At 46.7% G+C, this 50,613-nt stretch carries 53 protein-coding genes (1 of these 53 running past the window's edge); 12 read left to right on the top strand and 41 right to left on the bottom strand.

Features of this window, described 5'->3' with window-relative positions; genetic code table 11:
- Positions 1-563: 563 nt before the first annotated feature.
- From E0698_RS10065 to E0698_RS09995, 15 genes are all read right to left on the bottom strand, one after another.
- On the bottom strand, positions 564-1,442 hold the full coding sequence (locus E0698_RS10065; RefSeq protein WP_337916191.1) for a nucleotidyltransferase-like protein: 879 nt from the start codon (positions 1,440-1,442) through the stop codon (positions 564-566).
- Between the two features lie 107 nt (positions 1,443-1,549).
- Positions 1,550-3,268, bottom strand: coding sequence for a glycosyl hydrolase family 18 protein (locus tag E0698_RS10060; protein ID WP_192511464.1), 1,719 nt, complete (start codon positions 3,266-3,268; stop codon positions 1,550-1,552).
- A gap of 165 nt (positions 3,269-3,433) precedes the next feature.
- Positions 3,434-3,880: a peroxide-responsive transcriptional repressor PerR gene (gene perR, locus E0698_RS10055; RefSeq protein WP_149095138.1), complete on the bottom strand. Its 447-nt coding sequence runs from the start codon at positions 3,878-3,880 to the stop codon at positions 3,434-3,436.
- 109 nt (positions 3,881-3,989) lie between these two features.
- A complete protein-coding gene (locus tag E0698_RS10050; RefSeq protein ID WP_192511463.1) occupies positions 3,990-5,393 on the bottom strand; it encodes a DUF4097 family beta strand repeat-containing protein in 1,404 nt (467 codons plus the stop codon).
- A 7-nt stretch (positions 5,394-5,400) separates the two neighbouring features.
- The gene (locus E0698_RS10045; RefSeq protein ID WP_192511462.1) at positions 5,401-6,054 is read right to left on the bottom strand and encodes a hypothetical protein; all 654 of its coding nucleotides are present in this window, start codon (positions 6,052-6,054) and stop codon (positions 5,401-5,403) included.
- Positions 6,055-6,136: 82 nt separating this feature from the next.
- On the bottom strand, positions 6,137-6,850 hold the full coding sequence (locus E0698_RS10040) for an MgtC/SapB family protein (RefSeq protein ID WP_192511461.1): 714 nt from the start codon (positions 6,848-6,850) through the stop codon (positions 6,137-6,139).
- 62 nt (positions 6,851-6,912) lie between these two features.
- Complete coding sequence (locus E0698_RS10035) at positions 6,913-7,374, bottom strand: GNAT family N-acetyltransferase (protein ID WP_192511460.1); 462 nt, start codon at positions 7,372-7,374, stop codon at positions 6,913-6,915.
- A gap of 161 nt (positions 7,375-7,535) precedes the next feature.
- A complete protein-coding gene (gene gatB / locus E0698_RS10030; RefSeq protein ID WP_192511459.1) occupies positions 7,536-8,981 on the bottom strand; it encodes an Asp-tRNA(Asn)/Glu-tRNA(Gln) amidotransferase subunit GatB in 1,446 nt (481 codons plus the stop codon).
- A gap of 25 nt (positions 8,982-9,006) precedes the next feature.
- Positions 9,007-10,464 (bottom strand): Asp-tRNA(Asn)/Glu-tRNA(Gln) amidotransferase subunit GatA, encoded by a 1,458-nt coding sequence (gene gatA / locus E0698_RS10025; protein WP_192511458.1) that lies wholly within the window; start codon positions 10,462-10,464, stop codon positions 9,007-9,009.
- Positions 10,465-10,491: 27 nt separating this feature from the next.
- Positions 10,492-10,779, bottom strand: coding sequence for an Asp-tRNA(Asn)/Glu-tRNA(Gln) amidotransferase subunit GatC (gene gatC, locus E0698_RS10020; protein ID WP_025684464.1), 288 nt, complete (start codon positions 10,777-10,779; stop codon positions 10,492-10,494).
- A 364-nt stretch (positions 10,780-11,143) separates the two neighbouring features.
- Complete coding sequence (locus E0698_RS10015) at positions 11,144-11,530, bottom strand: hypothetical protein (RefSeq protein ID WP_025684465.1); 387 nt, start codon at positions 11,528-11,530, stop codon at positions 11,144-11,146.
- An 80-nt stretch (positions 11,531-11,610) separates the two neighbouring features.
- Positions 11,611-11,820, bottom strand: coding sequence for a hypothetical protein (locus tag E0698_RS10010; protein WP_025684466.1), 210 nt, complete (start codon positions 11,818-11,820; stop codon positions 11,611-11,613).
- Positions 11,821-12,064: 244 nt separating this feature from the next.
- Positions 12,065-12,694, bottom strand: a complete 630-nt coding sequence (locus tag E0698_RS10005; protein WP_192511457.1) for an MBL fold metallo-hydrolase — start codon at positions 12,692-12,694, stop codon at positions 12,065-12,067.
- A 3-nt stretch (positions 12,695-12,697) separates the two neighbouring features.
- Positions 12,698-13,267, bottom strand: a complete 570-nt coding sequence (locus E0698_RS10000; RefSeq protein ID WP_149095144.1) for a thioredoxin family protein — start codon at positions 13,265-13,267, stop codon at positions 12,698-12,700.
- A gap of 1 nt (position 13,268) precedes the next feature.
- Positions 13,269-13,883, bottom strand: coding sequence for a DedA family protein (locus E0698_RS09995; RefSeq protein ID WP_134912719.1), 615 nt, complete (start codon positions 13,881-13,883; stop codon positions 13,269-13,271).
- Positions 13,884-14,027: 144 nt separating this feature from the next.
- On the opposite strand from E0698_RS09995, the gene E0698_RS09990 reads away from it, so the two are divergent.
- A complete protein-coding gene (locus E0698_RS09990; protein WP_134914563.1) occupies positions 14,028-14,351 on the top strand; it encodes a dehydrogenase in 324 nt (107 codons plus the stop codon).
- A gap of 113 nt (positions 14,352-14,464) precedes the next feature.
- On the opposite strand, the gene E0698_RS09985 is transcribed toward E0698_RS09990, so the two are convergent.
- The 4 genes from E0698_RS09985 to yyaC all read right to left on the bottom strand — a co-directional run bounded on the left by E0698_RS09985 (position 14,465) and on the right by yyaC (position 18,000).
- The gene (locus tag E0698_RS09985) at positions 14,465-15,679 is read right to left on the bottom strand and encodes a class I SAM-dependent methyltransferase (RefSeq protein WP_192511456.1); all 1,215 of its coding nucleotides are present in this window, start codon (positions 15,677-15,679) and stop codon (positions 14,465-14,467) included.
- Positions 15,666-16,322: a DUF6483 family protein gene (locus E0698_RS09980; RefSeq protein ID WP_134912715.1), complete on the bottom strand. Its 657-nt coding sequence runs from the start codon at positions 16,320-16,322 to the stop codon at positions 15,666-15,668. The genes E0698_RS09985 and E0698_RS09980 overlap by 14 nt, the downstream gene beginning before the upstream one ends.
- Before the next feature lie 206 nt (positions 16,323-16,528).
- A complete protein-coding gene (locus tag E0698_RS09975; protein WP_192511455.1) occupies positions 16,529-17,323 on the bottom strand; it encodes an alpha/beta fold hydrolase in 795 nt (264 codons plus the stop codon).
- Between the two features lie 86 nt (positions 17,324-17,409).
- Complete coding sequence (gene yyaC / locus E0698_RS09970; RefSeq protein ID WP_337916190.1) at positions 17,410-18,000, bottom strand: spore protease YyaC; 591 nt, start codon at positions 17,998-18,000, stop codon at positions 17,410-17,412.
- A 120-nt stretch (positions 18,001-18,120) separates the two neighbouring features.
- Here yyaC and E0698_RS09965 point away from each other — a divergent pair, with 120 nt between their 5' ends.
- On the top strand, positions 18,121-18,348 hold the full coding sequence (locus tag E0698_RS09965; protein WP_192511453.1) for a DUF1128 domain-containing protein: 228 nt from the start codon (positions 18,121-18,123) through the stop codon (positions 18,346-18,348).
- A gap of 175 nt (positions 18,349-18,523) precedes the next feature.
- Here E0698_RS09965 and E0698_RS26735 read toward each other — a convergent pair whose 3' ends face one another.
- A complete protein-coding gene (locus E0698_RS26735) occupies positions 18,524-18,838 on the bottom strand; it encodes a pirin family protein (protein WP_337916189.1) in 315 nt (104 codons plus the stop codon).
- A 292-nt stretch (positions 18,839-19,130) separates the two neighbouring features.
- Between E0698_RS26735 and E0698_RS09955 the strand changes: the two genes are divergently transcribed.
- The 4 genes from E0698_RS09955 to E0698_RS09940 all read left to right on the top strand — a co-directional run bounded on the left by E0698_RS09955 (position 19,131) and on the right by E0698_RS09940 (position 21,217).
- Complete coding sequence (locus E0698_RS09955; protein ID WP_192511452.1) at positions 19,131-19,844, top strand: phosphatase PAP2 family protein; 714 nt, start codon at positions 19,131-19,133, stop codon at positions 19,842-19,844.
- Between the two features lie 157 nt (positions 19,845-20,001).
- A complete protein-coding gene (locus tag E0698_RS09950) occupies positions 20,002-20,259 on the top strand; it encodes a GlsB/YeaQ/YmgE family stress response membrane protein (protein WP_134912704.1) in 258 nt (85 codons plus the stop codon).
- A gap of 42 nt (positions 20,260-20,301) precedes the next feature.
- Positions 20,302-20,706, top strand: a complete 405-nt coding sequence (locus E0698_RS09945; RefSeq protein ID WP_134912702.1) for a YtxH domain-containing protein — start codon at positions 20,302-20,304, stop codon at positions 20,704-20,706.
- Positions 20,707-20,803: 97 nt separating this feature from the next.
- Positions 20,804-21,217 carry a DUF5665 domain-containing protein gene (locus tag E0698_RS09940; protein ID WP_192511451.1) on the top strand — a complete coding sequence of 138 codons (414 nt, stop codon included), beginning with the start codon at positions 20,804-20,806 and terminating at the stop codon, positions 21,215-21,217.
- 91 nt (positions 21,218-21,308) lie between these two features.
- Here the strand turns inward: E0698_RS09940 and E0698_RS09935 are convergent, their stop codons facing one another.
- The 11 genes from E0698_RS09935 to E0698_RS09885 all read right to left on the bottom strand — a co-directional run bounded on the left by E0698_RS09935 (position 21,309) and on the right by E0698_RS09885 (position 33,332).
- Complete coding sequence (locus tag E0698_RS09935; protein WP_192511450.1) at positions 21,309-22,277, bottom strand: magnesium transporter CorA family protein; 969 nt, start codon at positions 22,275-22,277, stop codon at positions 21,309-21,311.
- A 110-nt stretch (positions 22,278-22,387) separates the two neighbouring features.
- On the bottom strand, positions 22,388-23,161 hold the full coding sequence (locus E0698_RS09930) for a sigma-70 family RNA polymerase sigma factor (RefSeq protein ID WP_014278091.1): 774 nt from the start codon (positions 23,159-23,161) through the stop codon (positions 22,388-22,390).
- Positions 23,158-23,610 carry an anti-sigma B factor RsbW gene (gene rsbW, locus E0698_RS09925; protein WP_192511449.1) on the bottom strand — a complete coding sequence of 151 codons (453 nt, stop codon included), beginning with the start codon at positions 23,608-23,610 and terminating at the stop codon, positions 23,158-23,160. The genes E0698_RS09930 and rsbW overlap by 4 nt, the downstream gene beginning before the upstream one ends.
- 18 nt (positions 23,611-23,628) lie before the next feature.
- Complete coding sequence (locus E0698_RS09920; protein WP_149095152.1) at positions 23,629-23,967, bottom strand: STAS domain-containing protein; 339 nt, start codon at positions 23,965-23,967, stop codon at positions 23,629-23,631.
- A 112-nt stretch (positions 23,968-24,079) separates the two neighbouring features.
- Positions 24,080-25,750, bottom strand: a complete 1,671-nt coding sequence (locus tag E0698_RS09915; RefSeq protein WP_192511448.1) for a response regulator — start codon at positions 25,748-25,750, stop codon at positions 24,080-24,082.
- Positions 25,751-25,769: 19 nt separating this feature from the next.
- A complete protein-coding gene (locus tag E0698_RS09910) occupies positions 25,770-26,639 on the bottom strand; it encodes a CheR family methyltransferase (RefSeq protein ID WP_192511447.1) in 870 nt (289 codons plus the stop codon).
- Between the two features lie 79 nt (positions 26,640-26,718).
- Complete coding sequence (locus tag E0698_RS09905; protein ID WP_134912690.1) at positions 26,719-30,399, bottom strand: response regulator; 3,681 nt, start codon at positions 30,397-30,399, stop codon at positions 26,719-26,721.
- A complete protein-coding gene (locus tag E0698_RS09900; RefSeq protein ID WP_134912688.1) occupies positions 30,383-31,564 on the bottom strand; it encodes a PP2C family protein-serine/threonine phosphatase in 1,182 nt (393 codons plus the stop codon). Before E0698_RS09900 ends, E0698_RS09905 begins: the two co-directional genes overlap by 17 nt.
- Before the next feature lie 235 nt (positions 31,565-31,799).
- Positions 31,800-32,141, bottom strand: a complete 342-nt coding sequence (locus tag E0698_RS09895; RefSeq protein ID WP_025684488.1) for a general stress protein — start codon at positions 32,139-32,141, stop codon at positions 31,800-31,802.
- Between the two features lie 100 nt (positions 32,142-32,241).
- Complete coding sequence (locus tag E0698_RS09890; RefSeq protein ID WP_134912686.1) at positions 32,242-32,760, bottom strand: hypothetical protein; 519 nt, start codon at positions 32,758-32,760, stop codon at positions 32,242-32,244.
- Positions 32,761-32,810: 50 nt separating this feature from the next.
- Positions 32,811-33,332: a DUF948 domain-containing protein gene (locus E0698_RS09885; RefSeq protein ID WP_149095158.1), complete on the bottom strand. Its 522-nt coding sequence runs from the start codon at positions 33,330-33,332 to the stop codon at positions 32,811-32,813.
- A 259-nt stretch (positions 33,333-33,591) separates the two neighbouring features.
- Here E0698_RS09885 and E0698_RS09880 point away from each other — a divergent pair, with 259 nt between their 5' ends.
- Positions 33,592-33,759: a DUF1328 domain-containing protein gene (locus E0698_RS09880; protein ID WP_134912682.1), complete on the top strand. Its 168-nt coding sequence runs from the start codon at positions 33,592-33,594 to the stop codon at positions 33,757-33,759.
- A 139-nt stretch (positions 33,760-33,898) separates the two neighbouring features.
- Here E0698_RS09880 and E0698_RS09875 read toward each other — a convergent pair whose 3' ends face one another.
- Entirely contained in the window at positions 33,899-35,068 is a 1,170-nt protein-coding gene (locus E0698_RS09875; RefSeq protein ID WP_192511446.1) for a C40 family peptidase, read from the bottom strand.
- 191 nt (positions 35,069-35,259) lie between these two features.
- The gene (locus E0698_RS09870; protein WP_337916188.1) at positions 35,260-36,129 is read right to left on the bottom strand and encodes a cation diffusion facilitator family transporter; all 870 of its coding nucleotides are present in this window, start codon (positions 36,127-36,129) and stop codon (positions 35,260-35,262) included.
- 470 nt (positions 36,130-36,599) lie between these two features.
- On the opposite strand from E0698_RS09870, the gene E0698_RS09865 reads away from it, so the two are divergent.
- A complete protein-coding gene (locus E0698_RS09865) occupies positions 36,600-36,785 on the top strand; it encodes a hypothetical protein (RefSeq protein ID WP_013311941.1) in 186 nt (61 codons plus the stop codon).
- A gap of 175 nt (positions 36,786-36,960) precedes the next feature.
- On the opposite strand, the gene E0698_RS09860 is transcribed toward E0698_RS09865, so the two are convergent.
- The 8 genes from E0698_RS09860 to isdC all read right to left on the bottom strand — a co-directional run bounded on the left by E0698_RS09860 (position 36,961) and on the right by isdC (position 47,379).
- Positions 36,961-38,589: an ABC-F family ATP-binding cassette domain-containing protein gene (locus tag E0698_RS09860; protein WP_149095161.1), complete on the bottom strand. Its 1,629-nt coding sequence runs from the start codon at positions 38,587-38,589 to the stop codon at positions 36,961-36,963.
- A gap of 258 nt (positions 38,590-38,847) precedes the next feature.
- On the bottom strand, positions 38,848-39,651 hold the full coding sequence (locus E0698_RS09855; RefSeq protein WP_192511445.1) for an ABC transporter ATP-binding protein: 804 nt from the start codon (positions 39,649-39,651) through the stop codon (positions 38,848-38,850).
- Positions 39,641-40,624 (bottom strand): FecCD family ABC transporter permease, encoded by a 984-nt coding sequence (locus tag E0698_RS09850; RefSeq protein WP_134912671.1) that lies wholly within the window; start codon positions 40,622-40,624, stop codon positions 39,641-39,643. The genes E0698_RS09855 and E0698_RS09850 overlap by 11 nt, the downstream gene beginning before the upstream one ends.
- Positions 40,625-40,638: 14 nt before the next feature.
- Positions 40,639-41,574, bottom strand: a complete 936-nt coding sequence (isdE, locus tag E0698_RS09845; protein ID WP_192511444.1) for a heme ABC transporter substrate-binding protein IsdE — start codon at positions 41,572-41,574, stop codon at positions 40,639-40,641.
- 158 nt (positions 41,575-41,732) lie between these two features.
- The gene (locus E0698_RS09840) at positions 41,733-45,713 is read right to left on the bottom strand and encodes an NEAT domain-containing protein (RefSeq protein WP_192511443.1); all 3,981 of its coding nucleotides are present in this window, start codon (positions 45,711-45,713) and stop codon (positions 41,733-41,735) included.
- Between the two features lie 87 nt (positions 45,714-45,800).
- On the bottom strand, positions 45,801-46,292 hold the full coding sequence (locus E0698_RS09835) for an NEAT domain-containing protein (RefSeq protein WP_134912666.1): 492 nt from the start codon (positions 46,290-46,292) through the stop codon (positions 45,801-45,803).
- Positions 46,293-46,324: 32 nt separating this feature from the next.
- Positions 46,325-46,792 carry an NEAT domain-containing protein gene (locus E0698_RS09830; RefSeq protein WP_134912664.1) on the bottom strand — a complete coding sequence of 156 codons (468 nt, stop codon included), beginning with the start codon at positions 46,790-46,792 and terminating at the stop codon, positions 46,325-46,327.
- A gap of 71 nt (positions 46,793-46,863) precedes the next feature.
- Complete coding sequence (gene isdC, locus E0698_RS09825; RefSeq protein ID WP_192511442.1) at positions 46,864-47,379, bottom strand: heme uptake protein IsdC; 516 nt, start codon at positions 47,377-47,379, stop codon at positions 46,864-46,866.
- Positions 47,380-47,776: 397 nt separating this feature from the next.
- Between isdC and E0698_RS09820 the strand changes: the two genes are divergently transcribed.
- The 4 genes in view from E0698_RS09820 to isdG are tightly spaced (at most 3 nt apart) and all read left to right on the top strand, a layout consistent with a single transcriptional unit that may run on beyond the window.
- Positions 47,777-48,757 (top strand): ABC transporter substrate-binding protein, encoded by a 981-nt coding sequence (locus E0698_RS09820; RefSeq protein WP_192511441.1) that lies wholly within the window; start codon positions 47,777-47,779, stop codon positions 48,755-48,757.
- A 3-nt stretch (positions 48,758-48,760) separates the two neighbouring features.
- Entirely contained in the window at positions 48,761-49,759 is a 999-nt protein-coding gene (locus tag E0698_RS09815; protein WP_192511440.1) for a FecCD family ABC transporter permease, read from the top strand.
- Positions 49,756-50,547 (top strand): ABC transporter ATP-binding protein, encoded by a 792-nt coding sequence (locus E0698_RS09810; RefSeq protein WP_192511439.1) that lies wholly within the window; start codon positions 49,756-49,758, stop codon positions 50,545-50,547. The genes E0698_RS09815 and E0698_RS09810 overlap by 4 nt, the downstream gene beginning before the upstream one ends.
- Before the next feature lies 1 nt (position 50,548).
- Positions 50,549-50,613, top strand: partial view of a heme oxygenase gene (gene isdG / locus E0698_RS09805; RefSeq protein ID WP_192511438.1) — the start only. 292 nt of this gene lie beyond the right edge of the window; the window shows 65 of its 357 coding nt (coding positions 1-65); the start codon lies at positions 50,549-50,551; the stop codon falls past the right edge of the window.

The following is a 50,613-nucleotide window of genomic DNA, read 5'->3' as shown; positions in this document are numbered from 1 at the left end:
TGTATTAGGCACGCCGCCAGCGTTCGTCCTGAGCCAGGATCAAACTCTCCATTAAAGACCAACCGAAGTTGGTATATAGAAAGAGCGATTCGCTCATTTTGAAACTGACGAGATAAAATATCTCTTTTACACTCCGATTTCATACAACCTTGTGGTATGTACCGAAATCTTCGTGGTTGATTTTGCGAACAAAATCATTTACTCACTCGTTGTTCAGTTTTCAAAGATCAAACCTACATGATATCTTACTTTTGCCTTGCTTCGTTTCACCACCGCGTTTCAGCGGCGACTTAAATAATGTAACACATAACCTCATTTTACGTCAAGCATTTTTTTAAAAATTTATTTTCATGCTTGTTTGCAACATACTTATCCTGCTGTAAACAGGTCTAAATTATTCATGCCGCTTAATGGGGCGAGTTATAACTTAGCATATCTTTTATAAACTCGTCAACCTTTAACGACAATTTTTATGTTTTGAGCGTCAATGTGACTCCATTACCCATAAAAAAAGGAAGAAGATCCGTTTAACGGACTTTCCTCCCGCTGATTCGATGCATCAATCAAATAAGGGAATAACGTATTTCACTATGGTGTCCATGATCCCTGAGATTCCCGCCAACCGATTCCCTGATCAATGAGCGGTATACCAGCTTACGTAGTACTACGGTAAGATCCAGTTGGAGATTTTTTAGCTCAGGATGATTAATAAGCTCATTTATGGACCAAGGTTCCCGTCTGCTACCTAATATGCGGAATAGTGGTGCTGAGCACTCCTCCATTTTAGACATCACTGAAAATTCGCAAGCAAGCAACACAAGCTCAACCCGCTGCTCAAGGGTTTCCGTACTTAACGTGAGTTCGTTGTACAGCTTGTAGATCGTTCGATCCAACGGCTGTATCTGAACCCACAAGTGAACCGTCGGATAAATTCCCCGTTTAATAAGCTCAATGGATGCCCAATGATCCAACGCCTTCAAAATACTTTGGGTTGCGTCAATAATCCGACCTTCTCGCACTGCTCTTTTACCATGAACGTAATTAACCAGAAAACGGGCGAACTCATGAAATTGCTTTTGCTCCCGTAACGGGTCGTTGAATTCGATGATTTCCCGCCTTAACAGACTGACTCTCTCGTCCCGTTCCCACAGAATACGACCTTCCAGTAAATAATCTATTATGTTGGCATGTTCACCGGCGATAATCCAGCCTTTCAGACAACTGAGTGTTGCGTACAACACCTGGCATCTTAATCCATTAATCAGTAAATGCTGAATGGCACGGGCTGGCTTCCGGCCTTCTCCAATAATTAGAATGAGTTCATCAAAATCGTACAGCATGGCTCCATGAAAATATTCGCCCGGCTTTCTATACGAAATAATGCCGATCGAATCTTCCTGCAACAATTCATCATACATCAAGCTTAATTTGGTTAGCTGCACTTCACCCTCCATACCTGTAAGGCGGCTACTACCGCTAAATTTGGATATATGTGAACATTTCTACATAGAAAAGAAACTTCCTTCTTCAATTCTACAAATTTTAAGTTTTATTTACTTATTTGTTTTAGCGTATTCCAGGCGGTCTGATCTGCAAAGGTTCGGTTCCATACACCGATTCCCCCGAGCTTCAATGACTTGGCAAGTTGCACCCTCGCTTCCAGAGACACACGATCCTCCAGCCAAATCTTTTTGACAATACCGTCTTCAGTATACTCGACATAATTCTGGCCTTCCGAGGCTCTGAATTTAGGCTTCAGCTTAAATTTCTCGATAATCCCCGCTGTTGATTCCATACCAAGCGACTTGGAGCTAACTTTGACGGTGTCTCCTTTAGGTGTTTCAGACCATACACGAGTGTATAACGGAATGCCCAAGACAACCTTTTGAGGCGGTACTTCATCCTCCTGAATGATTCGCTTGATTGATGCTTCCACCCATGGCAGTGAAGCGACAGAACCAGCCTTCGGACTGGCAGCCCAATGCTCATCATAGGCCATAACCATGAGATAATCCGTAATCGACCCCAATGATTTTCGATCCAGAAAAGCAGACCACATCTCACTTTGAGATTTAGGTGTCACATCAATAGACAATATCAAATCATGTTCACGTGCCATCGGCTTAAGCTCCCGCAAAAACTGGGTAACATTGGGTCCATCCTTCGTATGAACATTTTCAAAATCAATATTGATACCATCTAGACCATTTTTCTCGGTAAGTGTAATCATCTGATCTATAATTGATTTTCGTCGTTCAAAGGTAGACAAGGCCTCCGTCGTTAATTCAGGGTTAAAGCTGTTGCTCAACAAGCCCCATACTTCCATCCCCTTGCGATGCGCCCAACTGATATAGGCAGGGTCGGCTTTGCTTTGTACGGTGCCCTCATTATCTATGACACTGAACCAAGTGGGACTCACCACATTCACTCCAGGCATAGGGTCAAATTTGGAAGGATCAGGTTTACGGTTGTAAACGGCCTCCCAGGCGAGGTTCACAGGTCTTCCCTCCCAGTGCTTCTCCGAGATAGATGGAGTATCTTTAGCCGGGGCGACCGCAAGCTCCTCTCCTTCAGAGATGTTGGCCGCCTGCACATATCCAGCGTAGCCGTTATCCAGTTGAACAAAATACCAATCAGCCTGTTTGGACCAAATGCGCACCTTCGTTTGTTGAGGTATATCCGTCAAAATAAAAGACAGGCGGGAGGCTTCTTTACGCAAAGCAATTTTGGCATCCTGTCGTCCATCCTTCTTCTCCACGTTCCCCTGTTTGATTTTCTCTCCGGCTTTCATCAGGATGACTGCACCCGTCACTGTGTCTTCATGAATAGATACACCATATACTTCACGGACAGCTTGCATAGGTATATAAACCGATCCACTAATAATCTGGGGAGCTGCGCTGAGCGTATATGATGTTCCATTCAATTCCCCCTGCGGCTTGGAAACGGTCATTTGTAGCAAATTTTGCCTCGTAGCCAAAATGACAGTTTGGCTGTCATCCTCATAACGAATCGCTGGATCGATTTTACTTTGCACAAATTTGAGTGGTACCAGCATGTTCTTGCCGGAGTTTTGAGCTTCATACCCGGTTAGCTTTCCCTGAATAAAGATGGGACGGACACTGCCTTGCCAATCGGGTTTTTCATGCAGTGGATTACCGAACCATACGACAGTAATTGCGCAGATGATCGCTGCGAACAACAGCAAGCTTGTAGCCCCTTTGAAACGTGAACGTTTACGGCGGCGTCTGGAATGATTTCTGGCCAATATTCAACCTCCATTGTCGGAACTTTGAATTACAGGATAACGTAAACTGAACTGGTTGCTGACAGACAAGTTATTTAAACAAAAAAACGCGGTAAATCCCCGCTTGTGGGGAATTTCTCACGTTTCCAACCCATTACAATATATACATACCGCACCGAAAAACTTCTATTCCTTATTTTGCTGAATTTCCTTGTTCATGCAAGCTTTGCACACTCCGTATAACTCCATACGATGTCCATGCACTTCGAAACCTGTCTCTAACGAGGCATGGTGTTCCACATCTGCCAAATACGGATAGCTGAAATCTTCAATCTTTCCGCATTTTTCGCAAATGATGTGATAGTGCTCCGAAACATTGGCATCATAACGACTGGCGTTATCTCCATAGGTCAACTCATGTACCATACCCGCTTCTATAAACATCTTTAAGTTATTATAAACCGTAGCCACACTCATGCTTGGAAACTTGGATTCGAGCGCACGATATATTTCATCAGCGGTCGGATGTCCCATAGATTCCATCAAATAGTTTAATATGGCATGGCGCTGGGGTGTTATGCGTACACCTGTCTTCTTTAGAAGTTCCAAAGCATGCTGGACGCGAGCTGCCATATATGTCCACCGCCTTATCCCTTACTTACGATTTGCTTTATTACAACTATTTTACATTCTATTCACGTTGTACGTCTATTCACATTGTACGGTCAATTCAAGTTTCTTGTCAACGCGCCGCATTATCGCTGGATGACCCGTTAGAGGCTCCGGTAGCGGGAGATTCAGATGGAGCCGCAGGCGTTTCTGACGCATTAGGCACATTCGTTCCTGCCGACTCGTCCAAGCCAGGCAGCGATGGCAGAAGTAGCTTCTTGATCGATAAATTACTGTTGCCTTCCACGTTGATCGAGTACTTGCTTGTCCCATTTTGGCCTGAGATACTTTTACTATCTATTTTAAAAGGGAAGTCTGATCGAAGGTTGCCGTAACTGCTGGACCCCTCCAACTGAAAGTCACCATTCGACGGAAGTTCCAACGCAATGTCACCAACAGCACTGTATATTTTCCAATCTCCACCTACCTGCTCGCTATGCACCTTGATCCCGCCATTGAGCGAATTTGCATTCAGCTTGGCTGTGGGATTTAGAACGTTCATGTCACCATTTTGGGTATCAACCGTAATATCACCTTCCGAGCGGGCAAGCTGAATGTCGCCTACCATCGTGCGTAACGCAACCGTTCCTTCAATATCCCCTGCCTGCATATCACCGCGATTGGTTCGCATATCTACATCTCCGGTGATACGATGCAATTTGATCCGACCGTTCAAGGTGACTCCTTTGACATTGCCGATAGCATCATTAACCGTCAAATTCCCGTTCCCGCTCTCCAGCCGGATGCTGTCGATGGCATCTACTCCGTTGAGGGTAATATCCCCGTTGGAGGTTCTGATCTGCATATTAAACCGTCGATCCTCCGGCACTGTAATTAGCATGTTCGTACGGGGCTGACGTCTGCTCGATGCTCCGTATGACTGCACCTCTGGACGAATCTGAATAGTCTTGCCGTCAGTAGAAGTCAGCGAGGAAGCTTGAGCAATCTTGTCCGCTTCGGCAGCAGGCGCTTGATCCACCCACAGGGTCGCACGTACCTCTACATTGGACACAGGACGTCTGATCAGCGTTACATCGCCATTGACCGAATCAACTACCAAATCGGACGTCTGCATCGTTACAGGCACCAGTACGCCGCCCATATCATATCGGTTTCCTTTCGCCTGACTAAAATCCATGGACGCCGCGGTCAGATTCAAACTAACCCTGTTCCACAGATACATATAATGATTTTGCTGGGTCACGATAAAAACAGCGGCGGCCACGACCAATGCGGAGACAATTCCCTTCAGATCAGGTCTGAATCGTCGTCCGTTGTCGGGCCTGCCCTCCTTGCGGTAGTACACGCCAAAAAAGATCAGATACTCCAGTCCCCACAGCACAAAGATAACGGGCCACCATACAAGGAGCTGAAGCATATATTCGGTATGTTGGACAACATCCAAGATAAGCAGAACGCCTACAGCCATCAGCAGAAGCGAAGAGGTGTAGCGCCCGACTCTTATTTTGCGGTGCACGCCAGCTTCACCCTCTTTCCTTTACCTTTTTACGTTTGATCGACAAGCCGACTTCTCGCAAGAAGACTAATAGTCCGATCAGCATTAATAAAATAGCTAACGTCAAAAAGCCATAGTCCTCGAAAAAGTTGCCCAGCCAGCGTGGTTTCATACGAAACAGAATCATAAGTCCGCCACCCGCCACGAGCAGCACGGCAAAAGATAAACCTCTCTCCCAGACATAAAATGGGCTGCTCTGCTGCCCTCGTGCGTCCATCTGTGCATAACGATCCGGCTTACGGCGATAGCGGACCATATAATCCGCTGATTGTAACACGTCATATACATTATAAAAATATAAAACAGGAATGAACAAACCGAGCAAAATAAGCAACGGAATGTTAATTCTCAAGCCGTCAGAAGCGACATACAGCATCGCAAAAATATCTAACAGAAGCAATACGATAAATGTAAGCCCTCTAATGAACAGCCCTAAAAAAAGATGACCCAGGCCGGGTAACAATGCTGCCATGATAATGGCAATCACTTTGCGAAATTTAGCGTATTTAAAACGTTTACCCTTTTTGGGGTGTTCCCGCTGCTCCAGCACCGGTGACTGTTGTCCCTCTCCAGACAGTAACGGTTGTTCCGAGTTCATGCCATCCTCCCCTTTGAATTCCATGCGTGATCCGCAGCAAATGCTCCAATGGTTAGATAGTACCCCAATCGGATTCAAGAGTAACTGGAAAAAATGTGGTAAACCCTCATTCCATGGAAACTGCCGCTACATCCTCCCACTGTCGAAGATCGGCTGCAATACGCACTGGATTAAAATCGCGGCGAGCCAGCACTTCCAAGGAAACCTCCATGCTCTGCCGATTTGGATGCAGTTCGTGAAAAGGGACATTCTCATGCTCTTTAATCACTATTTTACGTATTTCCACTTTTTCTTGCTCTAAATAAGTCGAAATTTGCTCCAGCAATCTATGGGATGACAATCCGTATAGTGTTATAAGATGACCTTGTCGTCCACGCATATACCGCAATTCAACTTTGTTAAACACCCATAAATTCAAAAATACAAGTACAGTCGCCGCTATAGATGGAAAATAAAAGCCCGCTCCGACCCCGAGACCAATAGCTGCTACAACCCAGATGGAAGCAGCAGTCGTTAAGCCTGTAATGGATTTGCCTGTAAACATAATTGTTCCTGCGCCCAAAAATCCTACTCCAGTAATTACCGCCGTAGCCAAACGCGCTGGATCTATACGTACATTGGCCTCTTTGATAAAGTCGGCAAATCCGTAAATGGAGAGCAGCATAATCAGCGTCGAACCGAGACTAACCATAATATGAGTCCTCAAACCTGCAGCATGATTGGAACGTTCGCGCTCAAAACCAATGAATCCGCCCAGGAGCATGGATAGCAAAAGCCGTAAAATGATATGTGAATCGTTTATAATCCACGGGTTATCCAATCAAGCTCCCCCTCCCGGTGTATATCTTGCTTCCCTCTCCGGGGATGCAGTTTTTGCTAAGACTATTTCACGTTATGCAGGTGGTATGTGGTTAATTCCACGCCCGGAGCCACCTCTGCCGCCGATACGGGGCGAAAGCCGTGTTTTCGATAAAGGGCCACCGCAGGAGCATTTAAAGTTCCTGTAGATACGATGAACAGCGGTATATGATGATATTCGTTCAAAGCATGCTTCATTAAGGAGTCGGCAATCCCTTTGCGAAAATGATCCGGATGAACCATCATACGTGTAAGAGTGAGTGAATCGGGTGACTCAGACTGCACCGCCAGCGCCCCTAACAGGTCGCCGTCCTCAATCCAGCCATAGAATGTCTCTCCGCAGCTTCGCAGGGTATCAAACGTATCCAAAAGGGGTGGTATTTCATCAAAACCGATTCGCTCGGCCTCCAGCCTGTAGGCGATGTGCTGAAGACGCCATATCTGGCTGACCATTTCATCGTCTTCCAGTGAACATATGCTAATCATGCTGTATCCCTCCTTTTATTTAGGGCAGCTATGCTGCTGTTTTCTATAGAAAAACTCGTAACATGTCAGTGCGCTTCCAAACTCTGTACAGCAGTTCTCATCAGAGCCTATACAAAAAGGGGCCTGTCCCTATAAGACAAGCCCCTTTCAAATCTATGCCATTAGCGGTTAAGCACTTCCGTCAGCAGCTTGTTGGCGAGGCCAGGGTTTGCTTTGCCCTTGCTCTCCTTCATCACTTGACCAACCAGGAAGCCAATGGCCTTCTGCTTGCCAGCTTTGTAATCCTCAACCGATTGCGGGTTAGCCGCTACTACCTGTTCGACGATCGTCAGGATCGCGCCCTCGTCGCTGATTTGCACAAGCCCTTTTTCTTCAACAATTTGCTGCGGCAGTTTATCACTCTCCAGCATTTCCTTGAAGACCGTTTTGGCGATTTTACTATTGATCGTCCCCTTCTCCAGCAGTCCGATCATTTCACCCAAGCCTTGACCTGTCAGTTTAACCTGCGACAGCTCCACACCGGCACTATTTAAATAGCCGAGCAAATCCCCCATAATCCAGTTGGATACTGCTTTGGCATCCTTCGTGTATTGAAGACTATCCTCGAACAAATCGGCCAGTGGCTTGGAAGACGTAATGACCTGTGCGTCATACTCAGGCAATCCATATTCCGAGGTGTAGCGTGCTTTACGCTGGTCAGGCAGTTCAGGAATCGAAGTACGGATGCGTTCTTTCCATTCTGCATCAATATGCAGCGTAACGAGATCCGGGTCCGGGAAATAACGATAGTCATGCGCCTGTTCCTTACCGCGCATAGACAGAGTTTTACCTTGGGCCTCATCCCAACGGCGTGTCTCCTGTACAATCGTTCCGCCTTCCTCCAGCGTTTGTTCCTGGCGGAACTGCTCATATTCCAATCCGCGCTGTACGCCACGGAAGGAGTTCATGTTTTTTAGCTCTGCTTTAGTACCCAGCTCTTTCTGTCCATGCGGACGAAGGCTGATGTTCGCGTCGCAGCGAAGCGAGCCTTCCTCCATCTTCACATCGGATACGTCACAATACTGCATGATCGCACGTATTTTTTCCAGGTAAGCCTTGGCTTCTTCCGGTGAAGATATTTCCGGTTCCGAAACGATCTCGACCAACGGTGTACCGACACGGTTAAAATCAACCAAAGACGCATAGCCGCCATCGACATGTGTTAATTTGCCTGCGTCCTCTTCCAGATGCAGTCGGGTAATGCCGATACGCTTTGTCTCGCCGTTCACTTCAATATCAATCCAGCCATGCTCGCCAATCGGCTGATCGTATTGCGAAATTTGGTAAGCTTTGGGTGAATCGGGGTAAAAATAGTTTTTGCGGTCAAACTTGCTCACATCAGCAATCGTGCAATTAAGCGCCATCGCCGCTTTCATCGCATAATCAACGGCTTGACGGTTTAATACCGGCAGTACCCCCGGATGCCCAAGACAAATAGGACATGTATGCGAGTTTGGCGGTGCTCCGAAGGATGTCGAGCATCCGCAAAATATTTTAGACTTCGTATGCAGTTCCACATGGACTTCCAGTCCGATGACCGTCTCATATTTAGATGTAGTTGTAGACATAAATGGTTCCCTCCTTTTCGGCAAATTACAGTTGCGGACGCTGCTTGTGAAATTCGGTATTTTGTTCAAAGGCATGTGCTACACGCAGCACGGAAGACTCGTCAAAGGCTTTTCCGATAATTTGCAGTCCAACCGGCAATCCATCCGCAAGGCCACAAGGGATGCTGATGGCCGGCACTCCAGCCAAACTCACCGGAATCGTCAAAATATCGTTCAAATACATCGTTAATGGATCATCCACTTGCGAACCGATTTTAAAAGCTGTTGTCGGCGCAGTAGGTCCGATAATGACATCATATTGTTCAAACACACGATCAAAATCCTGTTTGATCAGTGTACGTACTTTTTGTGCTTTCAGGTAGTAAGCATCATAGTACCCGGAACTCAGCGCATAGGTACCCAGCATAATCCGGCGCTTCACCTCGGGGCCAAAGCCCTGCGTGCGGGACTGATGGTACAGATCCAGCAGGTTGTCCGGATTGTCTGCACGTACGCCATAGCGTACACCGTCAAAACGGGCCAGATTGGACGATGCTTCGGATGAAGCCAGCAGATAGTATGTGGCTACCGCATATTCAGTGTGTGGAAGAGAAACCTCTTCCCATACCGCGCCCAGTCCTTCCAGTGTTTTCAGCGCGTCCAGCACCTTTTCCTTGACCTGTGGATCGACGCCCTCACCCAGATACTCCTTGGGTACAGCAATACGAAGTCCTTTTACATCTCCGGTCAAAGCGTTCAAGTAATCAGGAATGTCTACCTTCGCAGAAGTGGAGTCCTTGTGATCATAGCCTGCAATGGCTTGCAGTACGTACGCCGAATCCTGAACATTCTTCGTAATCGGTCCAATTTGGTCCAAAGAAGAAGCAAAGGCTACCAAACCAAAACGTGATACCAGACCATATGTTGGCTTCAAGCCGACTACGCCGCAATAAGAAGCGGGCTGGCGAATGGAGCCGCCTGTATCGGAGCCGAGGGTAAAATAAGCCTCGCCCGCTGCTACAGCCGCCGCCGAGCCGCCGCTGGAGCCTCCGGGAACGCGTTCCAGATCCCAAGGATTTCGTGCCGGGAAGAAGCTGGAATTCTCGTTAGAGCCGCCCATCGCGAATTCGTCCATGTTCATTTTGCCCAATGTTACGGTTTGCGCCGCACGCAATTTGCCGACAACCGTTGCATCGTACACGGGATCAAAATTCTTCAAAAACTGACTGCCGCACGTTGTACGCAGCCCTTCTGTCACGATGTTATCCTTAATGCCGACCGGCAGGCCAAACAGCAGCCCGCGTTCCTCTCCCGAGATCAGATGATCATCAAGCTGACGTGCGGATGCACGTGCCTGCTCCTCGTCAACCGTAATATAGGTCCTGATCTTGTCTTCCCGCGCACCAATCGTCTCCAGAGCGTGTCCTACCAGGTCACTCACGGAAATTTCCTTTTGATGCAGCTTGTTATGTATTTCCGGCAATGTGTTATCAAACAAGCTCAATTTGCATCCTCCTTTCAAATGTGAAATCTATTCCAGAACAGCAGGAACTTTAAACTGTCCGTCTTCTTCTTCTGGTGCATTGCGCATCACTTGCTCGTGTGTCAAACTTTCGCGAACTTCGTCGTCTCGCATGACATTGCTGACGTGCAGCACATGAGTGGTCGGTTTTACCTGTTCCGTATCCAGCTCATTCAGCTTCTCCGCATAGTGGAGAATGGCGTTCAATTGCCCTGTCATCGTGTCTTCCTCGGCTGCGGTCAGATTCAACCGGGACAGCTTGGCTACGTGACGGACATCTTCCGTGGAAATGTTCATACAAAAACCTCCTCGTGTATAAGAGGATTTTACAAAAATCCAATAAGCGACTTCTAATGAACAATAAATAGATCGAAAGGGTTTAGTTCGTCTATATATTGCACTTCGGAGCGACTGGAATCGAATTTCGCAAAATCCTGATATCAAAAATGCTGCACCGAACTTTGAAATAACGTTTTTAATTATAGGATAGAACCCTTTACAATTCAATCTTTGACGCGGTACAGAATCAAACTGTATAGCCGAGCGGTAAATGTTACTAAATGTATAAAAAAAAGCACCTCTCGGTGCTCTTTCGAAAAGCGATAGGAGCTAAGAACGTGCTAATTATATATTCTTCAAAAGAGTCGGCATGAGCCGACCCCTATATCCAAGCACGTAAATTAACTTGTCTAATAAAATCAGCCTGTGACAACAATTCTGTCGCGGTTTCTTCTTCCTCAGCCTCTACCGAATCAAGACCACCGTTCATCACATGTCTGAACAGCTTCTCGTTATGCGTAGCAAGAGCATAATCTATCAGCGCTTCACGCTCAATCCGCTCGGCTTCCAGCTTTAAAATACTTTCTTCCAGCTCGATGTCCCCGGATGGTACGAAAAAATTGCGATTCACCTTCGGGACGCGAATGACATAGTCAAAAGCATTGTCCGCATTACGGTCGTAAGCAATGATATAACCATGTTCGCCCACAGGAAGATTCTGCTCAAAAGCATCCGCGACGATCATAATTCTAGTTCCTAAATGATGCATCGTTAGCCCCCCCGTTTGTCTGAACTTATCTGCTAAGTCTACTAAAAAAAAAGTAGCTTGTCTATATCATCTATGTATCTTCAAAACTGTCCATCTCCACGTCCCAGCCTGTGCTCATTCAGCCTTGTGTGCCAATTCTGTGCAATGGTTCCGCCTTGTTTTGTTACCTTTTTCCAGGTTATTACCTTCGGTTCAAAACCTTGCACAGAAGCTCTATCTCCTGTCTTTATGGAAAAATGGCGGCTATCTCCATTCTCACGATGTAACCCAGATATATACTTCCTTTTCATTCATGCTCCCCCTTGTGATCTGACGGCCAAATGCCTCTCTATCCTCTTAATGGGCAAAAAAAAGAACGCAAACCGGGATTCATCCACAGCTTGCGTGCTTCGCGAGTTTAGTATGTAACTTCAATATGTGTATGGTAACAAAAATAAAAACCTTTGTCTATACATTATTAATAATTTGTTGTCGAAATGGGGCAAAACCTGTCACAACCTTGATTATGCCCCAGCTGAAAACATTCATCACTTTTTATCGTATATACGGATTGTTGGCTTTCTCATACCCGATGGACGTTTTGGGACCGTGACCGGAATACACCGTAATGTCATCTCCAAGCGGGAACAATTTGTTCTGAATGGAATCGTACAAGTCCCGTTCCCGCCCACCTGTCAAGTCTGTGCGGCCGACACCCTGACGGAATAATACATCGCCGGAGAACAAGTCCTTACCACACAAAAAGCTGACGCTTCCGGGTGAGTGCCCAGGTGTATGGAACACCTTGAACGTATGCCCGATCAGGTTCAATTGCTGACCTTCCGCCAAATCAAATTCGGCAGGCTCCGTCGAGATCGGCGGGGATGCCTCGGGCCACATCAAAGAGCCGTTTAATTTAGGGGATGTAAGCCAGTCCTGCTCCAAAGGGTGCAGATAAACCGGACAACCCTTCGCTTTGCGAATCTCATCCACTCCACCGATATGATCAAAATGAGCATGGGTCAGCAAGATGGCTTCAATCTTCAGTGACTCAATGGCTCTCAGTAAAGGACCCGGATTCATGCCAGGATCAATGATAACGGCACGCTGCGGGTCATCCCCCTTAAGCAAATAGGCATTCGTTTGGAGCGGGCCCAAGTTAAAGCTGCGAATAGACAACGTCATATTTTAAAATCCCGAGATTAGCTCGCGCAATTCCTGAACAATTACAGGATGAACCTCGGTTCCCTCCCCATATTTCTCAGCCATTTCTTTACGGGCCACCGCAATTTTTTCTTGATAATCATCGGCTTCCCGATCTGGATTTTCACGTTTGAACCCGATCATAATTTGTTGGACATGTGCAGGACGCGGTCCCCAGTGACCCAGTACATGACCCCCTGTATCGGCAAAAATCACAATCGGCACTGCACGTCCGCCCATCGTCAGGAATTCGTCCATCAGCGCTTGATGATTTTCCAAAATCAATACTTCAGTCGGAATCCCGCTATTCTCCAGCGCGCGGAATACAACTGGCACGTTGCGAACTACATCTCCACACCAGTCGGCGGCCAAAATGAGTACACGCAGGTCGTCCCGATGGTTCAGGCTTTCAAAATACTCACGGTCCTCTTCACGGTTCCACACAAACTGATCATACCCGGAGCGGAAGGCTTCCTTGTTCTTTTCCATCCCCTCCATAAACTGTTCGGGGCTCAGACCTTTTCCAAAATATTGCGACACGTTAGTACGACTCATGTTATACACTCCCTTTCTTCTTTTTGGACACAATCCATTTGATAACAAAATAAATGATCAAGAGCGCAAGGGCAACCAGCAAAATCGGTTTGATGTAAGGTGCTGCCACTTCGTCAATTTGCTCCCACTTGTCTCCTAGCAGCATACCTAAATATATAAACAAAACAGACCAAGGTATAATCGCTAGCGTTGTCAAAATAGTAAAGCGCCATACGTTCATGCGAGCCAGCCCGGCAGGGATGGAGATCGCGTGACGCACAACAGGAATAAAGCGGGCTGTGAAAATGACCCCTGTGCCGTATTTGTTGAACCAGGCTTCGGCGTGGTCGACATGGCTTTTCTTGATAAGTATGTATTTTCCGTACTTATCCAATACCGGCCTGCCGCCATAGCGTCCAATCCAGTAAATAAACAGTTGTGCCAGCACCCCGCCGATAGTTCCAAAAACAACCGCGCCAAAGAAGTTAATATGACCCGAAGACACTAAAAAGCCACCATAAGCGAGGACAATTTCACTTGGAATGACCTCAACCATCAAGCCTAGCATAATACCAAAATACCCAAGACTACGAATGATCTCAAACAAATAATTAATGATACTAGATATATGGTCCAATTATCTTCCCACTCCCTGCCTGTTTCTCTATTTCCATTAGTGTATCACAGGGGCAGAACAAGTCGCCACTTCACTCAAACAGGGAGTTCAGTGACCCCAGCTCCTCTGCCCGCATAAGTTGTGAGAGAGAGGAGGGGGTACAATATGCCTCCCGGCAAATTCCCCAAACATGACAATTCACAATCCCGTTTACCCACGGCTCGCGGTATCCGACGTGCATGCAGCAAAGAGTTGTACCGAACCTGCAAGCGTCTGCCCGTTCACATTGCTCCCGATCTGGTCAAGCAGGGCGAGGAGCTGTACTGCCGCAAGGTCGCCGGACACCTCATCTGGATCGCCGAAAACCACAGCAACCGCAGACTACTGTGCGACTGGTGGGATGAGGATGTCAGTGAGGAACTCGCGGCATTGTGGAAGGTTGATCGCGCCGTTTTGTGCACTGCCTTTAGAAGTGCCTATGGCGGATAGTTCTGCGCATCCAAGGGTATGCGAAGCAGGGAAGCAACCTGTAACGGGAACTGTAAACTGTGATTTACAAAAAAAGTGGAGCCACCCCGCAGTGGCCCCACTTTTACTTATTTCTATCCCTGTTTCTTCGTCTGCCCTGCTCCCTCGGGAAGCAAATCCGCACAAGCACGCTCCAAATAAGGATCAGCATGAATAAAATCCCGAAATGCCGTGTATTCACGCCATAAAACAGAACGTTCCCCTGCTTGGCCTTTGACGGCACGGATCAAAATATTTTTAGGCGTATGCTCCATGTCGATAAATTCCAGCAACTGTGTCCGGTATCCCATCATGTCCAGCAGCTTGGCTCGGATACCGTCTGTTGCCAGCGCTGAAAAGCGCTCCTTCAAAATACCATGGGAAAGCAGCGGCTCCAGCACCGGATTTTCCAGCTGGCTGAACAGCTCATGCTGGCAGCACGGAACGGACAAAATGACAGATGCATCCCAACGAACTGCCTTCTCCAACGCGGCATCCGTTGCGGTATCACAGGCATGCAAAGTCACAACCATATCCACCTGCTCCAGCTCGTTATAGTCCGCAATATCACCGACCAAAAACTCCAATTGGCGGTATTGCAGCTTTTGAGCCAGAAGATTACAGGTTTCAATAACATCTGCCTTCAAATCTAGACCCACGATCTGCAAAGGTCGTTTTTGCTGTACTGCCAAATAATGATACAGCGCAAAGGTCAAATATGATTTACCGCAGCCAAAATCCACAATGGTTAACGGACGGCCTACGGGAAGGTTAGGCAGTACATCCTGCACCATTTCGAGAAAACGGTTGATTTGGCGGAACTTATCATACTTGCGGGCCAGTACCTTGCCGTCCTCATTCATGATCCCCAGTTCAATCAGAAAAGGAATCCGTTCACCTTCTTCCAGCACGTATTGCTTTTTGCGGTTATGTGACAGGTCGGCTGAGCTTTTGCTCGGTGATTTAGTCAAAATGGACACTTTATATTTTTTACTGATCAGCACCTGATAGTCCGCATTCTTCGCACACAAGAGCCCTTGACGGAACGTATCCTCAAACAAGGTAGTCATGCGCTCGTTAGCTTCATCAGGGGTCAGGTTTTCATGAATGACCTTGTTGCTGTAATGAAAAGCAAACTGGTAATGCAGTTTGTTCTTCAATTCCACAGGCTTGATTAGCACTTTAGTAAAGGAAGCATCCTCCCGTTTGCGAAGCTGACTCAGCGTCGCAGTTATGAGGGATCCTCCTGTAGTTAGTTGGTATATAAGTTCACGCAGTGAATCCAAAAGGTACATCTCACTTTCTTCCATGTAGTTGGGTAATCTCGACCAGACCTTCGGTTACTTCCCGGCGTGAAAGTCCACCCCGTTGCAGCTCCGCATCAGTCTTATCCAGCAATTGAGTATAAAATGCCTCCGCATCCGGCAGCAGCTCCGGCTGCTCCCATGACAGTCCGAACCAAACATCAGCGGCCTCGTCCAGTCTGTCCTCTCGTTCGTAATAGACAACCAGCAGCTTGCTTGTGTCGGCTGGCAGCTCATATTCCTGAACCAAATTGACGATACACGCAATTCGCTCAGGCAGAACCTGAAGGTCACGGGTCGCACCATTCACATCACTGTACAAATATAGATGAAGGGATTTTATCAAGATTCGTATGCCCTCGTCTGTTCTGTCGGTTTCCAGGTAAATAGCGGCTTCTTCTTCCAAAATGCGAGCCACCTGCTGAAGCTTGTCCGCTTCAATACCGGGGCCCAGTCGGAAAAGCTCTATAATTTGTTCCGGCGGCAATCGTCTGAGCAAATCTGAACGAAGGCGAAACTGCTTGTTAAGCAGGTCATCCAGTTGTTTCAGCGCTTCGACGTGTTTATTTTCACGCCTTAGACCAAGCACCGATGCTACTGCCGATGTCATTTCTTCCATCATACTGAGCAAATAATCTTTTCTGAGCAAGCCGTTCCCTTCTTTCCATCCCGATGCCTCGACAACCAGGAACTATTTCACTTCTGATTGTAAGTCATCCTTGTGCAAAAGCCAAATGGCTCGGTCAAGACGGAAAACGTTTGGTAACAATCAAAATCAATTTAAAACGCCAAAAAACCGCCCCCCCTCTGTATTGGTACCAGATGGTTCCGGTTTTTTGGCTTTGTTGTTCAAGTTTACTGCTGGATGTTTTGTTGTAAAAATGCCAAGATGGCATGTGCCAGTTGTTCCGGCGCTTCGAACAGACTCATATGACCAGCTTCAGGTATTGTGACCTGAGTGACTCCGGCCCGATCTGTCGTAAATGTCCGGGCGGGCGGAACCGCCTGATCCTGCTCTCCCGCCACTAACAGAGTGGGCAAGGTGGATGCCGACAGCACGTCACGGCGGTCAGAACGCTCACGCATCGCCAAAGATGTGCCTACGGCTCCTTGTGGCGGCGTTTTATAACCGATTTCTTTGACCTTGAGCACCTGATCCGACAAGGATTCTACATGTTCTGGAGCAAAAAGTCCGGGAACGAGTCCATCTACAAATGCGGTGATTCCCTCTGTTTGAATGGTGGATACGGCCTTGTTCCGTTTTTCTTTTCCTTCCTCTGTATCCGCATAGGCGGTGGAGTGAATCAGCCCGAAGGCTGTAAGTCGCTCGGGATGGCGCTGTACCGCAGAAAGCGTCAAATAGCCCCCGAGGGAATGACCGAACCAGGCAGCCTGTGGAATGTCCAGTTGTTCTTGAAGCTTAAGCACATCATTCGCCATTTGATCAATCGTGTAGGCTCCAAGCGGAGCATCGCTACGTCCATGACCACGCAAGTCCGGAACAATGCAGCGATAGCTTTGGGACAGCAATGGAACAACCTCATCCCAATAGGAAGAGCTTCCACAAAATCCGTGCAGCAGGATGATGGGCTCTCCTTTTCCCTGTTCGGCATAGCAGATTGTCGTTCCTTCACATAGTACCTTTTCCATGTGGAACCCTTCTTTCTCTGTATATAATCTATTGGAGCGAATATATTATGATTTGAACATGCTGATGTATATTATTAAGCAGACCATCAATATCTGAAACGGTAGCTCTCTGGAAATTCTTGCGAATCTGCTCTTAAGCCAAACCCGCAAGACGCAGCATGGGCTATATGTGTAGCCATCGTCATGACGAGATGCAGTGATGTCATTTGCAATGTCCAGTAGGGTTTGGGACTGCGCTCGTTCACAATGGCAGCGACGCTGTAATCTCCGACAGACGGCAGCGCCAGTCCGACCGAACGCGCCGGAGTCAGCGGCTCACGGGCAACCAGAAACATCCCCGCCGAGCCTTGCTGCCCCAGACAAGCGTCGATGGCAATCACATGATGGTCCTGGGGAATACGCTTCAAATACGAAACCAGATGATCCGCGTCGCACGGCTCAGTCATGGTGCCGATTACATGTGGAAAGCCCTGTTCCATAAGCATGGTGCCGACCAGCGGTCCCAGTGAATCGCCTGACGATCGATCCGTGCCGATACAAACAAAGGTCAGCTTATTCACCTCATGAAGAGAATGAATTTCCCGAAAAAACGGTACGAGCCCTTTGCGATCTGTTTTTTCCGCATTACTGTCTAAAGGAGAGCGCCCAGATACGGAAGCCCGATTATACAAAGACACCTTCGTCCATCCTCCTTGATCCGGCCGTTGACCGATAATCTGACTTTCAGTACATTCTACAACAAAAACATGGTACAATACAGGCAACTTCCCCTGATATGAAAGGATGGAACATTAACGATGGATTTGTCTGTACCGTCTCATGCCAACATTGAACATATGATTGAAAGCATCAAAACCAAGCTTCGTATGGCGAGTGGCGCTGCAATGCAGTCCTCCGCTTTCTCTCTGGAGCAATACGAGGATCTCCGTGATGTCTATGATATGGTGATAAACAAGCCTAATCTGAGTATTTCAGAAGTCGAGGCCATCGTATCCGAGCTGGGCAGATTACGTAACCCCTCCTGATCAGAAGACGGATGCACATCGTTTAGCTTACTTACAGCCTATCATCTTGGGTGACACTGTTCATGGTAGTGCCTCCCGTAAATAAAGCTCGTATCTCCGTTCGCATTAACAGACGCGTAACGGGATACGAGCTTTATTTTTATCCATCTCCTTATGCGTTTCTTCGCAGATGTCTTTAAGGTAAATCCGCCAACACCAGTTCAGACACATCCTCATTCCCTGTAGCTTGTAATTTTAAATGACAGCTTTTGTGGATTCGTGCGGCATCACCGGGTCCCAACTGAAAATTGCCATCCTGGTAAGTAACCTCCACATGACCACTAACAACGTAAATATGAGTTCGCCGTTCCTCCTGCTGCGGATAATCAAGCTGTTGACCTTTTTCCAGTCTGCTGAGATACAGATTTACATCCTGAGCGATGGACAGCGTTCCTCCAAGTCCTGATCCAGATACGGCGGGCTGTAAGTGATTTAGACAAGCTAAACTCACTATGAATCCACCCTTTATTTGAGGTATGCCTCTCTGCCGATGTCACTATTTTAATCATATCTAACACCTCCATGGATTATAGTTCCGCAAAGCAGCCCTTACTTCATTTTTCCTGAGCCACTTACGGCCCGGCATTGCAAACGCTGTGATACGATCCTTTTACCCTTAGCTTATAAGGGTCAATCAGAGCGGTGTTCCGGTCAGGTTTTGCTCTCAGGTTCAATATTGGTTAAGTTTATAGTACGAAAAGATAAATCGATGCACAAAGCCATAAGGAGGAGATTCTCTACATATGTGGTCCCAAGAACCCCACACATTCCATTTTTTTTCATATTATTTACGTCGCAGTCTGTACGCGTCCATCGTCATGATTGGCGTTTTGCTTCTTATTGCCTACACTGTTCGATGGATTGGTACAGCTCCTTTTCTATATTGGGATGAACGCATTCAGGCTGCAATCTTTCCAGACACAACAGCGGCTCATCACAAGCTCCTGCCTGTCGCTGTATTCATTACGTCTTTCGGTTCCTTCCGTGTCTCATTACTCACAGCCCTGGGTATTGCCACCTTGTGCTGGGTATATCTCCGTTCGAGAGCTTATGCCTTTGCAGTAATAAGCAGCTTTACGGCGATGTGGGTGTTGAACACGCTCATAAAAGAAGTTTTGCAACGGCAGCGCCCAGCACTTCAGCATTTGGTAGAAGTCGGCGGCTATAGTTTTCCCAGCGGGCACGCCATGATTTCCATGGGATTTTACGGCATGGTTTTTGCCATTTGGGCGATAGAACGAAAAATTCATGAGCGCTCTATCTTCCTTCCCTGCGTTCTTGGCGCACTTTTGATTCTCCTGATTGGGCTAAGCCGGGTCTATCTGGGGGTTCACTTTCCAACTGACATCGTGGGTGGTTATATCGCCGGAATCATTTGGCTGGTGTTTACCGTTCCTGTTATCTATCGGCGAGCATATCTGCCGTGTTCTTTGTTTTCATCGACTCCCGGTTCGTAAGTGGCTTGAGACGTTTTTTTGTTTCACACGGAGTTACAGCGTTTATATACGAAGTAAGCAACACAACGCAGCACTTTAAACTCACTACTCACAAAAAGCGTTATGATTCTGTTAGACAGACGTTTCTGCTAAACTGAAGATTAAGGGGGCGATCCTTGTGTGGGGAATTGTATTAAGTATTGTAATGGCTATTATTATCGGATTGATTGGCGACGCGCTCGCTGGCCATGAAATGCCTGGGGGTATCGCAGGCTCTATGATCGCCGGATTTGTAGGAGCTTGGCTTGGTGCCACGCTGCTGGGAAACTGGGGTCCGGTCATCGGTGATTTTGCAGTCATTCCGGCCATACTTGGAACCGCATTATTTGTGTTCCTGCTCGGACTTGTGTCCAGGCTTTTAAGAAGGGCTACCTAACATTTATATATTTTTTTTATTCTATAAGAGGAGTGATATGACATGAGTAACATTGATAATCAAGATACGGTAGGTAATACTTCAAGCTTTGCAAAGGGTTTATTCATCGGAGGTTTGATTGGTGCTGCGGCAGCCCTGCTGTTCGCGCCGAAACCAGGCCGCGATTTGCGCAGCGATTTGTCTGATAAAATTACAGTTGTTGCCGATAAAACAAAAGACGTTGCATCCGTAGTCAGCAGCAAAGCAACGGATTTGGCCAAAACGGTTTCCAACAAAACAGAAGATGTAGCTAAAACCGTATCAGGTAGCAAAGACATTATTTTATCCAGCGTAGCCAGAGCTTCTGCCGATGTTGCTGATGAAGCAGTCAAGGCTGATCAAGAAATTATGGATGCAACGGCCCAAGCTGCCAAGGAAACGCAAAAACAATTAAACGCCACTTCCTAATGTCAGGGAATTCTGTGTACAACAAGAATAGACCTAAAAACACTGAACAGCCAGCACGCACGAAGCTGGCTGTTTTTTAGATGACAGAAAGGCAGGGATGACGATGAGCAAGCCAAACTCGTATGGAGATGACCTTAGCGTAAACAACAAACGGACCTTTCATCCCCGGCAGGGTCAGGATGAATCCAAGGATTTTGACGTGAATGAGCACCCTTTTGAACTGCGTCATGAAGTGAAGCGGCTTAATAAGCGCTTAGAACAAATAGCCGACATGCTGGAAAAAGTAGAATTTCGCGATGTACTGGAGACCTATTCCAATCCCAAAAAAAGAATCATCAGTAACCTGACCGCAGGCATTGCAAGGGGTCTTGGTCTTACGCTGGGTACGGTCGTCATACTCGCGCTGCTCGCTTGGCTGCTCAGCTTCCTTGTACAACTAAATCTTCCGATCATCGGAGATTTCATTGCCGAGCTGCTAAGCTATATCAAAATGAGCCAAGGCGGAAATTAGACAGCAAACGATCCATAGTAACCGGAGGTTCGTGCGTACACGCAACCCATTACCATGGATCGTTTTGATCTGTACATTTTGGATGACTGCGCTAGAGCTTGTTGCGCTTGTTAGCTTTCAGCAAATCTCCTGTCCATCCCTTCATCATCAGCCAGCCGTACATCCCCACCATACTTAACAGGGTCGCTGCAATCACAGCCGTAAAACCCCAGCCTGTTTTGATCCAGGGCAGATTCTCGAAGTTCATGCCCCAAATGGCGCCCACTACAGTGGCTGGGGTAAATACAGCCGTTACAATGGTGAGCGTCTTCGTAATCTCAGTTCCCCTAAATGCAGAAATCGCATCGTCAATGGAGATCAGCGTGTCAATTTCCTTTTCATAATGCCGGAACAGCCCTTCCATTCGATTGACACGGTGAAGCAGTTGCTTAAAAAAGCGATTGTCCTCCAGTTCATCAAGATACGCCTCCCGGGAAGCCGTCACCAGCTCTGAAAAAGGAATGAACATATTGCTCCAATACAGCAGCTCAAAACGCGCATTCAATATAGAATCCATCAGCGTACGGGCATTTCTTTTCTCCATACCCTCTTCCAGTTTTCTGAGGTTAATCTCGAATTTGTCCATTCCCGTATGAAAATAATGAAGAACGGCCCTCGCCAGCACAAACATTCCATCAGCCGCACTTTCACATCGGTCAAGCATTTTTTGACGTTCAACCGTGTGCATGATTTCGCGGGTATTCTGATCCAGGTTTAAGGTTACTAATTTCTGGTCCAGCACGAGAAAATAGAACTTGTTACAATCGCGTTGACTGTTGATTTCCTCCTGAATGGAATAGATTAGCGAGCCACATATCAAAGGTTGATCGCCATCCGGAAAGCGTACAGAAATAAAACTGGACGGGATATCCTCTACTTTGTCCAGCCATTCCCGAGCGTCCGGGAGCTTATCCTTTAGCTCTTGTATGACGGGGGACTGCCAGCCTGTAGCGCTGATGTCCCACCATTCCCATCCTCCGCGAAAGGAGGAAATCTGTTCAAATGCTGTCGTGGATTTCATCCTTCCTCCCCCTCCTTTTCCGCTTTAAAAAAGGACACGCTTCCCTGATGGAATGGCGTGTCCTTACTATGTGACGTCCAGTAATCGAAACCATGAAGGCCGTCTTCCTATCATGAGATAGAAGAATTAGACATGATTTGTTTCAGCTTCTCGGTTGCCCGCTTCTGGATGCGGGATACACTCATCTGCGATACGCCCAAGGTCTGCGCAATCGCACGTTGAGATTGACCATCCTGAAATGCCAGAAGAAGCACCTTCTGTTCCTGCTCTTTCAGTTGGCTTAGGGCTTGCTGTAAATCCATTCGTTTTTCCACAGTGTCGTAGTCGTTGGCATCTGAGCTGATAAGCTCGCCTAACGTAGCCGCACTCTCCTCCTGGGATAAAGGGGAATCCAGTGACACATAATGGTAGCACTCACGACCTGCGAGCACTTCGATCGTTTCCTCTACGGTAAGGTCCAAATACTCCGCAATCTCGTTCACATTCGGCGAACGTTCCAGTTTAACGGTTAGTTCGTCGATGGCATGCTGAACGAGCGCACCCTTTTCCTTGATGCGGCGAGGAACCTGAATGTACCAGGATTTGTCGCGTAAATAATTTTTCATATGTCCCAGCATACTTTTCATAGCATACGGTTCAAAGGGGATTCCCAAGCTGATATCGTATTGCTGAAGCAGACGTATCAAAGCCATCTGACCGGTTTGGTATAAATCCTCGTATAAGTCCGGGCGGTTACGGGAGATTTTCCCGGCAGCCATCTTGACCATTGGCTCATACTTGCGGATCAGCACGGTAGCAATCTCGTTATCTTTGGTTTGCTGGTACTCCCAGATTAGACCAACGGCTTCATCCATCGACTCCGGGGGAGTTACCTTTTCATTCATACTTTTTCCTCGCTTCTGACCAGACGCTTGACAAGCATGACTTCCGTGCCTTTTCCACTCTCATTCAAGATATGGACATCGTCCATAAGCGCCTGCATGAGATAGAATCCCAGTCCGCCTACCTGCGCATCATTCAGCTCTTTGTCATGCAAGGATGCAAGTCGGGACGGGTTCTCCATTCGTTCAAAGCTCTCCCCTTCATCTTTGACACGGATGGACAACGAAGCTTCGTCAAATTCGAACGTTACTTCCACCACTCCACCTTCATGACCGTAAGCATAAAGAACAGAGTTATTACAGGCTTCAGATACAGCCACTTTCATGTCTTCTATATCCTCGTAAGAGAATCCCATTTTCGCGGCAATTCCGTACAAATTTAATCTTACAATATCGACAAAGTCAGCAGTTGCCGGCAAATTAAGAACTACTTTTTGAATTTGAGCATTCATTTCTTTTTCTTTCCTTTCCTATTGGGAATTCTCCTGGGGGACAAAGAATTTGGCAATACCGGTCATATCGAACAGTTTTTGAATTTGAGGTGGTACCTCCTGAACGGCAAACCGGGACTCCATCCCATGCCTTGCCTTCAAAATAGATAACAAAATACCGATACCTGTACTGTCAATGTATTTAAGCTCTTTTAAGTTAATAATCAAGTCCTGGCCGGATTCCCCCACCAAAGGCTCCATCACCAGACGAAAATCAGGTGCCACCGAAAGATCCAGCTCTCCGCTAAGGTACACGGTATTTACTCCATCACTTGTTTCTGTAATCGCATTGAACTTCTCATTTTTATTAGTATTCATAGGCCTACTCTCCCGAAAAAAGATTTCCTTACATACTAACCCATTATACGATCGCTTGAATCACCGTATGATGCTTTCTGCACCTTCCAAATATCACCATCTACGCATCAGGCTACGCCTCGTGAATTTGGTCTTTGCCTGATTGCATTGGAAAATGATCCGGAGAATGCCGCAGTAGAGCCTGTTTTACACTGCTGATCTTCACGGGCTTGCTAATATAATCGTTCATTCCGGCTTCAATACATCGGGGCTGAATACCATCCATCACATTCGCTGTCATGGCGATAATAGCAGGCTGTGACCTTCCCGCCAATTGTTCACGCACCTTGCCCGTACACTCTAATCCGTCCATCACAGGCATTTGCAGGTCCATGAAGATATAGTCATAATCCTGGTTAGCCATGACCATATCAAGCGCCTGTTGCCCGTCTGCTGCCACATCCGAAGCCAAACCGAGCTTATCCAGTATATTGACCATCAGCTTCTGGTTGATCGGATGGTCATCCACGACCAGTACAGGTTTACGGCTTGAGGAGTTCTGATGGGGAATTTCCCATTCGTGACCGGATTCTCCCTCCAGTTCATTTTCCTGAGCAAAGCCAAGCTTCGTTGTAAAATGGAATGTTACCCCCTGCTCTCCACTTGTATCCACACGGATATCGCCGCCCATTATGTTCACCAATGTTTTGCAAATAGCGAGTCCCAAACCAGTTCCACCATATTTGCGCGTCATCGAAGAATCAAGCTGGGAAAAGGGCTGAAACAGCCTTCCAACCTTGGCGGGCTCAATACCAATGCCTGTATCCTTCACGGAAAATTCAACGGTAAGTCCTTCGTCGCTACGCTCTTTGACCGATGCGAAGACATATACACCACCACGATCTGTAAATTTGACGGCATTGGATACCAGATTAATGAGAACCTGACGCAGTCTTCCCATATCACCGTATAACACTGGCGGTAGCTGCTCATCCAGAAAATAATCCATCTTCAGATTCTTTCGATTTACTTCCACCGTAAACAGGCTGAAAACTTCCTTGATACAGGAAACCAGATCAAACGGATATTCCTCTATCTCCATTTTTCCTGACTCCAGCTTGGTAAAATCCAGAATATCGTTAATGACCGCTACGAGCGCATCTGCACTGCGGCGGATGATATCGGCATATTCCTGCTGATCGCTTTGCAGCTCTGTTTCCATCAACAGGTCAATCATGCCAATCACACCATTCATAGGTGTCCGAATTTCATGGCTCATCATAGCCAGGAACTCCGTTTTGGCATTGGCTGCGATTTCGGCTGCCTCCTTGGCGGCAATCAGTTCGCTATTCATCTTCTCCAGCTCATGCGTCTTCTGATGAAGCAGCATGGACTGTGTTTTCAGGCGTTTGTTGGTCAGATACATTTGCACAAAGCCTTCAATTTTGGACTTGAGAATTTGAGGGATGAATGGCTTCACCATATAATCAATACCACCCGCTGAATAACCGGCAAACAAATGCTCCGCTTCCTTACTGTTAGCGGAAATGAAGATGATCGGAATATCTTTCGTCTTCTCTCTGGCCTTAATCAGCTTTGCAGTCTCAATTCCATCCATACCCGGCATTTGCACATCAAGGACTACCAGTGCGAATTCATCTTTTAACAGACATCGCAGTGCTTCTTCCCCGGATGTTGCCTTTACCAAATTATATTGTTCACTCTCCAGCACCGCTTCAAGAGCGAGCAGGTTCTCAGGTCTGTCATCTACCAGCAGTATATGAATCGGTTCATGAAGCCCCATGGGATCCTCCTAAGCACCTCTATTTAATCTTCCGATATATTTTTTCTATCCGGTCCAGCGACTCGTAGGAATCACTATAATCGGTAAAATGTATGGATTCCTTAGCCCCAAGCACCAATACGCCAAAATGGCTCAAGCTATCATAAAACAACCCGTGTACATGGTTGCGAAGTTCATCGTTAAAATAAATCATGACATTCCGGCAAAAAATAACGTTGAACTCGTTAAAGGACCGGTCTGTCGCCAAGTTGTGCTCCGCAAAAATAATGTTTTTACTTAAAAAAGGATGAAACATCACTGAATTATACTTGGCTGTGTAATATTCGGAGAACGATTGCGTACCTCCTGACTCCAAATAATTTCTGGTATACAGCTTCATTCGATCAATCCCGTATACGCCTTCCTTCGCCTGCTGTAAAGACAGGTTATTCATATCCGTCGCATAAATACGGGCTTTATCATATAAGCCTTCCTCATGCAACATGATCGCCATGGAGTATACTTCCTCACCTGTCGAGCAACCTGCATGCCATATTCGAATATACGGATATGTCCGTAAAATCGGTATTATTTTCCGCCTGAAATTCAGAAACAGCTCAGGATCACGGAACATCTCAGTCACTGGAATCGAAAGGCTTTGCACCAGTCTGTCGAAGGCGCTGCGATCATGCAGCACCTTCTCCAGAAGCCCTGATATCGTGCTAACATTCTCGGACTGTGCATGATAATAAATACGCCGCTTGATCGAAGGCAGAGCGTAGTTACGAAAATCGTAGCCGTACAGCCGATGAATGCCTTCCAGCAACAGCTCAATCTCAATCATTTCCCGCTCCGTTTCATTCGATTTCAGTTCAATAGCAGCATTATCCGCCGTATCCTTTGATGTCATAATCTCTCTCCAATTCCTGAATAGGTTTTACCAGTACCGCTCCAATCATGTGTTGATTTATATTACCCATTTTTTCGGGCTACGAATACAGCCATACCCGCATTAATGACAAAAGCTGTTCGGTTTGAATCGGCTTCTTCACATAATCGGAAGCGCCTGCCTCAATACACTTGGAACGATCATCCTTCATAGCCTTGGCTGTGAGGGCAATAATAGGCAGCTTCTCGAATTGCGGCATCAGCCGAATTCGCCGCATGGCTTCATATCCGTCCATTTCCGGCATCATCATATCCATCAGCACCAGATCAAAATCAGGTGTCTGTTCCAGCATTTCCAGCGCTTCTCTACCATTTTCCGCAAAGGTAACCTCCATGCGGTAGCTTTCCAACACACTGGACAGGGCGAATACGTTCCGGATATCATCATCCACCAACAATATTTTTTTACCTTCAAACAATTCTTCCTTGTTATATAGCTTCTGCAAAATTTCACGTTTGTCCTCAGGGAGATTCGCTTCGACACGATGCAGGAACAGGGTCGTTTCATCCAAAAGCCGTTCGGGCGATTTGACATCCTTAATAATAATGGACTCCGCAAATTTGCGCAGTTGCGTTTCTTCTTTGCTGTCCAGGTCTTTACCCGTATAAATAATAATCGGCAGATCGGTCAGTTCCTCATTGTCCCGAATGCGGTCGAGCAATTCAAAGCCTGTCATATCGTTAAGCATAAGATCCAGCACCATACAGTCATATCGCTGTACCCCCAGCTCATTCAGTGCTTCTTGCCCGGTGGACACCGCCGTAATAGCAACATCGTCATGGTCAATCAGCTCAATAATGGATTTACGTTGATTCTCGTCGTCCTCGACCACGAGAAGACGTTTCACCATTTTATCTGTATATGATTTAATATGTGAAAATGCCTTATCCAGACTTTCCTTTGAAGATGGCTTTTTGAGATAGGCAATCGCACCCATCAACAAGCCTTGCTTCACATCGTCGATGACCGAAATAACATGTACCGGAATATGCCGCGTAGATGAATTTCCTTTCAGCTCGCCCAAAATGGACCAGCCATCCATAACAGGCAATTGAATATCCAGAATAATGGCGTCCGGCAAATAGGATCTGGCCATGTCCAGCCCATCGTCTCCCTGTAGAGCGATAAGTGCCTTAAAGTCACGGCTACGAGCCATATCGTACAGGATTTTAGCGAATTTAACATCATCCTCTATGATCAGTAATACCTTATCCTTCGAGGCAATCTCGTTCCGGTCGTCGCCCGGGTGCACGATGTTCTCCAATTTTTCCTTTGAAGGCATCTGATACATAGGCAACTGCTCAGCGGGAACAAGCATAGGAGAATTCGACTCTGCGGATGCTGCCACACCACCAATATCCAGTTCCGCACCCTCTGTTGTTTGCGTTTGTTCCGGCAGATACAACGTGAAGCAACTGCCCTGCCCCTGCTCGGATTCTACTGTAATGACACCGCCCAGTAATCTTGAAAGCTCGCGGCTGATCGACAAGCCAAGTCCGGTTCCACCGTATTTACGGCTGGTTGTTCCATCTACCTGCTGGAAAGCCTCAAAAATGAGATCCGTTTTATCCGAAGCAATGCCGATGCCCGTATCATGTACAGACAAGGCCAGATAGGATTTATGCGGATTTAGAAAGCCGGGAAGCTGGTCACCAGTTGCCCTTGAAACACTAAAACGAACAGATCCCTCTGTCGTAAACTTGAATGCATTGGACAATAAATTGCGTAAAATTTGTTTAAGACGATACCCGTCACTGATAATGGCTTCCGGCAAGTTTTCTTCTATCTCGGTATGAAGTTGAAGTTCACGCTTGGCTGCGATTGGAGCAAAATTTTGCTCCACAAACATCTCCAGTTCTTTCAGATTGACGGCTTCATGGTTAATATCCATTTTCCCGGCGTCCACTTTGGATAAATCCAGAATTTCATCAATCATTTTCAGTAAATCTGCGCCTGACATATAAATGGTCTGTGCATATTCAACCTGCTTGGGCTTAAGATTGCCGTCCTTGTTCTCAGACAGAAGCTGGGAAAGAATGAGCAAGCTATTCAGCGGAGTACGCAGTTCATGCGACATATTCGCCAAAAACTCGGATTTGTATTTGCTCGTGATGCCCAACTGCATCGCCTGCTGCTCCAACTGAGCACGCGCACGTTCGATCTCGTCGTTCTTTTCTTCCCCTTCCCGAACCTGCTCTTCCAGCGCTCTCGTCTTGGCTATCAGTTCGGTGTTAAAATGCTCCAGTTCCTCCTGCTGACGCTGTAACAATTCCTCTGAACGCTTGAGCTCCTCTGTTTGCCCCTCCAAATTTTCGTTGGAGCGCTTGAGTTCCTCTTGCTGAGTTTGTAGCTCCTCGGACTGGCATTGCAATTCCTCAGTAAGTGCCTGGGATTCGCGCAGCAATTGCTCTACCCGCATCCGTCCCTTGATGTTGTTCAAAATAATCCCCAAGCTCTCGACTAATTGAGCAAATAGCTTCGTTTCCAGATCACTAAAGCGGTCCAGCGACGCTACTTCCACAGCACCGATACAATCGTCCTCGAACAATATAGGAAAAATCATAATTCCCACCGGCTTACTCGCCCCCAATGCGGAGCCGATGGACAAGTACCCATCAGGAGCTTCTGTAATCAGGATCGGCTTACGATCCTGAACACTTTGTCCAAGCAAGCCTTCGCCAACATGGATAACGTCCTTGATCGAATCTTCACCAGACTCCTTCGCATAGGAGCCGTACAGCTTAAATTGGGCATCCTCCACTTCCTTGCCTTGCAAATAAATCGCTCCGTAGCTGCCTCCCAAAATGGGCGTAAACTCACTGATAAACATCTGTGCGACCTGCTCCAGTGAATTCACGCCTCGGAACAGCTCTGTTACTCGTGCCGTGTTGGCATTAAGCCAGGTTTGATCCTTCTGCGTCTGAAGAACGGAATGCTCAAATTTGCGTTTTTCCTCCAGGTCTCCAGCCATTTGTTGAAATACGCGGGCAACCTCCCCGATTTCGTCCTTGGAAGCGACACTCATGCGGCTGATCGCCCTGTATTTTCCTTTGCCAAAGCCGTTGATCATGAGGTTAACGATATTTAGACCTTTGGCAATACTCGGGAGCACCCACAAGATAACCAATAACCCCATAAGCAGCCCGGCGACCATCAGAATCGTGGTAATCTGCACGGATTCCTGATAAGCCTGATTGGCTTGCATCATGTCGCTATCTATTTCCCGATCCTGAAAAACGGCCAGGTCATTAATGCTGTCCATCGCCTCCTCTTGAGCAGGCAAACCTGTGCTATTGCGGAAAGCATTCGCCTCATCAATGCGATCTTGCCCCAATAAGGAAACGAGCCTCTCTTCGTAGCTTAAAAATTCTTTCCATGCGACAGCTACCCGATCGACTTGCTGCTGTTCTTCGCTGGTACCGGAACTGTTTTGCAGACTTGCCAGCACTTTCGCTCCAGAAGCAGATATATCATCGAGCTCGCCTTTGGCCTCACTGACGGAGGACCCTGGATTCAAGATCAGGTTGGCCATAACTTTGGCCATATCATTCACCTGACCGCGAATAGCCGTTGTTTTCCGTACCTTCATATATCGGTCCTGATAAACCTGGTTCAACTGCTCATTCAGGCTCCCCATTCGATCATAGCTGATTAGCGTCAGCACAAGGAGGATCGCCATAAGCGATCCAAAGCCGATCAGCAGTTTATTTCTGATTTTCATGCAAGCTCTCTCCCTCTTTCAATGCAATCCAGATCAGGCACTTATCATCATCGCGATCCTTCGGTGCCTCTTTACGAAAAAAAGCATCCAGCATCGCTTCTTCATTCCATTCCTCATGCTTGCGCAGACATGCGGTCAAATACTCCAGTTGCTCTTCATATTCGCCCTCTACAGCCTCCAGCAAGCCATCCGTATACAAAGCGATGTGCCCCGTTCCTTCATAATGGATCGTGTGCATTTCCGCATCAATTTTATCAAACAAACCTACTGGACTGCATGCACGGTCAAATTTGGTGATGCTGCCATCCTGACTGAACAATAAGCCGGGCGGATGCCCTGCATTCACATAATCAATCCGCCGAGAACGGGTATCAATGACCATATAAATCGCCGTAAAATAATACTGTACGAGTTGCTTGCCCAAATCCAGTTGGTTAAAGCGACGATTCAGCTCCTGAATCACCTTTTCCGGCTCTACGTAGGTGGTCACGGTATCCTTGAGCACAGATGCAATGAACATGCAGAACAGTGAAGAAGAGATGCCATGACCCATCATATCCAGCAAAATGATCGCATATCTCCCTTCCCCGAGCGGATACCAGGAATATAAGTCTCCCGCCAGTTCAAAGGAAGGCTGATACAGTGCATTGACTTGCAGTACAGGATCTTGGATGGCAGGACTAAGCACCGCCTGCTGTACCATCGCGGCCAGCTTCAGTTCGTCCTGAATCCGCTGGTCCCGGTCTTTATGCCAGTCCTTTTCCTGTTTAAGACGCAAGGCAAGCCGTATTCTGGCCATTAATTCTACCTTATTAATAGGCTTGGTGACATAATCGACGGCCCCCACGTCCAGCGCCTCTGCCAGTTTCTTGGAATCGCCTACAGCAGTTACCATGATGATGGGTATATCTTTCAAATGCTCGTACTCCTGCACGATGCTGCAAGCTTCGATACCATCCATTTCAGGCATCATCATATCCAGCAGAACCAAATCAATATCGGAAGGTCGGGGGCGCAGACTAATGGTACGGTCGCCGATCCCCAAATGCTCCAACATTTCTGCGGCTGAGCTGGCAGAGATAACATCCCTATAATTTTCTTTCTTTAATATTTCACGAATAATAATGACATTGGTCGGATTATCGTCAACAATTAGGATTCTCATTTCTCTCTCCTTATCTGTAGCCCATGTATTATACTATACCTGTTTAAGCGGCAACACCCTTATAGACATGAATTAGCTTTCCATAAGAAGGCATTCCAAAAACATAGATAAGGAATGAGGCTCTCGCCCCATTCCTTATCTATGTTTTTGGAGGAACCGCGAAGCACTTGTGCGGCGGTCAACATCCTCTTTTTCAGCTCTAACGCCAGTCTATTTTCCTGTTCAACTGGCGTTATCAAGCTTTTTTGGCAATGACCAGAACTTTGCCCTGATCCAGTTCTTTTTCGTAAAAATCAGCTTCCGTATCTGTAAATCCCAAGGAAGTAATTTTAGCGCGAAGCTCGTCGCCACGGGAACGGAACAGATTGGCTAATGAATCAAAAACGCCCTCTTCCTTAATCCCGATTTCCTTGGCATCCACCGTATCTGCAATACGATCCGTCCGGTCCTGATCATGAGCGAGCACGAACACATCCTCATAACGATAGCCCGTGTTGCGCAATTCATTCACCGCTTCGACGGCTTGTACACCGTTCTCTACCACTTTGGCATAAGATTTATGATGGGTCTGATTCATGTTTCTCACGCTCCTTATTAGGATTGACTTCTCTGACTATTACACGCTGTACATTCGTTTGAAACTTCCATGTTATGTCATGCTCTTAAAATTAGAGACATTACCACTCCGTTTCATCAAAAAACTCAACATATTTGGGTTGATCGGACGACTCATCCATAAACACTTTGATCGCACGCTGTCCACGAACGTATACCTCGCCATCCTCCGCTGTAAATTGCGAGCCACCCAGCGCCTTATCCAGCGTTTGCCGTTTCAGCGACAGCCACTCGTCATTGACCTTGATCCGTCCGGCAGCAGGATCTACATGCACATAAGAAACCATATCATCTCGCAAACCAACCACCACGTCAGGATATTGATATTCCGTAGAAAGCAACAGCATATCCTTTTTCACTCGAAGGGGCTTGCCCAGTTTTTTCAATACATCCATACGCGTATCGTCCAGAGATATGCCGTTTAACGTATGAAAATCAGCCGGTACGGCATTTTTGGCGGGAATCGTCTGCACAGCCCTTACTACATGCCCCGCCGTATGCGGGGAAACGGCTTGCTGAACCGTATCCTGTCCGGAAAAGGGAGTGAGCAAACCAGCAGCTAGCAATAAAATCTTCATCATAATTCTCACCCTTTCAAGAATTTCCTATAGTTTACGGTTCAGTCGCTATGCTACTGACGCATTTTCTGCCACACCCCGGCAGCGATATCCACATAACCCAACCAGTTTTTAGCCGGCTTTGCCGCAGGCTCCTCATAGGTCGCATTGTAGCTCTGAACCGTCCGTTCCGTTGAAGTTAACGGCCTGTTCGAAGAAGCTGACTTGATCGCGGTTTCCGTACCCGTCTTTTTATCCACTGTATGATGCGGCTTCTGAAACCGGGTGATTAATGCCGCGGAAGCCTGCTTCGCAGCTAGAGTGACTTCGTTAAGCACCTCGCCCAAGTTTCTAACCGATTCCATCACAGGCTCCACCTGCTTCAATTTATGATCAACGTCTGCGGTAATGTCATTGACATGTCGAACCGTTTGCTTTACTTCATAGCTCAGCTCATCTACTGTTTTTTGTACATCCTGCAGAGTCTGAGTTACCTTTTCAAGAGAGCCTTGTGCTGCTTTAAGTGTTCTAATGAGGAAAATAACGAGAACTGCAAATGCGATAGCGATAATAAAAATACTGACCTGTGTTAACATGGCCTAACCTCTCTTTCGTTTTTCACGATGATGTTGATGATTACTGCATAGTTACCCCTTACGTTCAGACACGAAACAACGTCACAGCTCGCTTTCCTCCACTCCTTACGCTATGTTTCACGGATTGGGGCACGGTTTAAAACAACATATAACGATGGCACAGCCACGAAAGATTCAAATGATTCAGCCATCATTCGCAGCCATGCTCTATCGGGCGTGAGTATGCCACATTATATACAATTGAAGGAGGATGCAGAACATGCTGAAATGGTCCGCTTTATTTTTAGTTTTTGCCGTGATCGCCGGGATTTTAGGTTTTTTTGGTATCGTTGTATCCATAGCTGCTACAATCGCCAAAATATTGTTTGTGTTATTTCTGGTGTTGTTCGTCATTTCACTCTTTACCGGAAGAAGACGAGCGTCATAGGCGTAATAGAAGAAGTCTGAAACAAGTGTAGTGAAGATATAACATTATATAGCTTTAAAAATAGGATGTTCCCGCCCCAATTACAGGGTTGTGGAACATCCTATTTTTGATGCGTAATTTTTTAAGGCTAATGGCGCTTTTATTGGATTACGCTACCCCCGAACAGGAAACGATCCTGCCAAGGCTTGCTGAAATCCGTAACTTTCACACCGCCACCCGCTACAGAAAAGGTATGAAGAAGCTTGTTGTCTCCCAGATATACAGCTACGTGTGTAATCGTTTGGGAGGAATTATCCAAGGACGTATACGCCCCTGAAGACGCGTTGTAATTAGTAAAGAAAAGCAGATCGCCACGCTTCAGCGTGGTCATGTCTGTGTTTGGCTGACTATTCTGCTTGATCCACTCACCCTGTGAACGTGAATCCGCCGGAAGCTGAATACCTGCAGCCTGACGGAAAATTTGACGGGTAAATGCCGAGCAATCAAAAGTAACCGTACTGTTACGATCCGAACCATATTCATATGGAGTACCGAGATAAGTCATCCCTGTGTTAATAACCTGTTCAATGGCAGCCGCTGCGTCACCAGAAGGCAAGTTTATGGCTTCCGCAGGAGATGCTGTCGCAGAAATCACGGTAGTGTCAGGAGCAGATGTTACTGGAGCAGCCACAGGCTGCTGCACAACAACGCCCTCACCAATACGAATATACTGTGGAGACGAGCTGACATAGCCCACCGTGCCATCAGCATTGGTAATCTTAAACCAATAGGCGTTACCTGGATCTGTAATGGTGACGATATCTCCTGCATTCAAAAAGCCCAAAACCTCGGATGAAGTGGATGCCTCCGCCCGCAAACGAACGGACGTTTGAATCGTAGCTTTCGTTTGACCGGCAGAACTATTCACTGAGGCTGGAGCCTCTTTGGCTGAACTGTTAGTTTTAAGCACTTCTTTGGCTTCCGGTTTACGGACGGCAGGCTCGGTGACAGCAGCAGCGACGCTGGTAGCGCCTACTTTTATGTACTTGTCGGAGCTGCTTGTGTATCCAGTTACCCCATCAGACGTCTTGATCTTATACCAATAGCTGTTTGTTTTCTCCAATACCGTAACGGCCTCTCCCTGCTTCATAAAGCTGACTACATCTCCCGTAGTCGAAGGGCCGGATCTAAGCTTTACAGCCGCCTGAATAACCGCCTTCTGTCCCGTAGATGCTGTCGATGCCGCTGCGTCAACCTGACCCGGCGCCACATGAATTGCTGCCAACAGCGCGGCTGACGTCATGAGCATTCCCATCACGCGTCTTCTCAATGTTGCACCTCCTGGCTGTTTTTACGAATTTGAAGAGCAAGTCCAATTCCGACGAATATAGCCGGACATGCTTTCATTATAGTAAAAGCAACAGGAAGAGAGATATAATCCAAACGTCACAAAAGGCAGCGCATACACCTTTTATACATAGGTCTAAAGTCATTTTTACCACTAATTATTAAATAAATAATCTATAATTTGGGTTCCACATGGACATGAACATGCATCGTATTATGAACCTCTTGCAGGCGTTCCTCAATCCGGTCGCTGATCCGATGTCCTTCAATCAGGCTGAGTTGCGGGTTCACCTCTATAACAACATCCACCAAAGAATGATTGCCGTGTACCCGTGCCTTTACATCACGAATCCCCTCTACACCGGGTATATGAGCAATCGTGCTACGTAAGTCTGACAGCTCCTGCTCATCAAAACCATCCGTCAGGCTGTGTGTAGAGTCCTTAAAAATATCCCACGCCGTTTTACAGATTATAAATCCTACCGCTATAGCCGCAACCGTATCCAGCCATGGCAAACCAAACTGTGCACCAATAATACCAACCGCTGCACCGATACTGACGAGCGCATCTGACAGGTTATCCTTCGCTGCCGCCAGTAACGCCTTGTTGTTAATTTTCCGGGCCAGTCTGTTGTTGTACATGTATACTCCCAGCATAATGACTGCACATATTACCGCTACTCCTGCGGAAGTAACATCAGGCGTCTGCTTGCCCCCTCTGAAAATACTTCCGATTCCGTCAATAAGCACCTGAAGACCGACGACAGTCATAATAAAGGATGCCAGCAACGCCGCTATCGTTTCCGCTCTAAAATGTCCATAGGCATGGTCGGAGTCCGGCGGTTTTTGAGATATACGCAGACCGATCAGTACGGCAACGGACACCACAATATCAGTGACATTGTTAAATCCATCGGCCAGTAACGCACTGGAAGCAAATATATATCCGCTAATCAGCTTAAAGGCAGACAGAAAAAGGTAGGCGATAATGCTCACCCATGCCCCTCGCTCACCTTTTCGTATTTCATCATACACATTCACCACAACGGGAACACTCCTTCAAAATTAGAGTTCCCGACAGAACGATCTCACCACCATAGTCACGGGAGAACCATAAAAGTCAGGATAAACACTTATACCGTTCCATGCTGCGCCAACCCAAAAATAAAAATAGCAGCATAGCTGCCCTAAAAATAACCATTTACCTTTGGATAACGGCTATTTCTAGGATAGCAGACGTCCTTTGTGTGGGTCTAGAGAAACAGTCTTTCCGCTCCGCATTGCTGTAGGAACAACGAAAAATTATTGCCAAGCTCCATTCCTGTGGGGTGTATAAAACATTTTTTCCTTTATGCAAAAAATAGGTATTCCCTCTTCCCGCCCGCCCCGTCGTCATGTTATCATTGTTGCCCTTGTCCCATCTTTTAAAAACGTATAAAATGGGGACACAGCCGCGTTTTCCTTCAATCCAGCATGATTGACATGAATTTGGCGGCAACAGGAGGAATTTATTCATGAGCGATGCTAATGAACCACGTAAAGTTAATCTCGCAGATGCCATTCGGGAAAAGCTGGCACAAAAAAAACAGCAGTCCGGCGCTTCACAGCAGGGCGGCTTTCAAGGCGGTTCCGCCAAAACACTGAAAAGCCAAAATACGAAGAAGCCGAACAACCAACGCCGTCGTACAGGCGGATCATAAGCCACCCCGTTAGGCTAACTGCACCGGACTCAGGCAGGATTATCTTAGCCCTGTAGCCTTGGCGGTGTAAGCCATTGGTAATGGCGCAAACGAAAAAGAGGAGTCTCCCCCGCCATCATAAATGGCCTGAAGGAGCTCCTCTTTTTCGTTATCTAATTACTGAAATTAGCTGGTTTTAGACGATTTCTACCGGATACATACTTTCACGCAATTTCGTGATTTCATCGTTTTCCAAGTATTCATCATAGCTCATCGTACGGTCGATTACACCGTTTGGCGTAATTTCTACGATACGGTTAGCGATGGTTTGAATGAACTGATGGTCATGAGATGTAAACAACACGGTACCGTCAAAGTCGATCAGACCATTGTTCAATGCTGTAATGGATTCCAGATCCAAGTGATTGGTCGGTTCATCCAGCAGCAGAACATTGGCGCCGTTCAGCATCATCTTGGCCAGCATACAGCGAACTTTCTCGCCTCCGGACAGCACGCTTGCTTTCTTAAGCGCTTCTTCACCCGAGAAGAGCATACGTCCCAGGAAGCCACGCAGGAACGTTTCGTCCTGATCCTTGGAATATTGGCGCAGCCATTCCACGAGATTCATATCCACACCTTCAAAATAGGTGGAATTGTCTTTCGGGAAATAAGCCTGAGTGGTGGTAATCCCCCAAGAGAATTCACCGCTATCGGCTTCAGTTTCGTTCATCAATACCTGAAAGAGCGTTGATTTAGGCAAACCGTTCGGGCCGACAAACGCGATTTTATCGCCTTTGTTCACAACCAGACTGAACTCATTCAGCACTTGCTCGCCTTCAATGGATTTGCTGAGACGGTCTACCGTCAACAGCTGTTTGCCCGCTTCGCGTTCGGGCTTGAAGTTCAGGAACGGATATTTACGGTTCGATGGACGAATATCGTCCAGCGTAATTTTATCCAATTGTTTTTTACGTGAAGTAGCCTGTTTGGACTTGGAAGCATTCGCGGAAAAGCGCTGAATAAAGGCTTGCAGTTCCTTGATCTTCTCTTCCTTTTTCTTGTTGGCATCACGAGTCAAGGCAAGCGCAAGCTGGCTGGACTCATACCAGAAGTCGTAGTTGCCGACGTACATCTGAATTTTGCCAAAATCAATATCCGCAATATGCGTACATACCTTGTTCAGGAAGTGACGATCATGGGATACGACGATGACGGTGCCTTCATAGTCCATCAAGAAATTTTCCAGCCATTGAATGGATTCGAGATCCAAATGGTTGGTAGGCTCATCGAGCAGCAAGTTGTTCGGACGACCAAACAACGCTTGAGCCAGCAAAACACGTACCTTGTCATTACCACTCAGCTCAGACATGTTCTTGTCATGCAGGTCGCGCGGAATCCCAAGACCGATCAGCAATGAAGCCGCATCCGGCTCGGCATCCCATCCGTTCAGCTCCGCAAATTCACCTTCAAGCTCGCCGGCACGCAGGCCGTCTGCCTCTGTGAATTCCGATTTAGCGTACAGCGAATCTTTTTCCTTCATGATTTCATACAGACGCGTATGGCCCATAATAACGGTTTCCAGAACCGGGAATTCATCGTATTCGTAATGGTTCTGCTTGAGCACTGCCATCCGTTCGCCCGGTGTCATGTGAACCTCACCTGAATTGGCTTCTATTTCACCGGAAAGAATTTTCAAAAAGGTAGATTTGCCCGCGCCATTCGCCCCAATTAGGCCGTAGCAGTTCCCAGGAGTAAATTTGATATTTACGTCTTCAAAAAGTGGGCGTTTACCATAACGAAGCGTTACGCCGCTTGTACTGATCATATGAGCATACCATCCTTATCATTAGTAAAGTGCTAATCACAAAATTACCGACGGCAATAGTATAACACACAACGGATCGGAATCGAACCGTGTGTCAACCGAACAACCCTGAAACCTCCGTCGATATTCTAAAAATAAAACAAAAAATGCTTCCATCCCCACGATTGTCTCCTGACAAAAACGTGGGCCAGAACCATTTTTTCTTGTTTCCAGATTCGATGCCACCAGGAGACAGACGAGCCATTCAGTAGGCAGTATCTACACTCCCTGTGCTTGTAAATGTACGGAAGCTCCCACACCTATCGGAATAAGATACATTCCCGCCTCAGCGTCATGTCTTACGACTACTTCCACGCCGTATACTGCCTGAATCATATCGGATGTGACGACCTTAGCGGGCGGACCGTTCGTTATAATGCGCCCTTCCTTCATGGCAATCATAACGTCGCTATAACGAATAGCCTGATTGATATCATGCAGCACCATTACGATCGTCAGGCCGTGTTCCTGATTTAACTGCCGTATGAGTTCCAAAATTTCAAGCTGGTAGTACATATCCAGATAGGTGGTCGGCTCATCCAAAAATAAAATCGGTGTCCGTTGTGCCAAGGCCATTGCAATCCATACACGCTGCCTTTCTCCCCCGGACAGCTGGTCCAGCGTGCGTGTTCTGCGTTCCTTCAGATTCGTACAGGCTATCGCCCATTCGACCGCCTGCTCGTCCTCGTCACGTCTCGCTGTGAACATGTTCTTATGCGGGAGTCTTCCGAAGCTGACGAGCTTTTCTACGGTCAAGTCAGAGGGTGCTTCATTCTGCTGATGAACCACCGCCAGTTGACGGGCCAGCTCCTTGGGCTTGTAGTGGGCAATCTCTTTACCGTCCAAAATCACTTGACCCAGGCGGGGAGCCGCATTGTTCGACATGACGCTAAGCAGCGTCGATTTGCCACAGCCGTTGGGACCAATGATGGTCGTAATCCGTCCCGGCTCAATGACAGCATTGATGGCGTGAAGACGATCCGTTTTCCGGTCATATGAAAAGGTAATATCCTTAATGTCCATAAGTGCGATCCGCCTTTCTGATCAGGAATATCAGGAACGGCCCGCCAATGACGGCCATAATAATAGAAGCCGGAATTTCATTGGGAGCAAGTACCGTCCGGCCCAGTGTATCCGCGAGCAGTAGCAGCAATCCCCCGCATAAAGCAGAGAACGGAATCAGCCACTTGTGATCCGAACCCACCAAGTAGCGGGCACAATGCGGAACGAGCAGGCCGATAAAGGCAATAACTCCAGCAATGGCTGTAGCCGTTGCCGCAAGCAGCACCGCAATGACGGAGATCAAAAGCCGCGCACGCGTCACATTGAATCCCAGGTTTTTAGCCGTTTTATCTTGCAAAGACAAAAAATTGCACCAGGAGAACACGAGCATAGCTAAAATCAGCCCAATCCCGCCATAGGTCACAATAACCTCGACATCGACCCATTTTTTCATGGACAAGGTTGAGGTTGTAACCTGATTAATGCTGGTGACCGCATAACTCCCCCGATAATTAAACGACTGCCCCAGACCCGAAAAAATCGCATTCACAGCGACCCCGATCAAGATCAGACGAATCGGATGCAGGCCGGATTTCCATGAAAATCCGTAAACCATCAGGCAGGCCAGCGCACCACCAATAAAAGAAAAGAAGGGCATCCAGAAATAGAGCGCCGGAAAGATCGTAACGGCTATCAGCGAAACCAGAGCCGCCCCCGAGGAAATACCGATAACCCCGGCATCAGCCAGCGGGTTTTTCATCACGGCTTGCAGCAAAACACCCGCCACCGCAAGCGCGGCTCCCGCCATCACAGACACGATAATTCTCGGTAGCCTCAGATCCTTGACCACATTGACCTGATCATCCGTACCTGTCCACAATCCGGTCACCAATTGGCTCAAATTCACCTTGAGACTTCCTGTCATCGCTGAATAGAGAATGACACCGATGAGCAAGGCGATTACAACGATAAAACTCCAACCTTTTTTCGACATGTCATCAGCTTCCTTTAATTCGAAGGATACAACATTTTTACTAGCTCATCCAGCGCCGAGTTTGCCGCCAAATTTCCTGTTGTTCCAAACAGCGGCTCCGGCAGATCATAGACGTGTCCGTTTTTCACAGCGTTAAAATGTTTCCAAATATCGTTAGTTTTGAACTCTTCGTCGAACATTTTGACCACTTCATCCGGCATCCCGTGTGCAGCACGCAAAATAATATCCGGATTGGACTGTTGCAAAGCTTCGGTATTGTGGGCAATGAACTCCACCTTCTCACCTTGGACTACGTTCGTCCCGCCTGCAATTTTAACCAGATCCCCAATGTAGGAATGCTCGGTAGCCACCAGATAGCTTCCCGGTACCCCCAGCAAGATCAATACTTTAGGGGATTTCTTCCCTTTGATCTTTTGTTGAATCTCGGCTACTTTGGCGTTCAAAGCTCCATTAATCTCTCTGGCCTTTTCGGCTTTACCGAACGTATCTCCCAGCTTTTGAATTTCTTTTTGCATATTCGCGAGACTTTCAAAATTCATAAATTCGGCATTGATTTTCAAATCTTTAAATTTAGGCTCCAAATCATATTTCAGTGTCGTAACCGACAGTACGTCCGTTGGTTTCAACGACATCACCTTTTCCATATCAGGACTCATCGGATTACCCACATCAGGTACATCCTTGTAACGGTCAGGCAGTACTTTCATGCTTGTCGGCTTGCCTGCCAAATCCAGGCCCAGCGCATCCGTAATTTCTGCAATGGCTACCGTTGTAGCCACAATACGCGGCTGTGTTTTATCACCGGACGTTGCTGCTGATTTTGCGCCTTCATTATCGTTCTGTCCAGCCGCTGCTCCTCCCGAGCATCCGGCGAGCAACAAAAGCACCAGACCCATCAACATATAAAAGCAGAATGATTTCCCTTGTACCAACGCTGTATATCGTTTCATGAAAGCCAAATCACCTCAATTCAAAATATAGAAGCTGCATGAGCTTCAATTTTTCGGGTAATGAAATGCTGACAAGTCTTGATGCCAGGGCACCAAGACTTGCTTGCATACAAGCTATTCTGTTATTGAAGCAGGTATGATGCTCCTGCGTCCTGATGTTATTTTGCTTTCAGGCTCGCTTCGTCAAATTTGAATTGAACGGTATACCAGTGATCATACGGCACGCCGCCAAGAACCAATCCTGGCACAATAACGTGGGTGTAGGCACTGATTTTCTGAGACAAGTCCCCGACTTCAAATTGAACGACACGCGTATCGCCAGATGTCGAGATGACCTCCACATCTTTCAGGCTACCGTTCTGCTCCACTTGAAGAACAGGCATCCAAGAGCTATTTTTCAATGTAACTTGAATATAACGCTTGTCTCCCTTTTCAATCAATGTAGCAGGCTTATCGAGGTATCCATCCATGACGGAAGCTTCGCTCGTTTTATCTTTAAATACGTTGTAGTTGATTGTGTATTGCTTTTCGGAAGCTAAGGTTTGAGACGGCTGCTCCACTACAGGTTTTGTTTCAGTTACAGGTGTAGTCGGTTCGGCTGCCTTGTCCGTAGAAGCTACATTTACTCCCTCACCTTTAAGCGATGCACGGTCAAATTGAATTTGTCCGCCGAATTTTTCATTCAAAATGAATTTCTCAGGCAGATATACCTGTGTGTACACGCTCAACTTTTTGTCCAGATCAGGCACTTCAAAAGCGATGGTACGCGTGTCACCCTTCGTGTTGGAACCCACAACGGTTGGATTGGCATAACGGCCTTCAAAATCCGTTTGGAACAACTTCAGAGCCTGATTGTCCGTCACGGTCAGATGTGCTTGCACTTTGCCATTCTTCACAACCAGCTTCGCGAGACTCTGTACAAAAGGAGCCACAAGGGATTCCTTGTCTGTTCCGTTCGCCAGCAAACGGAGGTTTGCTGTATACTCTCCATCCGCTAAATTGCTTTTCCCCTTTTCAACTTCGCTTGTCTTTTTATCGTTGTAATACGTTACATCGCTAGTATCGAATTTGAATTCAAAATCGTATACCTTCTCTACACGATCCTCAGCTTTGAAGACCATAGGAGTAGCACTCGCTACCTTCGGAGCTTCGTAAACAACCAGTTGTCCTTTTACGTTGTTCTTAAAGTCGCTTACGCCAAAACGAACGTTCTTGGTATTGCTTGCTGCATCTTCCTGGGTCACTTCTGCGTCCTTGTAGCCTCCGCTTGCCGTATCCCAAATGCGCAATGCCTTCACTTCGTTGCTGTTTTGCAGCTTCATACCAACAAACCGTTTGTCGCCTTCCACGACCAATTGCGCTGGTTCATTGGCAATAAAGCGTTGAACCGGAGAATTCTCTCCTGTTGTTCCATCATCTAAAACAATGCTGAATTTCAAAACATATTTACCATTAGCCAACTTGTCAAAATCCAATTTCACGATTGGATCTGCCGCTCCTGTAGAGGACGGTTCGACAAAGCTGCGAATGGTAGCAGGCTCAAATTGATACTGCACATCATATACGTGGTCATAAGGGATGCCACCCAATTCCAGACCCGGTACAATGACATGTGTATTAACCGTAACTTTTTCCGATAAATCTGCAACTTCAAATTGTACGGTTCTTGTATCTGCGGAGGTCGATTGATCAATAACCTGAGCCTCTGCACCGTTTACCTTGAATGTTTTAATCCAGCTGCTCTTGTCCATTTTGATCTGGATCAAATTTTTGCCGGATTGCTTCAACAGAGTGGCTGGTTTTTGCATATAGCCATCCATCACAGATATTTCATTGCTTCCGTCTTTGAGTACAGAGAAATCAATGCTGTATCTGCCGTTCTCAGCTCCAGGAGTTGTACCGCCATCCGTTCCTTTAACCGCAATGCTGCTACGGTCGAATTTGAGGCGGATCGTATGGTCCATTTCATAAACGGTTCCGTTATAGCTGGTACTTACATGAACTTGCGCGTTTAAAATGGTATCCACATCTGCCACTGAGAACTTCACAATGCGAGTATCGGCTGCTTTATCCTCACTCACAGTGCCTGCGTCCGTTAACGTTCCGTTTTGTTCGGTTTTAAAATTCGTTATCGTTGCACTGTCCTTGATCTGGATGGACACTTCATATTTGCCTTTAGTCGCTGTCAATGTTGCCGGCGACACCAAGTATCGTGCCATCGCGGATGCTTGATCCTTGGTAGCATGCAGCGCATCAAAGTTGATGGAGTATGTGCCGTCCGCCAAAGTCGATGGTGTACCTGGATTTGTTGGTGTCGAATCTTTAAGTGTTATACTATTTCTATCAAATTTGAGACGGATCGTATGGTCCATTTCATAAGGGGTTCCGTTGTAGCTGGTACTAACATGAACCTGCGCATTTAAAATGGCATCCAAATCAGCCAATGGGAACTTCACAATGCGAGTATCGGTTGCTTTATCCTCACTCACAATGTCCACGTCCGTTAATGTTCCGTTTTGTTCGGTTTTGAACTTCGTAATCGTTGCGCTATCCTTGATCTGGAAGGACACTTCATACTTGCCTTTCGTCGCTGTCAGTGTTGCTGGCGACACCAAGTACCGTGCCATCGAAGAGGCTTGATCCTTGGTTGCGTGCAGCGCATCAAAGTTAATGGAATACGTACCATCTACCAAAGTCGAAGGCGTACCCGGATCAGGTGTAACATTGCCGTTAAACTGGATTTGAACATAGTACCAATGATCGTATGGTACTCCGCCCAATTCCAAACCAGGTACGATAACGTGAGTATAAGCATTTACTTTGTTAGACAGACTGCTTATTTCAAACTCCACTATGCGTTGGTCACCCTCAGTGGATACCGTAGCCGCTTCTTCATATTTTCCATTCTGCTCTGTTTGGAAGGAAGGAATCCAACTGCTGTTTTTAATCGTCAGTTGAACATACCATTTGTTTCCTTTTTGGACCACTTTAGCTGGCTTTAGAGTATATCCGTCCATAACGGACATATCTTGCGACTTATCCTTTAAAACAGAGAAGTCAATACTTCCCGATTGCAGAGAAGAACCCGGATCAGGGGTAACACTGCCGTTAAACTGGATTTGAACATAGTACCAATGATCGTATGGTACTCCGCCCAATTCCAAACCAGGCACGATAACGTGGGTATAAGCATTTACTTTGTTAGACAGATTGCCTACTTCAAACTCGATTGTACGTTGGTCACCCTCAGTGGATACCGTAGTCGTTTCTTTATATTTTCCATTCTGTTCTGTTTGGAAAGATGGAATCCAACTGCTGTTTTTAAGTGTCAGTTGAACGTACCATTTGTTTTCTTTTTGAACCAGTTTAGCTGGTTTTACAGCATAGCCATCCATAACGGACACATCTTGCGATTTATCTGTCAAAATCGTGAAGTCAAGGTTTCCTGGTTGTAAAGGAACCTCGGGTTCTGGTGATGTTACAGGCGGAGTCGTCTCCTCTGCAACCTTTATTGTAGATGGATCAAATTCAATCGAGTTTTCTCTCTTTATATTTTTGAAATTAAAATCCACATCAATTTTCTGAGTTAAATCATACACGTCAAATGTTACAGATCTTTGATTATACTTGTCTCCTGTTTGGACCAAATCTGAAACATGAGCAGAAATACCTTCTCCATTTTGTTTAAATTCAAAATCTGTTAATAATGGTTCTGTTGGATTATCAATATTCAAAGAAACATGATACGTAGCTTGTCCGACTGACGCATTATACTCTACTTTAAAAGTAGCTGGTTTCACAAAATAGAGAGCTTGTGGTGAATTGTTGCCTGTCTTTCTGTTCTTCACTGCATATTCAATTGAATATTTATTGGAGTCCTGAACGACGCTGGGGCTCTGTACCTCTGCAACTGAAACCACACCTCCCGATGGTGCCGTTTCGTTCTCTGTCGGGGTTGTTTCCGCCATACTTGGTTCTATCGAATATACATCCTCACTCACAGAAGTTGCAGACGCACCAGATTCAGTTGATGTGACAGTATCTTCGGCAGATACAACTGGTGCAAACGGGAACACAACCGAAAGCAGCATGGCAAAGGTCGCTAACGTTATTAAGTATTTTCTAAATTGCCTTTTCAAGTGTATTAATCCCCCTACTTAAAATATACTCATTTGAAGCTCTCCCGAACTTCAAATGAGTATTCAAATCAATGCAATGTCTCTGTACTAATTAATCGTATCTTCATCAAAACCAAATTGAACGATGTAATCGTGATCGTATGGCACACCGCCAGTGTATTCTTTCGGCACGCTTACGTGAAGTTTAGCGTTCAATAGCGCAGACAAATCGCTCACCGGAAACTCAACCACTCTTGTATCACCGGATGTGCTGACTACAGTTGCATTCACATATTGACCATTTTGTTGTGTCTTGAATTCAGTGACCCAAGCGCTTTTGGTAATCGTCACTCTAACCTTGTACTGACCATTAGCAGCAATCAAGGTAGCTGGCTTCGCCACATAACCGCCTGTATCCATGTAGGAAGGTGAAGTTGTACCATCTTTGTACACTGTGTAATCAATGGTGTACGTACCATTAGGCAAAGCCGCATTCGCTTTATTTGCAGAAAACGGAGCTAGTACAACAAATACCAGAGCAGCCATCAATACAGTAAGCATTACTTTTTTCAAATCCATACGGTTCATGATCATGTTCATGTTCTCAGTCTCCTTTTACGTTTTATTTTGGATTAGATTTCGTCGAATTGCAGTTGTACGTCATACTTGCCTGTGTAGCCAATGACTGGAATGGCGATTTCAGCGTAAGCGTTGACTTTAGCATTCAGGTCAGCAACTTCGAATTCCACTACGCGAGTGTTGTTGGCAGTATCAGTGCTTACCACAGTCGCATCTTGCAGTACGCCGTTTTGTTCCACTTTGAACGTTGTGATCAGATTGCTGCTTTTCACAGTCAAACGAACAACATTTTTGCCATTAGCTACAATAACCTGAGCTGGCTTCGTCAAATAGCTATCCAGACGGGAGGTTTCATTCGTTTGATCTTTCAGAACGGTATAGTCTACTGCATACGTGCCGTCGGCTGCTGCCGCTTTAGCAGAGAACGGAGCAATAACTGCAAAAACAAGCGCTGTCATGATCAATGCAACGAGTACCTTTTTGAAAGAAAACTGCTCAAAGCGATTCATTACCATATTCATATCTACACACACTCCTCCATTTTTTATGCTTGAATTTATGTTGATTTCATGAACGATAAGATTGCTTGAATTTACTTCTTAGAAGATTTGGTTGATTTCGTTGACTGGACGGCCGCTACTTTTTTGACACTTTTGGAATCAAAAGCGAAGCGAATGGTATAGTCATGATCGTAGTTATACGCAGGGACGGTAACATGAATTTTTGAAATCAGCGGGCTGTTCACAGTTGTAATTGGAAAATGCACAGTACGGGTATCGGTTTTGGTGTCCTTGTGAATGACCTTTGTGTCGATAATTTTGCCTTTGTAATCCACTTTAAACCCGGTTGTCCATTCGCTGTGATTCAGCTTAATTTGCATGGTCATTTGGCCTTTTTTCACATACAGCTTGGCTGGCTTCTCAAAATAATCATTAGCCATGGATACAGAATCGTTTTCGGCCTTGAGAATATTGTATTTAAGCGTGTATGTACCATCCGCCAATTTTGTAGAAGCCGTAGCGGCTACCACAGATGATGAAGTTGGCCAAAAGCTCAGCACACTGACCAGCAGAAACACAGCAATCATTGCAGAATAACCCTTCCTCATTTTGACAGCAGTCCCTCCCCACGAGAATATAAGTAATTGATTATCATTCTCAATTGAAATCTAAAAAAAATAGCTCCTATTGAGCTTTGCCTCCCCACCTTTCCATCCAGAAATTCGCAAAACCAAGTGAACCCATCACCAATATATCTTACATTTTTCGAATATGTCAATATGTATTTGCGTGTATATAACCCCTTGATATATGCTATTTTTTAAGAAAAATTTAGGATACCTTCCTCTATACCAAGAATCCCCTCCTCTCCATTTCAGTAAAAAATTTATTTAAAATTTTGTTTTTTTCAATTGACAATTCCCATTGATATTCATTATCATTCTCTTATGCATAAATGAAAATGATTATCATTATTGTTTAACTTAAAATTGCAGGAGGAATGACATGAAATCTTATGTGTTGTGGTCATCCGCAGCGCTTTTATTGGCAGTTACCGGATGCAGTAATGGTACTCCGGCCGCAGATCACAAACCAGCCACTGCATCTGTATCTGCCACTTCCGGCACTACAAGCGGTGCAGCGATTCAGGTTGCTGATTTTTCAAAACGGACGTTGGCGTTCCAAGGTGTCCCTCAACATATCATTGCGCTCAGCAATGGCGATCTGGATATCATATATGCTTTGGGCGGGACAGCCGTTGGCAGACCCAACTCGAATGGACCTTCCGTCGTGCCTGCTGCTGAAAACGTTCAACAAGTAGGCTCTACTCATGAAGTTGATCTGGAGAAAATTACGATGCTCAAACCGGATGTCGTATTGGGTAATTACCCTATGAATGAGAAAGACATTCCAGCTATTGAAGGTGTCGGTTCGCAGTTGCTACTGACAGGGGCCAATTCAGTCAAAGATATTCAGTCGCAAATTACACTCTTCGGACAATTACTGCAAAAGCAGACTCCGGCCGTGAAGCTGAATCAGCAAATTGACCAACAGGTAGCCACATTACAAAAGGAAACAGCCTCTGCCTCCAAACCTAGAGTGCTGCTTGTTTACGGAGCCCCGGCCACATATATGGCGGCATTGCCGAATTCATTAGGCGGAAATATTTTGGAAAAGGCTGGTGGTTCTAATATTGCCGCTGATTTTCCAGGCCTGCAAAATTTCCCGCAATATGCACAGCTAAATACGGAACGCATCGTACAGGCCGACCCTGACTACATCCTGATTATGACCCACGGCAATACGGATGATGTCAAAGCCGCTTTTATCAAGGAAATGCAGGAAAATGCAGCTTGGAGCGGAATCAAGGCGGTCAAAAACAATCAGGTCGAGGTATTACCCTCCGATCTGTTCGGAACAAATCCGGGCACACGGGTTACTAAAGCGCTGGATTTAATGCATCAAAAGCTGTATCCGGCGAAATAAGCGATGAACAAACTACAACGCGCAAGAAGACGCACCATCGCCTGGATTACGCTTCCGATCCTGCTGCTAGCCGTATCCGTGTACGGCCTGGCTTACGGATCGGTGTCGATTCCACTACGAGAAATCAATCAGGTTTTGCTTTATAACAATGACTCAATATATCGCACAATTCTGATGGATCTCCGGCTCCCCAGAGTACTAGTGGGTCTGCTCGTAGGAGCATGTCTGGCAGCTTCCGGGGCACTTCTTCAGGGAGTGATGAAAAATCCCTTGGCTGATCCCGGCATTATTGGCGTATCGGCCGGTGGCGGACTCGCTGCGGTCATCACGATGGTCATGCTTCCACAGCTTAGCTACCTTCTTCCGGTAACGGCCTTTTTGGGAGCTTTTCTGAGTGCTATTGTCATTTACCTGCTGGCTTGGGATCGGGGGGCTTCTCCAGTCAAAATCGTGCTGGCTGGCGTTGCCATCAATGCGCTGCTGGGCGCGCTCACCAACGGCGTGATGGTCATGTACAGCGACCGCGTGCAAGCAGTTCTGCCTTGGCTATCCGGCGGATTGAACGGACGAAGCTGGCATCATCTGGAGTTCATGGCGCCTTACGCCATCATCGGCTTAATCGCCTCCCTGTTTGCAATCAAGCCTGCCAATTTGCTGCTGCTGGGCGACGATTCAGCACAACTGCTCGGACAGCGAGTAGAGCTCCAGCGGCTGCTCATTATCTTGCTCTCTGCCCTGCTCGCTGGTACGGCGGTCAGCGTAGCGGGGCTGATCGGTTTTGTAGGACTGGTCGTTCCTCATGTTATCCGCCTGCTGATCGGGGAGGATTATCGTTTCCTCCTTCCCCTTTCCATTCTGGGCGGCGGGACACTGGTCGTACTGGCGGATACGGTGGCACGGTCCTGGTTTGATCCGATTGAACTGCCTGTAGGCATTTTGCTGGCCGTCATCGGAGCGCCGTTCTTCTTAATCCTGCTCAAGAAACGGGGGAATTTCGGATGACAGCCATTCAGGGTGATCATATCTCCTTGCAGCGCGGGTATTTCAAGCTGGACGATGTAAACATTACCTTACCCGCCGGACAGCTCACCGCGATTGTCGGGCCCAACGGTTCGGGCAAGTCCACGCTTTTGCGGATTATTACACGGCTGCTCAAGCAGGATCAGGGGCAGGTTTCCGTACTGGGCAAGCCGGTTCAGGAATACAAGCGGCGCGATTTTGCCCAGACGATTACAATGCTTCCGCAAATGAAGGATATGCTGCCGTTATTAACGGTTCGTGAGCTGGTTGCTTACGGAAGATCCCCTCATGCCAAAGGCTTGAGGACACGGCATACCGGACAGGATCAGCATATTGTGGACCATGTCATGGAAATCACAGGCATGAAGCCCTATGCGGATCGGATGTTCCATACTCTATCGGGAGGTGAACAACAAAAAGCGCGAATTGCAATGGCTTTGGCCCAACAAACGGGCATTCTTTTGCTCGATGAACCTACCACTTTTCTGGATATCGCTCATCAATTTGAGGTTATGGATATGCTGAGGCGTATCAATCACGAGTCCGGCTTGACGATTGTTATGGTACTGCATGATTTGCAGCAAGCTGCGGCCTATTGTCATCATATGATTGCGCTTAAAAGGGGACGAATCGCCATGGCTGGCGAACCCCGTCAGATTTTGACGTCTGCTTTTCTTCGCGACATTTATGAAATGAACGCTACGATCAAATTTCAGGATGGCTATCCGGTCATTATACCGACCATACCACATCATTCAGGAGGAATTTAATATGATTATCGTTACAAATACATCTAAAATCACCCCGGGCAATGCCCATTTGCTCATCGAACGCTT

The organism is Paenibacillus sp. 23TSA30-6 (assembly GCF_014858585.1).
Taxonomy (GTDB): Bacteria; Bacillota; Bacilli; order Paenibacillales; family Paenibacillaceae; genus Paenibacillus.
This window is presented reverse-complemented; position numbering and strand designations above follow the sequence as displayed.

Excerpts from the sequence above, each read along its gene's own strand:
- perR (WP_149095138.1), bottom strand. The coding sequence starts at position 3,880 with ATGGCAGCTCGCGTCCAGCATGCTTTGGAACTTCTAAAGAAGACAGGT.
- E0698_RS10045 (WP_192511462.1), bottom strand. The coding sequence starts at position 6,054 with ATGGAATTCAAAGGGGAGGATGGCATGAACTCGGAACAACCGTTACTG.
- E0698_RS10035 (WP_192511460.1), bottom strand. The coding sequence starts at position 7,374 with ATGATTAGCATATGTTCACTGGAAGACGATGAAATGGTCAGCCAGATA.
- gatB (WP_192511459.1), bottom strand. The coding sequence starts at position 8,981 with ATGTCTACAACTACATCTAAATATGAGACGGTCATCGGACTGGAAGTC.
- gatC (WP_025684464.1), bottom strand. The coding sequence starts at position 10,779 with ATGAACATTTCCACGGAAGATGTCCGTCACGTAGCCAAGCTGTCCCGG.
- E0698_RS10015 (WP_025684465.1), bottom strand. The coding sequence starts at position 11,530 with ATGCATCATTTAGGAACTAGAATTATGATCGTCGCGGATGCTTTTGAG.
- E0698_RS10010 (WP_025684466.1), bottom strand. The coding sequence starts at position 11,820 with ATGAAAAGGAAGTATATATCTGGGTTACATCGTGAGAATGGAGATAGC.
- E0698_RS10005 (WP_192511457.1), bottom strand. The coding sequence starts at position 12,694 with ATGACGTTGTCTATTCGCAGCTTTAACTTGGGCCCGCTCCAAACGAAT.
- E0698_RS10000 (WP_149095144.1), bottom strand. The coding sequence starts at position 13,267 with ATGAGTCGTACTAACGTGTCGCAATATTTTGGAAAAGGTCTGAGCCCC.
- E0698_RS09990 (WP_134914563.1), top strand. The coding sequence starts at position 14,028 with ATGCCTCCCGGCAAATTCCCCAAACATGACAATTCACAATCCCGTTTA.
- E0698_RS09985 (WP_192511456.1), bottom strand. The coding sequence starts at position 15,679 with ATGGAAGAAAGTGAGATGTACCTTTTGGATTCACTGCGTGAACTTATA.
- E0698_RS09975 (WP_192511455.1), bottom strand. The coding sequence starts at position 17,323 with ATGGAAAAGGTACTATGTGAAGGAACGACAATCTGCTATGCCGAACAG.
- E0698_RS09965 (WP_192511453.1), top strand. The coding sequence starts at position 18,121 with ATGGATTTGTCTGTACCGTCTCATGCCAACATTGAACATATGATTGAA.
- E0698_RS09955 (WP_192511452.1), top strand. The coding sequence starts at position 19,131 with ATGTGGTCCCAAGAACCCCACACATTCCATTTTTTTTCATATTATTTA.
- E0698_RS09945 (WP_134912702.1), top strand. The coding sequence starts at position 20,302 with ATGAGTAACATTGATAATCAAGATACGGTAGGTAATACTTCAAGCTTT.
- E0698_RS09940 (WP_192511451.1), top strand. The coding sequence starts at position 20,804 with ATGACGATGAGCAAGCCAAACTCGTATGGAGATGACCTTAGCGTAAAC.
- E0698_RS09935 (WP_192511450.1), bottom strand. The coding sequence starts at position 22,277 with ATGAAATCCACGACAGCATTTGAACAGATTTCCTCCTTTCGCGGAGGA.
- E0698_RS09930 (WP_014278091.1), bottom strand. The coding sequence starts at position 23,161 with ATGAATGAAAAGGTAACTCCCCCGGAGTCGATGGATGAAGCCGTTGGT.
- rsbW (WP_192511449.1), bottom strand. The coding sequence starts at position 23,610 with ATGAATGCTCAAATTCAAAAAGTAGTTCTTAATTTGCCGGCAACTGCT.
- E0698_RS09920 (WP_149095152.1), bottom strand. The coding sequence starts at position 23,967 with ATGAATACTAATAAAAATGAGAAGTTCAATGCGATTACAGAAACAAGT.
- E0698_RS09915 (WP_192511448.1), bottom strand. The coding sequence starts at position 25,750 with ATGGGGCTTCATGAACCGATTCATATACTGCTGGTAGATGACAGACCT.
- E0698_RS09910 (WP_192511447.1), bottom strand. The coding sequence starts at position 26,639 with ATGACATCAAAGGATACGGCGGATAATGCTGCTATTGAACTGAAATCG.
- E0698_RS09905 (WP_134912690.1), bottom strand. The coding sequence starts at position 30,399 with ATGAAAATCAGAAATAAACTGCTGATCGGCTTTGGATCGCTTATGGCG.
- E0698_RS09900 (WP_134912688.1), bottom strand. The coding sequence starts at position 31,564 with ATGAGAATCCTAATTGTTGACGATAATCCGACCAATGTCATTATTATT.
- E0698_RS09895 (WP_025684488.1), bottom strand. The coding sequence starts at position 32,141 with ATGAATCAGACCCATCATAAATCTTATGCCAAAGTGGTAGAGAACGGT.
- E0698_RS09890 (WP_134912686.1), bottom strand. The coding sequence starts at position 32,760 with ATGATGAAGATTTTATTGCTAGCTGCTGGTTTGCTCACTCCCTTTTCC.
- E0698_RS09885 (WP_149095158.1), bottom strand. The coding sequence starts at position 33,332 with ATGTTAACACAGGTCAGTATTTTTATTATCGCTATCGCATTTGCAGTT.
- E0698_RS09880 (WP_134912682.1), top strand. The coding sequence starts at position 33,592 with ATGCTGAAATGGTCCGCTTTATTTTTAGTTTTTGCCGTGATCGCCGGG.
- E0698_RS09865 (WP_013311941.1), top strand. The coding sequence starts at position 36,600 with ATGAGCGATGCTAATGAACCACGTAAAGTTAATCTCGCAGATGCCATT.
- E0698_RS09860 (WP_149095161.1), bottom strand. The coding sequence starts at position 38,589 with ATGATCAGTACAAGCGGCGTAACGCTTCGTTATGGTAAACGCCCACTT.
- E0698_RS09855 (WP_192511445.1), bottom strand. The coding sequence starts at position 39,651 with ATGGACATTAAGGATATTACCTTTTCATATGACCGGAAAACGGATCGT.
- E0698_RS09850 (WP_134912671.1), bottom strand. The coding sequence starts at position 40,624 with ATGTCGAAAAAAGGTTGGAGTTTTATCGTTGTAATCGCCTTGCTCATC.
- isdE (WP_192511444.1), bottom strand. The coding sequence starts at position 41,574 with ATGAAACGATATACAGCGTTGGTACAAGGGAAATCATTCTGCTTTTAT.
- E0698_RS09835 (WP_134912666.1), bottom strand. The coding sequence starts at position 46,292 with ATGAACATGATCATGAACCGTATGGATTTGAAAAAAGTAATGCTTACT.
- E0698_RS09830 (WP_134912664.1), bottom strand. The coding sequence starts at position 46,792 with ATGAATATGGTAATGAATCGCTTTGAGCAGTTTTCTTTCAAAAAGGTA.
- isdC (WP_192511442.1), bottom strand. The coding sequence starts at position 47,379 with ATGAGGAAGGGTTATTCTGCAATGATTGCTGTGTTTCTGCTGGTCAGT.
- E0698_RS09820 (WP_192511441.1), top strand. The coding sequence starts at position 47,777 with ATGAAATCTTATGTGTTGTGGTCATCCGCAGCGCTTTTATTGGCAGTT.
- E0698_RS09815 (WP_192511440.1), top strand. The coding sequence starts at position 48,761 with ATGAACAAACTACAACGCGCAAGAAGACGCACCATCGCCTGGATTACG.
- E0698_RS09810 (WP_192511439.1), top strand. The coding sequence starts at position 49,756 with ATGACAGCCATTCAGGGTGATCATATCTCCTTGCAGCGCGGGTATTTC.